Origin of the sequence: Micromonospora sp. URMC 103 (assembly GCF_051386435.1) — a bacterium.
Lineage (GTDB): Bacteria > Actinomycetota > Actinomycetes > Mycobacteriales > Micromonosporaceae > Micromonospora.
Genome location: NZ_JBPQTR010000002.1, coordinates 1 through 42,846 on the forward strand (window position 1 = coordinate 1; position 42,846 = coordinate 42,846).

At 70.2% G+C, this 42,846-nt stretch carries 68 protein-coding genes; 54 read left to right on the forward strand and 14 right to left on the reverse strand.

Annotated features, from left to right (window positions below):
* Window positions 1–134: 134 nt before the first annotated feature.
* From ACSNOA_RS00020 to ACSNOA_RS00035, 4 genes are all read right to left on the reverse strand, one after another.
* Window positions 135–497 (reverse strand): hypothetical protein, encoded by a 363-nt coding sequence (locus ACSNOA_RS00020; RefSeq protein WP_436654909.1) that lies wholly within the window; start codon window positions 495–497, stop codon window positions 135–137.
* Between the two features lie 17 nt (window positions 498–514).
* Window positions 515–736: a hypothetical protein gene (locus ACSNOA_RS00025; protein ID WP_436654911.1), complete on the reverse strand. Its 222-nt coding sequence runs from the start codon at window positions 734–736 to the stop codon at window positions 515–517.
* 84 nt (window positions 737–820) lie between these two features.
* On the reverse strand, window positions 821–2,017 hold the full coding sequence (locus ACSNOA_RS00030) for a tyrosine-type recombinase/integrase (protein WP_436654913.1): 1,197 nt from the start codon (window positions 2,015–2,017) through the stop codon (window positions 821–823).
* Between the two features lie 2 nt (window positions 2,018–2,019).
* Window positions 2,020–2,436, reverse strand: coding sequence for a helix-turn-helix domain-containing protein (locus tag ACSNOA_RS00035; RefSeq protein ID WP_436654915.1), 417 nt, complete (start codon window positions 2,434–2,436; stop codon window positions 2,020–2,022).
* Between the two features lie 217 nt (window positions 2,437–2,653).
* Between ACSNOA_RS00035 and ACSNOA_RS00040 the strand changes: the two genes are divergently transcribed.
* From ACSNOA_RS00040 to ACSNOA_RS00175, 28 genes are all read left to right on the forward strand, one after another.
* A complete protein-coding gene (locus ACSNOA_RS00040) occupies window positions 2,654–2,890 on the forward strand; it encodes a helix-turn-helix domain-containing protein (protein WP_436654917.1) in 237 nt (78 codons plus the stop codon).
* On the forward strand, window positions 2,887–3,099 hold the full coding sequence (locus tag ACSNOA_RS00045; RefSeq protein ID WP_436654919.1) for a hypothetical protein: 213 nt from the start codon (window positions 2,887–2,889) through the stop codon (window positions 3,097–3,099). Before ACSNOA_RS00040 ends, ACSNOA_RS00045 begins: the two co-directional genes overlap by 4 nt.
* Before the next feature lie 95 nt (window positions 3,100–3,194).
* Entirely contained in the window at window positions 3,195–3,575 is a 381-nt protein-coding gene (locus ACSNOA_RS00050; RefSeq protein ID WP_436654921.1) for a hypothetical protein, read from the forward strand.
* Window positions 3,572–3,775 carry a hypothetical protein gene (locus ACSNOA_RS00055; protein ID WP_436654923.1) on the forward strand — a complete coding sequence of 68 codons (204 nt, stop codon included), beginning with the start codon at window positions 3,572–3,574 and terminating at the stop codon, window positions 3,773–3,775. Before ACSNOA_RS00050 ends, ACSNOA_RS00055 begins: the two co-directional genes overlap by 4 nt.
* Entirely contained in the window at window positions 3,772–4,026 is a 255-nt protein-coding gene (locus tag ACSNOA_RS00060; RefSeq protein WP_436654925.1) for a hypothetical protein, read from the forward strand. The genes ACSNOA_RS00055 and ACSNOA_RS00060 overlap by 4 nt, the downstream gene beginning before the upstream one ends.
* The gene (locus ACSNOA_RS00065) at window positions 4,023–4,328 is read left to right on the forward strand and encodes a DUF4326 domain-containing protein (RefSeq protein WP_436654927.1); all 306 of its coding nucleotides are present in this window, start codon (window positions 4,023–4,025) and stop codon (window positions 4,326–4,328) included. Before ACSNOA_RS00060 ends, ACSNOA_RS00065 begins: the two co-directional genes overlap by 4 nt.
* Window positions 4,328–4,552, forward strand: a complete 225-nt coding sequence (locus ACSNOA_RS00070; protein ID WP_436654929.1) for a hypothetical protein — start codon at window positions 4,328–4,330, stop codon at window positions 4,550–4,552. The genes ACSNOA_RS00065 and ACSNOA_RS00070 overlap by 1 nt, the downstream gene beginning before the upstream one ends.
* Window positions 4,549–4,998, forward strand: a complete 450-nt coding sequence (locus ACSNOA_RS00075; protein ID WP_436654931.1) for a hypothetical protein — start codon at window positions 4,549–4,551, stop codon at window positions 4,996–4,998. The genes ACSNOA_RS00070 and ACSNOA_RS00075 overlap by 4 nt, the downstream gene beginning before the upstream one ends.
* 1 nt (window position 4,999) lies before the next feature.
* Window positions 5,000–5,164 (forward strand): hypothetical protein, encoded by a 165-nt coding sequence (locus ACSNOA_RS00080; protein WP_436654933.1) that lies wholly within the window; start codon window positions 5,000–5,002, stop codon window positions 5,162–5,164.
* The gene (locus tag ACSNOA_RS00085) at window positions 5,161–5,475 is read left to right on the forward strand and encodes a hypothetical protein (RefSeq protein ID WP_436654935.1); all 315 of its coding nucleotides are present in this window, start codon (window positions 5,161–5,163) and stop codon (window positions 5,473–5,475) included. The genes ACSNOA_RS00080 and ACSNOA_RS00085 overlap by 4 nt, the downstream gene beginning before the upstream one ends.
* Window positions 5,472–5,891: a hypothetical protein gene (locus tag ACSNOA_RS00090; protein ID WP_436654937.1), complete on the forward strand. Its 420-nt coding sequence runs from the start codon at window positions 5,472–5,474 to the stop codon at window positions 5,889–5,891. The genes ACSNOA_RS00085 and ACSNOA_RS00090 overlap by 4 nt, the downstream gene beginning before the upstream one ends.
* The gene (locus ACSNOA_RS00095; RefSeq protein ID WP_436654939.1) at window positions 5,888–6,064 is read left to right on the forward strand and encodes a hypothetical protein; all 177 of its coding nucleotides are present in this window, start codon (window positions 5,888–5,890) and stop codon (window positions 6,062–6,064) included. The genes ACSNOA_RS00090 and ACSNOA_RS00095 overlap by 4 nt, the downstream gene beginning before the upstream one ends.
* Complete coding sequence (locus ACSNOA_RS00100) at window positions 6,061–6,408, forward strand: hypothetical protein (RefSeq protein WP_436654941.1); 348 nt, start codon at window positions 6,061–6,063, stop codon at window positions 6,406–6,408. The genes ACSNOA_RS00095 and ACSNOA_RS00100 overlap by 4 nt, the downstream gene beginning before the upstream one ends.
* Window positions 6,405–6,977 carry an RNA polymerase sigma factor gene (locus ACSNOA_RS00105; RefSeq protein WP_436654943.1) on the forward strand — a complete coding sequence of 191 codons (573 nt, stop codon included), beginning with the start codon at window positions 6,405–6,407 and terminating at the stop codon, window positions 6,975–6,977. Before ACSNOA_RS00100 ends, ACSNOA_RS00105 begins: the two co-directional genes overlap by 4 nt.
* Complete coding sequence (locus ACSNOA_RS00110; RefSeq protein ID WP_436654945.1) at window positions 6,974–7,177, forward strand: hypothetical protein; 204 nt, start codon at window positions 6,974–6,976, stop codon at window positions 7,175–7,177. The genes ACSNOA_RS00105 and ACSNOA_RS00110 overlap by 4 nt, the downstream gene beginning before the upstream one ends.
* The gene (locus tag ACSNOA_RS00115) at window positions 7,174–8,028 is read left to right on the forward strand and encodes a Rad52/Rad22 family DNA repair protein (RefSeq protein WP_436654947.1); all 855 of its coding nucleotides are present in this window, start codon (window positions 7,174–7,176) and stop codon (window positions 8,026–8,028) included. The genes ACSNOA_RS00110 and ACSNOA_RS00115 overlap by 4 nt, the downstream gene beginning before the upstream one ends.
* A complete protein-coding gene (locus ACSNOA_RS00120) occupies window positions 8,025–8,330 on the forward strand; it encodes a hypothetical protein (RefSeq protein ID WP_436654949.1) in 306 nt (101 codons plus the stop codon). Before ACSNOA_RS00115 ends, ACSNOA_RS00120 begins: the two co-directional genes overlap by 4 nt.
* Window positions 8,327–8,782 (forward strand): single-stranded DNA-binding protein, encoded by a 456-nt coding sequence (locus tag ACSNOA_RS00125; RefSeq protein WP_436654951.1) that lies wholly within the window; start codon window positions 8,327–8,329, stop codon window positions 8,780–8,782. Before ACSNOA_RS00120 ends, ACSNOA_RS00125 begins: the two co-directional genes overlap by 4 nt.
* A 95-nt stretch (window positions 8,783–8,877) precedes the next feature.
* A complete protein-coding gene (locus ACSNOA_RS00130) occupies window positions 8,878–9,162 on the forward strand; it encodes a hypothetical protein (RefSeq protein WP_436654953.1) in 285 nt (94 codons plus the stop codon).
* Window positions 9,159–10,901, forward strand: a complete 1,743-nt coding sequence (locus ACSNOA_RS00135) for a hypothetical protein (protein ID WP_436654955.1) — start codon at window positions 9,159–9,161, stop codon at window positions 10,899–10,901. Before ACSNOA_RS00130 ends, ACSNOA_RS00135 begins: the two co-directional genes overlap by 4 nt.
* Window positions 10,902–11,481: 580 nt before the next feature.
* On the forward strand, window positions 11,482–11,730 hold the full coding sequence (locus ACSNOA_RS00140; protein ID WP_436654957.1) for a hypothetical protein: 249 nt from the start codon (window positions 11,482–11,484) through the stop codon (window positions 11,728–11,730).
* The gene (locus tag ACSNOA_RS00145; RefSeq protein ID WP_436654959.1) at window positions 11,727–12,230 is read left to right on the forward strand and encodes a hypothetical protein; all 504 of its coding nucleotides are present in this window, start codon (window positions 11,727–11,729) and stop codon (window positions 12,228–12,230) included. The genes ACSNOA_RS00140 and ACSNOA_RS00145 overlap by 4 nt, the downstream gene beginning before the upstream one ends.
* Complete coding sequence (locus ACSNOA_RS00150; RefSeq protein ID WP_436654961.1) at window positions 12,227–12,934, forward strand: DNA cytosine methyltransferase; 708 nt, start codon at window positions 12,227–12,229, stop codon at window positions 12,932–12,934. The genes ACSNOA_RS00145 and ACSNOA_RS00150 overlap by 4 nt, the downstream gene beginning before the upstream one ends.
* A gap of 88 nt (window positions 12,935–13,022) precedes the next feature.
* Window positions 13,023–13,334, forward strand: coding sequence for a hypothetical protein (locus ACSNOA_RS00155; RefSeq protein WP_436654963.1), 312 nt, complete (start codon window positions 13,023–13,025; stop codon window positions 13,332–13,334).
* A gap of 39 nt (window positions 13,335–13,373) precedes the next feature.
* Entirely contained in the window at window positions 13,374–13,931 is a 558-nt protein-coding gene (locus ACSNOA_RS00160; protein WP_436654965.1) for a DNA N-6-adenine-methyltransferase, read from the forward strand.
* The gene (locus ACSNOA_RS00165; RefSeq protein ID WP_436654967.1) at window positions 13,928–14,902 is read left to right on the forward strand and encodes a tyrosine-type recombinase/integrase; all 975 of its coding nucleotides are present in this window, start codon (window positions 13,928–13,930) and stop codon (window positions 14,900–14,902) included. The genes ACSNOA_RS00160 and ACSNOA_RS00165 overlap by 4 nt, the downstream gene beginning before the upstream one ends.
* A 28-nt stretch (window positions 14,903–14,930) precedes the next feature.
* Window positions 14,931–15,224, forward strand: coding sequence for a hypothetical protein (locus ACSNOA_RS00170; RefSeq protein WP_436654969.1), 294 nt, complete (start codon window positions 14,931–14,933; stop codon window positions 15,222–15,224).
* A gap of 111 nt (window positions 15,225–15,335) precedes the next feature.
* Window positions 15,336–15,965: a DUF7341 domain-containing protein gene (locus ACSNOA_RS00175; RefSeq protein WP_436654971.1), complete on the forward strand. Its 630-nt coding sequence runs from the start codon at window positions 15,336–15,338 to the stop codon at window positions 15,963–15,965.
* Window positions 15,966–16,174: 209 nt separating this feature from the next.
* Here ACSNOA_RS00175 and ACSNOA_RS00180 read toward each other — a convergent pair whose 3' ends face one another.
* Window positions 16,175–16,363: a hypothetical protein gene (locus ACSNOA_RS00180; RefSeq protein ID WP_436654973.1), complete on the reverse strand. Its 189-nt coding sequence runs from the start codon at window positions 16,361–16,363 to the stop codon at window positions 16,175–16,177.
* A gap of 458 nt (window positions 16,364–16,821) precedes the next feature.
* Here ACSNOA_RS00180 and ACSNOA_RS00185 point away from each other — a divergent pair, with 458 nt between their 5' ends.
* The 22 genes from ACSNOA_RS00185 to ACSNOA_RS00290 all read left to right on the forward strand — a co-directional run bounded on the left by ACSNOA_RS00185 (window position 16,822) and on the right by ACSNOA_RS00290 (window position 34,019).
* Window positions 16,822–17,061, forward strand: coding sequence for a hypothetical protein (locus ACSNOA_RS00185; protein WP_436654975.1), 240 nt, complete (start codon window positions 16,822–16,824; stop codon window positions 17,059–17,061).
* Window positions 17,003–18,523 carry a hypothetical protein gene (locus tag ACSNOA_RS00190; RefSeq protein ID WP_436654977.1) on the forward strand — a complete coding sequence of 507 codons (1,521 nt, stop codon included), beginning with the start codon at window positions 17,003–17,005 and terminating at the stop codon, window positions 18,521–18,523. The genes ACSNOA_RS00185 and ACSNOA_RS00190 overlap by 59 nt, the downstream gene beginning before the upstream one ends.
* A 19-nt stretch (window positions 18,524–18,542) precedes the next feature.
* Complete coding sequence (locus ACSNOA_RS00195; protein WP_436654979.1) at window positions 18,543–18,746, forward strand: hypothetical protein; 204 nt, start codon at window positions 18,543–18,545, stop codon at window positions 18,744–18,746.
* Window positions 18,746–20,038: a phage portal protein gene (locus ACSNOA_RS00200; RefSeq protein WP_436654981.1), complete on the forward strand. Its 1,293-nt coding sequence runs from the start codon at window positions 18,746–18,748 to the stop codon at window positions 20,036–20,038. The genes ACSNOA_RS00195 and ACSNOA_RS00200 overlap by 1 nt, the downstream gene beginning before the upstream one ends.
* The gene (locus tag ACSNOA_RS00205) at window positions 20,028–20,741 is read left to right on the forward strand and encodes an HK97 family phage prohead protease (protein WP_436654983.1); all 714 of its coding nucleotides are present in this window, start codon (window positions 20,028–20,030) and stop codon (window positions 20,739–20,741) included. The genes ACSNOA_RS00200 and ACSNOA_RS00205 overlap by 11 nt, the downstream gene beginning before the upstream one ends.
* A gap of 19 nt (window positions 20,742–20,760) precedes the next feature.
* Window positions 20,761–22,071 carry a phage major capsid protein gene (locus ACSNOA_RS00210; protein WP_436654984.1) on the forward strand — a complete coding sequence of 437 codons (1,311 nt, stop codon included), beginning with the start codon at window positions 20,761–20,763 and terminating at the stop codon, window positions 22,069–22,071.
* A 3-nt stretch (window positions 22,072–22,074) separates the two neighbouring features.
* A complete protein-coding gene (locus ACSNOA_RS00215; RefSeq protein ID WP_436654986.1) occupies window positions 22,075–22,263 on the forward strand; it encodes a hypothetical protein in 189 nt (62 codons plus the stop codon).
* Between the two features lie 113 nt (window positions 22,264–22,376).
* Entirely contained in the window at window positions 22,377–22,592 is a 216-nt protein-coding gene (locus ACSNOA_RS00220) for a hypothetical protein (RefSeq protein ID WP_436654988.1), read from the forward strand.
* Between the two features lie 30 nt (window positions 22,593–22,622).
* The gene (locus ACSNOA_RS00225) at window positions 22,623–23,177 is read left to right on the forward strand and encodes a phage head-tail connector protein (protein ID WP_436654990.1); all 555 of its coding nucleotides are present in this window, start codon (window positions 22,623–22,625) and stop codon (window positions 23,175–23,177) included.
* 15 nt (window positions 23,178–23,192) lie between these two features.
* Window positions 23,193–23,549 (forward strand): hypothetical protein, encoded by a 357-nt coding sequence (locus ACSNOA_RS00230; RefSeq protein ID WP_436654992.1) that lies wholly within the window; start codon window positions 23,193–23,195, stop codon window positions 23,547–23,549.
* Entirely contained in the window at window positions 23,549–23,959 is a 411-nt protein-coding gene (locus tag ACSNOA_RS00235) for a hypothetical protein (protein WP_436654994.1), read from the forward strand. Before ACSNOA_RS00230 ends, ACSNOA_RS00235 begins: the two co-directional genes overlap by 1 nt.
* Before the next feature lie 29 nt (window positions 23,960–23,988).
* The gene (locus ACSNOA_RS00240) at window positions 23,989–24,303 is read left to right on the forward strand and encodes a hypothetical protein (protein ID WP_436654996.1); all 315 of its coding nucleotides are present in this window, start codon (window positions 23,989–23,991) and stop codon (window positions 24,301–24,303) included.
* 107 nt (window positions 24,304–24,410) lie between these two features.
* On the forward strand, window positions 24,411–24,863 hold the full coding sequence (locus ACSNOA_RS00245) for a hypothetical protein (RefSeq protein WP_436654998.1): 453 nt from the start codon (window positions 24,411–24,413) through the stop codon (window positions 24,861–24,863).
* Entirely contained in the window at window positions 24,853–26,736 is a 1,884-nt protein-coding gene (locus tag ACSNOA_RS00250) for a hypothetical protein (protein WP_436655000.1), read from the forward strand. The genes ACSNOA_RS00245 and ACSNOA_RS00250 overlap by 11 nt, the downstream gene beginning before the upstream one ends.
* A complete protein-coding gene (locus tag ACSNOA_RS00255) occupies window positions 26,737–28,554 on the forward strand; it encodes a glycosyl hydrolase family 28-related protein (protein WP_436655002.1) in 1,818 nt (605 codons plus the stop codon).
* Between the two features lie 2 nt (window positions 28,555–28,556).
* Window positions 28,557–29,948 (forward strand): hypothetical protein, encoded by a 1,392-nt coding sequence (locus ACSNOA_RS00260; RefSeq protein ID WP_436655003.1) that lies wholly within the window; start codon window positions 28,557–28,559, stop codon window positions 29,946–29,948.
* Window positions 29,949–29,957: 9 nt separating this feature from the next.
* Window positions 29,958–31,079: a DUF5047 domain-containing protein gene (locus tag ACSNOA_RS00265; protein ID WP_436655005.1), complete on the forward strand. Its 1,122-nt coding sequence runs from the start codon at window positions 29,958–29,960 to the stop codon at window positions 31,077–31,079.
* Window positions 31,079–31,780 carry a hypothetical protein gene (locus tag ACSNOA_RS00270; RefSeq protein ID WP_436655007.1) on the forward strand — a complete coding sequence of 234 codons (702 nt, stop codon included), beginning with the start codon at window positions 31,079–31,081 and terminating at the stop codon, window positions 31,778–31,780. Before ACSNOA_RS00265 ends, ACSNOA_RS00270 begins: the two co-directional genes overlap by 1 nt.
* 53 nt (window positions 31,781–31,833) lie before the next feature.
* Window positions 31,834–32,316, forward strand: a complete 483-nt coding sequence (locus ACSNOA_RS00275; protein WP_436655009.1) for a hypothetical protein — start codon at window positions 31,834–31,836, stop codon at window positions 32,314–32,316.
* 10 nt (window positions 32,317–32,326) lie between these two features.
* Window positions 32,327–33,199, forward strand: coding sequence for a hypothetical protein (locus ACSNOA_RS00280; protein ID WP_436655011.1), 873 nt, complete (start codon window positions 32,327–32,329; stop codon window positions 33,197–33,199).
* Window positions 33,199–33,642 carry a hypothetical protein gene (locus tag ACSNOA_RS00285; protein WP_436655013.1) on the forward strand — a complete coding sequence of 148 codons (444 nt, stop codon included), beginning with the start codon at window positions 33,199–33,201 and terminating at the stop codon, window positions 33,640–33,642. Before ACSNOA_RS00280 ends, ACSNOA_RS00285 begins: the two co-directional genes overlap by 1 nt.
* Window positions 33,615–34,019 carry a hypothetical protein gene (locus tag ACSNOA_RS00290; RefSeq protein WP_436655014.1) on the forward strand — a complete coding sequence of 135 codons (405 nt, stop codon included), beginning with the start codon at window positions 33,615–33,617 and terminating at the stop codon, window positions 34,017–34,019. Before ACSNOA_RS00285 ends, ACSNOA_RS00290 begins: the two co-directional genes overlap by 28 nt.
* On the opposite strand, the gene ACSNOA_RS00295 is transcribed toward ACSNOA_RS00290, so the two are convergent.
* Window positions 34,016–34,273 (reverse strand): hypothetical protein, encoded by a 258-nt coding sequence (locus tag ACSNOA_RS00295; protein WP_436655016.1) that lies wholly within the window; start codon window positions 34,271–34,273, stop codon window positions 34,016–34,018. The two genes, ACSNOA_RS00290 and ACSNOA_RS00295, sit on opposite strands and share 4 nt — an antisense overlap.
* Window positions 34,274–34,296: 23 nt before the next feature.
* Here ACSNOA_RS00295 and ACSNOA_RS00300 point away from each other — a divergent pair, with 23 nt between their 5' ends.
* Window positions 34,297–34,488 (forward strand): hypothetical protein, encoded by a 192-nt coding sequence (locus tag ACSNOA_RS00300; protein ID WP_436655018.1) that lies wholly within the window; start codon window positions 34,297–34,299, stop codon window positions 34,486–34,488.
* Window positions 34,489–34,552: 64 nt separating this feature from the next.
* Here the strand turns inward: ACSNOA_RS00300 and ACSNOA_RS00305 are convergent, their stop codons facing one another.
* From ACSNOA_RS00305 to ACSNOA_RS00340, 8 genes are all read right to left on the reverse strand, one after another.
* On the reverse strand, window positions 34,553–35,677 hold the full coding sequence (locus ACSNOA_RS00305; protein ID WP_436655040.1) for an acyltransferase family protein: 1,125 nt from the start codon (window positions 35,675–35,677) through the stop codon (window positions 34,553–34,555).
* 41 nt (window positions 35,678–35,718) lie between these two features.
* Entirely contained in the window at window positions 35,719–36,171 is a 453-nt protein-coding gene (locus tag ACSNOA_RS00310) for a hypothetical protein (RefSeq protein WP_436655020.1), read from the reverse strand.
* Window positions 36,172–36,255: 84 nt separating this feature from the next.
* Window positions 36,256–36,549, reverse strand: a complete 294-nt coding sequence (locus ACSNOA_RS00315; RefSeq protein WP_436655022.1) for a hypothetical protein — start codon at window positions 36,547–36,549, stop codon at window positions 36,256–36,258.
* A gap of 154 nt (window positions 36,550–36,703) precedes the next feature.
* Complete coding sequence (locus tag ACSNOA_RS00320; RefSeq protein WP_436655024.1) at window positions 36,704–38,698, reverse strand: hypothetical protein; 1,995 nt, start codon at window positions 38,696–38,698, stop codon at window positions 36,704–36,706.
* Between the two features lie 6 nt (window positions 38,699–38,704).
* Window positions 38,705–39,052 carry a hypothetical protein gene (locus ACSNOA_RS00325; RefSeq protein WP_436655026.1) on the reverse strand — a complete coding sequence of 116 codons (348 nt, stop codon included), beginning with the start codon at window positions 39,050–39,052 and terminating at the stop codon, window positions 38,705–38,707.
* 2 nt (window positions 39,053–39,054) lie between these two features.
* Window positions 39,055–39,342, reverse strand: coding sequence for a hypothetical protein (locus ACSNOA_RS00330; protein ID WP_436655028.1), 288 nt, complete (start codon window positions 39,340–39,342; stop codon window positions 39,055–39,057).
* Window positions 39,343–39,424: 82 nt separating this feature from the next.
* Window positions 39,425–40,306 carry a DUF2637 domain-containing protein gene (locus ACSNOA_RS00335; RefSeq protein ID WP_436655030.1) on the reverse strand — a complete coding sequence of 294 codons (882 nt, stop codon included), beginning with the start codon at window positions 40,304–40,306 and terminating at the stop codon, window positions 39,425–39,427.
* Window positions 40,303–40,503 (reverse strand): hypothetical protein, encoded by a 201-nt coding sequence (locus tag ACSNOA_RS00340; RefSeq protein WP_436655032.1) that lies wholly within the window; start codon window positions 40,501–40,503, stop codon window positions 40,303–40,305. The genes ACSNOA_RS00335 and ACSNOA_RS00340 overlap by 4 nt, the downstream gene beginning before the upstream one ends.
* Window positions 40,504–40,645: 142 nt before the next feature.
* On the opposite strand from ACSNOA_RS00340, the gene ACSNOA_RS00345 reads away from it, so the two are divergent.
* The 3 genes from ACSNOA_RS00345 to ACSNOA_RS00355 all read left to right on the forward strand — a co-directional run bounded on the left by ACSNOA_RS00345 (window position 40,646) and on the right by ACSNOA_RS00355 (window position 42,675).
* Window positions 40,646–40,864, forward strand: a complete 219-nt coding sequence (locus ACSNOA_RS00345) for a hypothetical protein (RefSeq protein ID WP_436655034.1) — start codon at window positions 40,646–40,648, stop codon at window positions 40,862–40,864.
* 291 nt (window positions 40,865–41,155) lie between these two features.
* A complete protein-coding gene (locus ACSNOA_RS00350) occupies window positions 41,156–42,205 on the forward strand; it encodes a hypothetical protein (RefSeq protein ID WP_436655036.1) in 1,050 nt (349 codons plus the stop codon).
* A 128-nt stretch (window positions 42,206–42,333) separates the two neighbouring features.
* Window positions 42,334–42,675 carry a hypothetical protein gene (locus ACSNOA_RS00355; protein ID WP_436655038.1) on the forward strand — a complete coding sequence of 114 codons (342 nt, stop codon included), beginning with the start codon at window positions 42,334–42,336 and terminating at the stop codon, window positions 42,673–42,675.
* Window positions 42,676–42,846: the final 171 nt, after the last annotated feature.

Consider the following 42,846-nt stretch of genomic DNA (forward strand, 5'->3'; position numbering starts at 1 on the left):
GTAACGGAAAGGGCCCCTGGCCTCGGGAAACATCCCGGGAGCCAGGGGCCCTTTCTCGTGCCCTCTGAGATCAACAGTGTACGGAGAGGTGTACTAGCCCTCGCGGGGCTCGGCTAGCCGGTAACCCTGTGGAGTCAGCCCTTCCCGGCCCACTTGCGGACCGTCATCCGGTCCACGCCGGCGGTGCGGGCCACCTCGGCCTCGGCGCGACCCTCCTCAAGGGCGCGCAGTACCCCTGCGCGCAGGATCGCGGTCTTCTCGTCGAACACCCGCTTGGCCTCGGCGCGTTCCCGACCCAGCTTGGCGAGGTCAACCGACCCGACCGGTGGGTGAACCCTGACCTGGTAGTAGCCCCAGTTCTCCTCGAAGTCCTTGCGGATCTGTTCCGCGCGCTCGGCGGTGTCGGCGTACTCGGCGCGGATCTCGCCCTGCCGAACGCTTCCGGAGACTGCCCAGCGGGGGCCGCGCTCGCTGATCTGCTGGTGTGCGGTGCTCATGGTGGGTTCCTCTCGGCTCAGGCGGTCTCGGTCAGCTCGAACAGATCGCCCGGCGCGTAGGGGCTCGGCTGCCGGCGGCTGGTGGTCACCATCTTGATCCGGCCGGTGTGGGGCAGGATCTCGACGGCGGTGACGGTGCGGGCACGGCCACGCTGGCCGTCGGGCCACACGGCGGCGACGGTCATTCCGGGCTCGATCTGGTCGGCGCGGATGATGGTGCTGGTGGTGGGCTCGGCCATTTTGGGTTCCTCCTCGGCTCGCCTGTAGACCACTCTACATCACGGCAGTAGAGGTGTCTACAGCGCGGGGGAATTGGGGGCGGTCTACCCCTCGCCGAGCAGCAGCCGGCCCATACGGTCCGTAGCTTCCTTCGTCAGCTCGTTGACGACCTTCGCGTACCCCTGCGTCGTGCGGATGTCCGTGTGCCCCAGCACCGCTTGGACCACTTCCAGCTTCACTTCCTGCGCCACCATCAGCGTCGCCGCCGTGTGCCGCGCGTCATGCAACCGCACCCGCGGCACACCGGCCTCCTTCAGCAGATCCCGCCATGCCTGGTAGTCCTGCCGCGGGTCGAGTGGCCGTCCGTCGTTCTGCGCGAACACGAAGTCGCCGTCGTGCCACCACTCCGCCGCGGCGGACCGCTCCTCGTCCTGCCGCACCTTGTGGACCCGCAGCTTCGCCACCAGCGGCGCCGGGATCGGCAACGTCCGCTCCGACTTGCCCTTCGGGTCGACGAGCTGGAGCCCGCCCTCCGACCGTTGCGGGCAGTCCGCTCCCCGCTTGCGCCCGCAGGTGCCGCCGCAGCCGTGCTCGTAGATCCGCCGACGCAACTGCTTCGGGATCTCCATGTAGCCGGCCTCAAGGTCGACGTGCGACCACCGCAGCCCGAGCGCCTCACCCTGCCGCAGCCCGAGCGCCAAAGCCACAGACCAGCGCGCAGAGTTCCGCTGTCCGGCCGCCGCGGCGAGCACCTTCGCGGCCTGCTCGGCGGTGAGGAACGCCATCTTCGGCGACCTCCCCGACGGCGCGTCGATCAGCTTCGCCACGTTCCGGGCCACCATGCCGCGCCGCAGAGCCACCTCGAGGGCGCGGGTCATGATGCGGTGCACCTTCAACGCGTGCGACGACGCCTTGCCCTGTCGCTCCATCGCCAGGTACATCGCGTCGAGCTGCTCCGGCTTCAGCTTGTCCAACCTGGTCTTCCCTAGGTGCGGGTAGATCCAGTTGCGGCACTTCGACCGGTAGTCGTACAGCGTCGCCGGGTTGCAGCGCCGCGGCGCGACGTCGGCGAGGTACACCTCCATCCACGCCTGGACGGTCGGCGCCCGGCCGGCCTTGGTGACCGCACCGGTGCGCCGCTGCGCGAGCAGCTCGTCGACCCGGGCGACCGCCTCGTCCTTCGTCTTGCGGCGGACGTGACGCTGATCGGCGCGGCCGTTCGGTTTGCTGCCGACGGTGACGTAGGCGTGCCACCAACCGTCGTCGCCGAGCTTGATGGTGGGGTAGGGCAGACGCGGCACAGTCAGTCCTGGCCCGACGCCCGACGGCTCCCGTTCGATCCGGTTAGGTGCCGCAGCGTGGCGAGGATGAACTCCTTCTTCGACTGAGACACGTTCGGGTCCATCAGCTCACGCTGCACGGCCCGCAGCTCCGGGTGGAACGTCTCCACCGGCTCGGCGCTGGGCTTGCCGTCGGCGCCCCATCCGAGGGCCCGGTACGCGGCCCGCTTGGGGATGTCGAGCCCTTCACAGAAGGCGTCGACTTGGCTGGGCCGCGGGTCTTTCGACCAGTCGCCGTCGCGCCAGCGGTAGAAGGTGGTGGAGCCGACGCCTGTCCGGCGTTCGATCTCCTTGATGCTCATGCGCCGGTCTTTGGCGTCCTCGAGCGCTTTGGCCACGAACCGGCCGAACGCAGCACGACGCGCCTCGACGGAAGCCATGAGGGAAAGATAGGCCCCGAGTTCGGGACTGGCCGCCCGAGATCGGGCAGATTCCCGAACTCGGCGACGGTGCGTAGGACGAGACTGCTCGTCGATGACAATGGCTGAACTGGCGGGCATGGGTCACACGATACGACAGTCTCTCGTGTCCGAACGTTGCCCAAAAAGATGACCCATCCCCCTGTTCGGGGATCGCAGTCAGTTGTAGTCTGTCCCCATGTTCGGGAACGATAACCCTCAGATCCCCGAGAGCGGGGACGCCGCGGTGCCGTCCCGCCTGCTCTACCCCATCCCCGAGGTTGCCGTCCTGCTCGGCGGAATCACGGAGCGGCAGGTGGCCCGGTACATCGCCAGCGGCGAGCTGCAAAGCCGCAAGCTCGGCCGCCGCCGGCTCGTCCACCGCGACGACATCGCCAAGTTCATCGACCAGCACGCCGCGGTCGACGCGGCATGAACACCACGACCCGCCGCCTCGTGGCGACCGCCACCGCCGCCGCCGCGCCCACCTTGCTGTTCGCACTGCTGCTCACCGCCGCGGTCGTGCCGGCCGCGCGGACCGAGCCCACGCAGATGCTGCTGCGGCCCGCGACGGAGCAGGAACGGCGCGACCACGACCGGCAGCGCCTCGCCGACGCCCTCGCCGAGCTGCGCCAGCACCGCTGAACCACCCGGCGCCCGACCGGGCCCCGGACAACAACAGCGGCGCCCCCGATCCGCCAAGACCCAGGGACGCCGCCAACCGAAGGGACACAGTACCCGTGAACACCACCGCCAGCACCGCCACCGACCGCCAGCTCCTCGCCGCCGTGTCCGCCTGGGCCCACGAGAACGGCTGGACCGAGGCCGGATGGCGCGGCTACAAGAACGCCCGCTACGAAGACGGCGCCACCATCGCCGTTCGCCCCAACGAGGCCGGCTTCGAGGTGTGGCGCAAGACCAGCGACACCCCCCACTTCCGCGGCATGTCGGCTGACTACCCGGCCACGACCGTCCGCGAGGCGGTCAACCTGCTCGTTGCCCTCGAGATCCTCCCGGCCGAGTTCTCCGCCGCCTACGAGGCGGGGGTGCGCGACCTCACCGACATGGTGAAGGCGTTCGTGCCGGATCTCGACCTGAGCGAGATCGGGGCGGACCGGTGAGCCCCGCCGCCGCCGAGGCCGTCGTCCTCGACCACCTCGCCGCCGACCTGCCGTTCCTGTCCGACGAGCAGCTCACCAAGCTCGCCGCCGAGCACGCCGTCGAGACCGGCCACTACGCCGCAGAGGCCCGCCGGCTCATCGACCGGGAGTTCGAGTACCGGCAGGCCGTCCGCCGCGCGCACCTGGCAGGTGCGCTGTGACCGCCGCGATCGAGCTGGAGACGTTCCTCGACCACCTGAACCGGCCCGGCGCGACCCCCGCACCCACCGCCGGCGGGGTTGAGACCGGCCCCGGCACCAGCGACCAGCGCCCCGGCCCCCGCGTCGTCGAGAAGGCGTGCGGCTGCGGCGTCCTCGCCGGCGAGCAGTGCGACTGCGCAGCGTTCACCGCCGAGTGGGAGGCCGCCCTCAACCAGCCCATCTGGTTCGGCCAGCAGGGGAGGGCCGCGTGATGCCGAAGCGGATCCAGCGCCAGCGCACCAAGGGCTGGCGGATGCCCGAGAACACCGTCTACGTCGGCCGACCCAGCCGGTGGGGAAACGCCTACCGGTTGCGGAACGCGCCGCTCGACCACCCCAACCCGCATCAGTGGCTCGTCGATGCCCACCGCTCGTGGCTGAACTGGTGCGGCCCGATCAAGGCCGCCGAGATCCGCACGTACCTGCGCGGCAAGAACCTCGCCTGCTGGTGCCCGCTCGACCAGCCCTGCCACGCCGACGTGCTGCTGGAAATCGCGAATGGGGCAGGTGCGTGATGGAACTCCTCATCGCCCTCGCCCTCACCGCCTGGTCGGCGCTCTGCTTCTACGGCGGCAAATGGCACCTCCGCTGGCGGGCCTACCGCCACCAGATGCGCGCCACCCAGACGGCCGTCACCTGCCCGCAGCTCAAGGCCAAGGCCATCGCCTGGCACCGCCGGCAGCTCTGGGCCGGCCTGCACCTGCCCCGCTTCCGCTTCCGCTTCCGGAGGACCGCATGATCCCCGCCTGCTGCATCTGCGACCCCGCCATCTGCGCCTCCGACGACACCGGCGAGCACTGCAACGACCGCTCCTGCGGGTCCTGCCTCCACGGCTGCCCCGCCCCCGACGGCGAGTGCTGCCCCCCGGTTCGCAACGACGACCTCGACGAGCTGGCCGCCTGGTACGCCACCCACGCGGCGACCCCGACGAGCCGCACCACCCGGCCCGCCCTGCCCATCCAGGAGCACAAGCCCTGCCCCGACTGCCTCGTGTGGCCCGGCGAGGAACACGAGCCGGACTGCCCCACGGTGTCACCGGAGCTGTTCGCCGCGTACATCGGCTGGACACCGGAGCCCGCCAAGCCGTCCCGCCGCCGCCGGCTCGCCCTGCTGGCCGCCCTCGTCGTCCTGTCCTGGGCGGTCATCGCCCTCACCGCCGCCCTTCTCCTGATCGGGAGCAACTGACATGAAGAACCACTACAGCGACGTCCTCGCCGCGCTCAGCCTCGACTTCAAGCTGACCGCCAACCACCTGGCCAACCTCACCCCCGACGAGATCCGGGAGCTGGGCCAGGCGTTGGAGACCATCGCCCGCCTGAGCCGCATCGCCCGCGGGGAGGTGGCCCGGTGACCACCACCGACATCAACGCCATCCGCCGACCGGTCTACCGCGAGCCCGAGTTCGACGGGCCCGACCCGGACGGCGTGGACAACCCGGCCGTTCGCTGGAACCTCGACTTCGGCTGCAACCTCAGCTTCGGCGTCGACCTCGACGACGCGTCCCTGTACGTGAACCTCAGTATCTCCGACTGGCCGCTGCGCAACGCCGGGCTCCAGAAGGCCGTCACGCGGGACCAGATCCGGCAGTACGCGCTGTTCCTGCTGCGGCTGGCGGACGACCAGGAGCGCGAAGCTGCCGCCCGTGAGGTGGTGGCCCCGTGACCACCATCGACATCGACGCCATCCGCCAGCGCGCCGAGTTCTCGGCTGACCCGTTCCACGTGGAGGACGTCGACGCCCTGCTCGCCAAGGTCGACGAGCTGACCGCCGAGCTGGCCAAGGCCCGCAAGGACCGCGACGAGTACGCCGACGACAACACCCGCGTCGCAGCCGCCCTCATCGACGTCCAGCGGAAGCTCGCCGGGGCCGAAGCCGACAACCAGTCCCTCCGCAAGGGCCACGACGCCTACGCCAACGAGAACGCCCGACTGCGGCCCGTCGTCGAGGCCGCCAAGGCGTGGCGGGCCGAACGCGAGGCAGTCCGCGTCGGGGGCGGCACCGTGCTGGCGCTCTCGGACCTGCTGAACGCGCTCGCCGCCGCCGTGGACGCCCTGCCGAAGGCGGAGGTGGCCCGATGAGCCTCGCCATCCTCGACCGCCTCACCAGCATCCTCCGCGGCGACACCCACCCCGGCGCCGACCAGCAGCCCGACGAAATCGAGCAGTGGCACGCCGAACTCCGCGCCCTCCCCACCGCCGCCGAACTCGACACACCCGCCGTGAACACCGTCAACGAAGGGGGAGAGCAGTGAACACCACGACCCTCGCCCGGCCCGGCCGGCGGCCCGGCGCCCTCGTCGCCCCCCACCACGACCCCCGGCCCTGCGTCGTCAACCCGCCCCAGTGGTGGGACGTCGGCGACGACGGCAACGCCGCCGCCATGTGGCTCTGCCGCAAGCGCTGCCCCCTCGCCGACACCTGCGAACCGGAGGGCGGATCCATCCGCCAGGGCGTCCCCTGGGGTGGCGGCTTCTACCGCAAGGCCCCGACGGCGCTGTACGTGTGCCCCGACTGCGGCCACCCGCGCGTCCGCCAGGGCGCGCGTGGGATCTCCGTCTGCAAGTGCCCGGCCCGTACTCAGGCGGTGGCGGAATGACCCCGCAGGAACTCGTCGCCGCCGCCCAGGCCGGTGACCGCGACGCCTTCGCCCAACTGTGGGCCACCTACCGGCGCGAGATGGAAGGCATCGCCTACGCCCGCACCGGCGACCACTACCTCGCCGAGGACATCGCCAGTGAGGCGTTCCTCCGTGCCTGGAAGAACCTCCCCACCTTCACCTGGAGGGGCCAAGGCTTCCCCGCCTGGGTCGGCTCCATCGTCCGCAACATCGTCATCGACTACTACAAGTCCTGCCACTACCAGCGCAGTTGGGCCACCGACACCACCGACGAAGAGACGTGGCGGGAAGTCGACCTCGACCGGCGCAACGACCCCATCAACGTCGTCGCCCACGCCGAGCTGGCCGCGGCGCTCGACGAGGCCATCGCCGACCTGACGCCCGGCCAGCGGGCGGTCATCGTCCGCCGGTTCGGCGCCGAGCTGTCCCCGACGGACACCGCCGCCGAGGTGGGGCTGAACCTGCACGCGGCCAAGACGATGCAGCACCGGGCCACGCGGGCGCTGCGCCGGCACCCCGCCATCGCCGCGCTCGAGGTGGCGGCGTGAAGACCACCACCTGGGCCGACGTCACCGCAGCCACCCAAGCCGCCATCACCGGCGGCAAACCCTGCGCCGCCGGCTGCCGCTGGCCCGTCCACCCCGCCGCCACCGTCGGCAACGACGGCACCCCCGACGCCTTCGACGTCCACCCCGGCTGCCAACCCGGCGGACAGCAACTGCGAGTCATCGAAGGAGGGAAGGCGTGACCAGCAAGCTGACGGCAGGCCAGTACGGGTTCCTGATCGATGAGATCAAGGACGCCCGGGTGCGGCAGCTCCGGGGCAACAGCCACCTCGAGGCGTGGGACATTCGCCGGCACCTGATCCGTGTCTTCGGATTCGGTGGTTTCGACATCGAGACCAAGGCGTTGGACCTCGTCAAGGAAATCGAGTCCCCGCCCGGCAGCATCAAGTACAGCAACGGCGGCACCAACAACAAGACCGTCTGGACCGTCGTCTACCGGGCCGAGATCCGACTGGTCATCAAGGCTCCGGACGGCACGGTACTCACCGTCCTCGAGGACGGCGCCGCCGGCGACGCCCAGAACCAGCCGAGCCTCGGCGACGCCCATGACCAAGCGATGAAGACCGCGCTATCGCAAGGGCTCAAGCGGTGCGCCGTCAACCTCGGCGACCAGTTCGGCCTGTCGCTCTATAACGGCGGCGGCACGCAGCGCGTGGTCATCGGCTCGCTGGTGCACCCGCCGCAGCCGGACGGGCCCGCGACGACAGCGCTGCCCGCCGACGACGCGCCGGTCCTGCCCGAACCCGAGCCCGGCCCCGCGCCTGAGGACCAGGTAGCGCCGGAACCCGAGGCGCAGCCGGCCGAGAAGGTCGACCGGACCCAGCACCGGACCATGCACGCCCTGTGGCGGGAACTCGGCTACGACGGCGATGCCAACCGAGACAAGCGCCTCAAGGCCACCGCCACCATCCTCGGCGTCCCCGAGGTGAGCAGCTCCGCCGAGCTGACCAAGAAGCAAGCACAGACGGTGATCACCGCGCTGCGCAACCGCAGGGACCAGCTCGCCCGCACGGGGGGAGTGAAGGCCGAATGATCGGCCCGGTCGACGAGCAGCGGTCCGACCAGCGCTGCCCCCGCTGCGCCAAGGCGCTGACCGTCGAGCCCGCCGACGGGGCCACCAACAAGAGCCAGCACCACTGCCTGCACTGCGGCTACCGGGAAACGGTCCGGCCCCCGAGGTCCGACCGACTCACCCGAACCGAGGTCCGCCAGCTCGTCACCGCCTCCCGGCGGCTGCTGCTCGGACCGTCCTGCTACGGCCGGCGGCACTCGAGGTGCACCGCCTCCGGCTGCGAATGCCCATGCCACCCGCGCAACCAGAAAGGCCAGTCATGACGGACACCAACATCACGGTCATCGGGAACCTGACCGATGACCCTGAGCTGAAGTTCCTGCCCTCCGGCGTCGCGCTCGCCAAGTTCCGCGTCGCCTCCACTCCGCGGGTCAAGGACCGCGAGAGCGGTGAGTGGAAGGACGGCGAGCCGCTGTTCCTGTCCTGCACCGCCTTCCGGCAGATGGCCGAGAACGTCGCCGAGTCTCTCGGCCGCGGCGCTCGCGTCGTCGTCCAGGGGCGGCTGAAGCAGCGGTCGTACGAGAAGGACGGCGAGCGCCGGACCGTCTTCGAGCTGGACGTCGAAGAGGTCGGACCGAGCCTGCGGTACGCCACCGCCAAGGTCCAGAAGATGCAGCGCTCAAGCAGCGGGCAGGCCCCCACCCGTGGCGACGACCCCTGGGGCGCAGCGGTGCCCGCCCCATCCGGCTCCTTCGACGAGGAACCGCCGTTCTGATCCGGCCCGCCGGAGTCCCGCACCGGCATCCGTCGGTGCAGGGCCCCGACAGTCCGGCACCACCCCAGACCACCGCAACCACCAGGGGGGACCTGATGAAGACGACATACACAGCGGCTGAGGTCCACGCCCTGCTCTACGCCGCCTACGTCCGCGGCCGGTACGACGCCGACATCAACGACCTCCACGGCACCTGGACGGAGATGGCCGAACCGCGCGCGACCCGCGAGATGCGTGTCGCGCAGCGCCTGGCCGAGATGGAAGCCGCCGGCCGCGCCCGGGCCGCGCGCGACGGCCGCCCCTACCGCATCCACCCTGGCGGGCCTGTCGACTGGGAGACCGGCCGCCCCACCCGCAACCAGCTCCGGAGCGCCGCGTGACCATCGAACGCCACCACCTCACGGTCGTCGGCAAGCCGGAAAGCGACACCGCACGCCGCGCCCGCGAGACCCACGAACGGCACCTCGCCAAGCAGGCCGAGAAAGCCGAGCGCGCCAGGAAGGCGGAACACCGGCGCGCCGAGATCAAGGCCGAGGCCGACCAGCGCGCCGCCCGGGACATACCTCGGGTGCTGCTCGACACCGACCCGGCGTCCATCCGCGCCATCGCCACCGCGATCGACGATGGAGCGATCCCCGACACCTACGTCCGGGCCGGCGCGGTGGTGGTCGTCGAGACCCCATCAGGCGCCATCGCCACCGACGACGACCCCACCCAGATCATCACGATCGTCGACCAGACCCGACTCGCTCGGCTGCTCGCCGACCACACGTTCACCTACGAGATGACGCGGGAGAAGCTCGCCGACGGCGACGTCGAGATGGTCGAGACCGAGACCACGCCAAAGGGACACGTCGCCGCCGCGGCCCTGTCCTCGGCGAGCTGGCCGAAGTTGGCGCCACTCAACGGCATCGTCACCACCCCCGTGTTCCGGCCCGGCGACGGCAGCCTGGTGCAGACGGCTGGCTACGACCCCGCCACCGGACTCATCTACGCGCCGAAGCTGCCCCTGCCCGTCGTGCCCGACCGCCCCACCGACGAGGAACTCGCCGCTGCCCGCACCTTCGTCACCGACGAGCTGCTCGCCGACTTCCCGTGGGTCGGCGCCTCGAGGGCCAACTACATCGGGATGCTCGTCGCCCCCCTGCTGCGGCCGTACCTCGGCGGCGTCCCGGTGCCCCTGGCCGCGGTCGACGCGACCTCGCCGGCCACCGGCAAGAGCCTGCTCACCACCATCATGACCAAGGTCTACTCCGGCTACACCCGGCCCTGGGTCGGCGACGACGTCGAACTGCGGAAGGTCATCACCTCCATCCTCGTCGACAAGGGCGGCGCCGTCGTCTGCCTCGACAACGTCGGCAAGGCCGAGACCGTCGACCAGCCCACCCTGGCCGCGCTGCTCACCGCCACCGTCTGGTCCGACCGGATCCTCGGCGTGTCCACCACCGTGCGCGTGCCCAACGACCGCGTCTGGTTCGTCACCGGCAACAGCCTGTCCATCGGCGGCGACATCGCCTCGAGGACGGTGCTGATCCGGCTCGACGCGCAGATGCCCAACCCTGCGATGCGCCCACCGTCGCGGTTCGTGCTCGGCGACCTCGAGGAGTGGCTCGGCGATCCGGTGAACCGAGCCACCGTCCTCTACCACCTGCTGGTGCTGGTCCGCGGCTGGATCGTCGCCGGCGCCCGACGCCTCGAAACCCCGATGCGCACCTTCACCCCCTGGGCGTCCGCGACCGCCGGGTTCCTCGACTGGTTCGGCGAACCCGGGTTCATGACCAACCGCGACAGCCTCCACGAGGTGGACGAGGAAGAAGCCCAGTACGGAGCGTTCTACGCCCGCTGGCACGAGCTGTACGGCGACCTCCGGCTCACCGCCAAGCACCTGCACGAGTCCGCGATGCAGGGTTTCGAGGCCAAGGACTGGAAGGGCACCTTCCTGGTGCGCCGCAAGGACGGCCAGGTGCCGTCGGCGGTGGGGCTGGGGAAGATGCTCGCCTCCGAGCGTGGCCGCTACCGCGGCGGGTTCCGGCTGAACGGCTTCTACGACAGCGAGACGAAGGTCTGGTCGTACTCGGTCACCCCAATGGGCCAGGACGTCCCGGACGGTGCGCAGTGACGCCGCGGCGGGGTTCACGGGGGATGGGCCGAACCTATCCCCCGGGATCTGCGACCTACCCCCCGTCGCTCACGGGGGATGGAACGGACACGTCTTGCCTACCCCCCGGGAGATCCACTTCCAAAGTACCTGCTCAAGGGCATAAATCCATTGATGTCACGGGTGATCCGGGTGATAGAACGCCGTTTTCAGCTTCACGGGACGCGCGCAACGAAATTCCTCACACCTCTGGCGCTCCGTATGACGCCTTGTGTCCGTATTCGTGCAGGGGAGATTTTCCCGCACACGAGGCCGAGGGGCTAAACCAACCCCCGTATCACCCGGAACCCCCGGATCTTCGATGCATTTCGTGCTCTGACCAGCAACGACAGTCCGGTGCCGTCACGGGGGATAGGCCACCGACCATCCGCACCATCCCCGGCGAGCCCGAGCGCATCGGTCCTCTCGCCGCCAAATACCTCGAGGCGCTCGCAGCGCAACAGGCCGATCCCGACCTCGCCGCCCGCCGCCGCGAAGCCGCCGCCCGCCTCAACCGAGCCCACACCACCAGCCCGCTACTCAACCGCCAGGAGAAGAAGCCGTGACCTACCGCAAGCCCGCCAGGCCCCCCAAGGGCAAGACCTACTGCCGCGACTGCCGCAAGTACGGCTTCTACACCCGCCGCGACGCCAAGCGGATGGAGAAGCAGTACCCCGAAGAGCAGATGCGCCCCTACCGCTGCCCGATCGACGACAACATCTGGCACCTCGGCCACCTGCCGAACGCGGTCCGCAACGGCGAGATGTCCGCCGACGAGTGGTACGACGCCGCTGGCGAGGTGACGGCATGACCGAGTACGACACCGGGCGCCGATTCGAGTGGAAAACCCGCGACGACTGCAAAGACAACGGCTACGAAGTCATCCGCGCCGCCGGCAGCAAGGGCGGCACGAAAATCGACCTCGTCGCCATGAAGCCCGGCCAGCTCCTGTTCATCCAGTGCAAGGCCGACGGGAAGCTCGCCCCCGCCGAGTGGAACCGGGTGTACGAGGTCGCCGGCTGGGTCGGCGCCATCCCGCTGCTCGCCGCCAACGGATCCCGAGGCCGGGGCGTGGTCTACACGCGGCTGCTCGGGCCGAAGGTGCCGCGGGCGCGGACGCAGCCGTGCGAGCCGTTCCTCCTCGACGAGATCGCCGCCGTGTCTTCGTCTGAACTCGCCGCGCGATACGACCGCGCCGTCGCGGCCATTGACCCGTACCTGGCCCGGCCGGTGGTGGCCCGCTACCAGCCGACCGCGGCCACACCCGAGGGCACCGAGGACATCGCCCTACCCGAGGAGGTGGCGTCGTGACCTACCGCATCCTCGACCTCTGCTGCTGCCAAGGCGGCGCCGCCCGCGGCTACGCGCAAGCCGGCTTCGAGGTCGTCGGAGTTGACGTCGACCCGCAGCCCCGCTACCCGTACGAGTTCATCCAGGCCGACGCCCTCGAGGTGCTCCGCGACCGGACGTTCGTCGGCACCTTCGACGCCATCCACGCGTCGTGGCCGTGCCAGGCGTACTCGCCCCTCAACGCGCTGCCCACCACGAAGGCCGCCAGCGAGCACCCCGACCTCGTTGGCCCGGGTCGGGAGCTGATGGCCGGCTACGACATGCCGTGGGTCATCGAGAACGTGATGGCCGCCCCCCTCGACCGGAACCGGTCCATCGTCCTGTGCGGCGGCATGTTCGGACTGCGCACCTACCGGCACCGCCGCTTCGAGCCGTCGCCCGGCCTGACCCTCGTCGCGCCCGCCCACCCGAAGCACGTCATCCGCACCGCCACCAAGCGGCGCCGGGAACTGTGGGCGCAGGGCTGGCACGTGTCCATCACCGGCGACGTCGGCACCTACGTCGGCCCGGAAGCGATGGGCATCGACTGGATGACCGGCAACGGGCTCTCGGAGGCGATCCCGCCGGCGTACACCCGGCTGATCGGTGAGCAGATCATCGCCGCCCTGGACGCCGGGACGTGGCGGCAGCCGACCGACCTGCTCGACATGGTCGGTGCCGCGTGACCGCCGTCGTGCCCCTGCCGGGTAACCACCACACCCCGCACACCACCCAGGAGGACACCGTGCAGCCCTACACCGCCGGGGCTGGGTCGTGACCACCAACCAGCAAGGAGACACCGAGATGCCACGCATCAACCGCGAGCCCATCCCCGAGGACGTCATGCGCGAGGTGGCTGAGGAAATCGTCGCCGCTGAGCAGCCGGCCGACGAACTCACGTGGGAGGAAGTCTGGGCCGCGATCGGCCGCGAGGTGTGGAAGCTCGCCCCGCAGGACTACCAGGACGCCGGCCACCGGGACCTGACCTTCCTCACCTGTTGGCAGAACGTCATGGAGGCGGTCCACAACGGGATCGTCGCGGTTGCCGCACTGCCGGACGACGCCTCCGGCGTGAGTACCCGATAGCTCCCATTTACGGATGAGATCAACAAGGAAGGAGGGGTGATGACCCGCAGCGCCGCCCACCGGTTCGACAACGACCTCCGCCGCCGCGCCGAGGACCACCCCGAGCAGACCGCCCTCACTCCGGCATACATCCTCGACCCGATCCGGGACATGCTCGGCGGCACCATCGAGCTCGACCCGTGCACCACCCCCGACAACCCGGTCGACGCGGTCCGCTTCTATACCCCGCCCACCGACGGCGCCGCCGAGCCGTGGGACGCCGACACCATCTGGTGCAACCCGCCCTACGGCGAAGCCCGCACACGGTGGGTCAACCGGTGCATCGAGGCCGCCGCATTCGGCCGCCAGGTCGTCCTGCTCATCCCCGCCCACACCGACACCCGCACCTTCCAGAAGGCGCTGGAGCACTCCACCACCGCGCTGCTCATCCGCGGCCGGGTCAAGTTCGGCCTGCCACGCGCCAACGGGCGGCAGATCGCCGCGAGCCACCCGAGCGCCCTCATCGCATGGAACGCCGACCTTGGACGCTGCGCTCACCTCGGGCTGGTCATCAAGCCGCTGGTCCCGCAGGGCGACCTGTTCGGAGGTGCGGCGTGACTGACCTCGTCGTGCGGACCGTGCCGGGTGACCATCTCGCCCGGCACGTCACCGCCTACCTCCACACCCTCACCGAACGCACCGCCAAGACCTACCGCTACGGCATCGTCGCCTGGCTCCACTGGTGCGCCGCCAACAACCTCGACCCGCTCAACGCCGTACCCGCCCACGGCCAACTCTGGGCCACCACCATGCGCGACCAAGGCCTCGCCGACGGCACCCGCGCCAACCGGCTCAGCGCGGTGCGCAGCTTCTACGAGTGGCTCGACGAGCAGGACGTGCCGTTCCGCAAGAACCCCGCCAAGTTCAAGACCGGCCGCCCCAAAGCCAACCCCCGACCCACCCCCGCCCTCTCCGCCGAGCAGCTCGCCGCGCTCCTCGACGTCGCCGACGCAGACGGGCCCCGCACCGCCGCCATCGTGCACACCCTCGCCACCACAGGCCTACGCGTCGCCGAACTCCTCGGCGCCGACATCGAAGACCTCGGCGAAGACCAGGGGCACCACATGCTCCACGTCATGGGCAAAGGCCGCCGCCGCCGCTCCGCGCTGCTGCTGCCCACCACGTATCAGCGGATCACCGCCTACCTCGCCACCCGCAAGGACGCGACCAACCTGCCCGCCATGTACGCCGGGGCTCGACCGCGTCGGCCGCTCATCGTCACCGACACCGGCCGCCGGGTCGACGCCCGCAACCTGCGCGGCGTCCTCCAACGCCTCGGCAAGACCGCCGGCTTTCCCGAGTCGACGATCCGTCGGTTCGGGCCGCACGTCCTGCGCGCCACCTTCGTCACGTTGAACCTCGCCGCCGGCAAAGACCTGCGGGTCGTGCAGTACGCCGTCGGCCACGCCAACCCCACCACCACCGAGGGCTACGACCGCTCCCACCTGAGCCCCGACCAGCACCCCGCGTACGCGCTGATGGGTGTGCTGGCCGCGGCGAGGGCCCGGACCACCACCGCGCCGCGCTGAGCGGCCCAACCAGGAAGGACCAACAGCCATGGCCCACACCCGAACCCACGTCAGCATCACGTTCGCCAACCCGTACCTCGTCTGCGACCTGTGCGCCCAGGGCGTGACCGCCTGGCACGACCCGGCCAAATGCGGCTGCGACGGAGACACCTACAACCTGCCCTGCGGGCACCGGGCCAGCACCCTCAGCATCTGCCCGTCGTGGAGTCCCGTGGACGGATGCCAGTGCCTGCAGCCGCACAGCCTCGTGGCCCCGAAGCAGGCGACGCGCGACTGGGGCTCGGCCATCGACCGCTACTTCGCGCGGGAACTGGCCCCGTAGACGACGGTGGGCCTCCGAGGATTCGCCACCCGGAGGCCCACCACAGCCGCACCCCCGCCAAGGCGCCGCGCTGATCACCGGCAAGCCTACAGCCAGGGGGGACCGATAGCCGTGGACCGCAACGCCACACTCACCACCATCACCACACTCGCCGAACAACTCTGCGACCCACGGCACCACGTGGAGCGGATCCCCTACTGGGACACCAACCGCAACCGCAAGTACCGCGAATGGCGCACCACCCAACCCGGACTACTCGCCCAACTCCACGAAGCCGCTGTAGAGCCCGCAGACGCCCGAAACGACCCCGGCCCCAGGTCGGTACCGGGTAGCCGCCCCCCGCTCGCCCTGGAAGCTCTCAGCACCCACATGGCCATCACCGCCTACGCCGCCCACTGGTGCTGGTCCCTCAAAATCGACCAGCGAGACACCGTCGAAGCCAACATCCGGGCGCTCGTCGGCAAGGCCCCCACCCTCGACGACGACGCCCTCACCGCCCTCGCCAGCGAGATGCGACGGTGGACCCACTGGGCAGCCGTAGCAAGCCGCTGGGTCGCCCCACCCTTCGAGCCCCACGTCCCCTGCCCCGCCTGCCAGGCAGTCGGGAAGCTGCGCGTCAACCTCCGCGCCCAGATCGCCCACTGCCGCGGATGCCAGAACACGTGGGCCGCCGACGACGGCTCTATCTTCCACCTCGGCGAGTACATCCAAGCCCACGCCAACAACCGGCAGGCAGCCTGACCAGCGCGCCAGCTTGACTGTAGGCAGCCTACGTACGAAGATGCGGGCTAGGACCAGTGTCTTCGGAGCCCCGCCACTTCCTCCCCAGGACGGCGGGGCTCTGTCATGCGCGGGGGTGGCACGGTGCGCGTCCCGTACCTGCTGCTCGCCCTGTGCGTCACGGTCATCGTGGTCGGCGGCACCGTGCTGTGCGCCATGCACTGGCCGAGCTAGAGGTCACGGGACAGGAACGCCACACCACCCCAGCAGCACAGGTACACCGCGACGCCCACCACCAGCAGCGTGACGACAGCACCGAGCGCCGACTTCTTCTGCTTCGGCTTGCCCTGCTGCCGGCGCCCGAGCTGACGGATGTACCGCAGCGGGCCTACCCCGAAGCTGATGCGCCAGTTACTCACGCGGCCCATCCTCGCGGAAGGACGCAACCGTGGCCCGCAGCAGACACCGCGTAGGTCGCCCCTACCGCAGGGCCAGGGCCCAGATGTTCGCCCTGTTCGGTACGACCTGCCACCTGTGCGGACACGAGGGCGCACGCACCGCTGACCACCTCGTGCCAGTCGCGCTCGACAGTCAGCAACCAGTCGACCCGCACGGCATGCGCCCAGCCCACGGCAGCGGCAACCCCTGCCCCACCTGCCGACGTCACTGCAACCAAGAGCGCGGCATCAAGTCACTGGCCTCGATGTTCAAGCCTGCCATTCGGTGGTGAGCACACACATCGGGGCAGGTCAAGGGGGAGGGGCGGTCAAAATCGCTCCGGCCCGCCTCCTGGGAGACCCCACGTCCCTCGCTCCCGTTTTTTTTCGCTGGGTCTGAGACGAAGATCAACGGCCGTTTGGCGAGGTGAGGGGGCGTCGTGGTCGACCTGAGCGCGGTCGTGGCCTCCGGCGACCGCAGGGCCGCCCTTGAGGCCATCCGTGACCGCCTCGCTGGCGAGTTGACGGTGGCTGAGGGCCGCGAGGTCGCCTCGGTGGCGAAGGAACTGCGCGAGACGATCCGCGAGCTGGACAGCCTGCCGCTGCCGGAGGGGGTGTCGGGTGTCGACCAGCTCGCGAAGAAGCGCGCGGCGCGGCGCCGCAAGGCCGCAGGCGAGTAACGTCCCCGCCTACTCCGACAGCGCCGGCCACGAGGCGATCGAGCTGGCCCGGCAGGCGGGTCTGGTCGGCGACGAGTGGCAGAACAACGTCATCATCGACGCCCTCGGCGAACGCCCCGACGGGAAGTGGGCGGCGTTCGAGGTGGGTCTGCTGGTCGGCCGGCAGAACGGCAAGGGCTCGGTGCTGGAGATCCGCACCTTGGCCGGGCTGACGCTGTTCGACGAGCGGCTGATCCTGTGGAGCGCGCACGAGACGAAGACCGCGTTCGAGGCGTTCCGGCGGATGGTGGCCCTGTTCGACGGCAACGACGACCTGCGGCGCCGGGTGAAGAAGGTGTCCTACGCCGCGGGCAGCGAGGGCATCGAACTGACCAACGGCTGCCGGCTGCGGTTCGTGGCCCGGACGAAGGGCTCGGGCCGCGGCTTCACCGGGGACCTCATCATCCTCGACGAGGCGTACGCGGTGACCGCCGAGCAGATGGACGCGCTGCTGCCGACGCTGGCGTCGCGGCCGAACCCGCAAATCTGGTACACGTCGTCGCCGCCGTTGGATGGCGCTTCGGGTGACCAGTTGTACGCGCTGCGGGAGCGGGCCAACGCGGGTGCTCCTGGCCTGGCGTGGTTCGACTGGGGGTTGCAGGGTTACGACCTGGAGCAGCTCGACTCGGTTGACCTCGACGACCCGGACTTGTGGGCGGCTACCAACCCGGCGTACGGGATCCGCATCTCGGAGGAGTTCATCAGCCGGGAGCGGCAGGCGCTGTCGGCGGAGGGCTTCGCGCGGGAGCGGCTGGGTATCTGGCCGCGGCAGATCAAGGGCAAGTCGGGGGTCATCTCCGACGAGGTGTGGCGTGACCAGACGGACCAGCACGCAGGCGACCCGGGTGCGGTGGTGCGTCCCCGCGACGTGGTGTTCGTGGCGCAGGTGAGTTCGAACCGGATGCACACGACGATCGCCGCTGTGGGCGCCCGCCAGGACGGGTCGCTGCTGGCGTCGATTGTCGACCACCGGCCCGGCACGAAGTGGGCGCCGGCGCGGCTGGCGGAGTTGAAGCGGCGGCACAACCCGCTGTTCATCGTCGCCCAGGACAAGGGGCCAACGGGCACCCTGTTCACCGACCTGGCGGAGTTGGGCATCACGGAAGCTGAGGACCGGGAACGTCCCCGCCGCGGTGACCTTGTGGTGCCGTGGGCGGCGGACGTGGCCATCGCGTACGGGCTGTTCCTCGACGCGGTGGTCGACCAGAAGCGGCTGTTCCACCTCGACGAGGCGCCCCTGAACGTGGCGCTGGCTGCCGCGTCGACTCGCGCGCTGTCGGGTGGCACGGCGTGGGACTACACGGACCCGGCGGTGGCGCCGCTGCTGGCGGTGACCCTCGGCACCTGGGCGGTGCTGACGGTGAAGCTGCCGCCGGCGCGCAGGTCGGCGTACGAGGACGACAACGGGCTCATGTTCGTGTGACCAGGGAGGGGGCGGGGCTGTGCTGACCGTGCGTCGGCGGACCGTCATCGTCAATCTGGTCGACGGCCGTACCACTATCACCGGCGAGCGTCGCCTGTCGTGGCCGTGGCAGGTGCGCCTGAGTGGCGCGCAGTTGCACCGGGGCCCGGGCGAGCCGGCCGCGGTCGACGGGACCGTGGTGATTCCGCGGCATCGGATCGACTTCATGCAGGTGGTGGGCTGATGGCGTTCGTCGTGTCCGCCGGCCGCCTGCGCTCGCTGGAGCCGCCGGCCGGCTCGCTGTCCACCTGGCCGGGCTACACGGCGCAGGTGACGGCGAACTACAACGCCACCTACGCCGCCATCTACCGCACCCAGCCCGCTGTGCGCACCGTGGTGTCGTTCCTGGCCCGCAACGTGGCGCAGCTCGGCCTGCACACGTTCCGGCGGATGGCAGACAACGACCGCCGTCGGCTGACCGACCATCCGGTGGCCAGGCTGCTGGCAGAGCCGAACCCGCGCACCTCCACCTACCGGCTGATCAACGCCCTCGTCTCCGACAAGGCGATCTACGACGACGCCTACTGGGTGAAGCTGCGCGGTGAGCCTGACGAGGACGGCGAGCCTGGCCCTCCGATCGCGCTCCGGCGGGTGCCGCCGTGGCGGATGGAGGTGCTCGGCCCGGACTGGACGGATGCGACCGGCTACCGGCTGCACGGCACCAACGGGCACCTCGACCTAACCCCCGACCAGGTGGTGCACTTCCGCGGCTACAACCCGGATGACGGGCGGCGGGGCTGCTCGCCGATCGAGGCGTTGCGGCAGGTGCTCGCTGAGGAGTTCGCGGCGGCCCGCTGGCGGGAGCAGATGTGGTCGAACGGCGCCCGGGTGTCCGGCTACCTGAAGCGGCCCCTGGAGGCCCCCGAATGGTCGCCCAACGCCCGGGAGAGGTTCCGGGCGGGGTGGCAGTCGCAGTACAGCGGTGACGGCCCTCAGTCCGGCGGAACGCCGATCCTCGAGGACGGCATGGACTTCGTGCGGGCCGGCATCAACCCGCAGGAGGCGCAGTACGTGGAGTCGCGGAAGCTGACCCGCGAAGAGGTGGCCGCCGAGTACCACATCGCGCCGCCGCTGGTGGGGATCCTCGACCACGCGACGTTCTCTAACATCCGCGAGCAGCACAAGCAGCTCTACCAGGACACCCTGGGGCCGTTGTGCGCGGAGATCGAGCAGGACATCGGACTCCAGTTGATCCCGGACCTGCCCAACAGTCGGCGGGTGTACGTCGAGTTCAACATCGCCGAGAAGTTGCAGGGCTCCTTCGACGAGCAGGCCCAGCAGTTGCAGATGGCCGTCGGCGGGCCGTACATGACCCGCAACGAGGCGCGCGGCATGTCGAACCTGCCCCGCATCGACGGCGGCGACGAGCTGATCGTGCCGCTGAACGTGTCCATCGGAGAACCCGAACCGGAGCCGGAGCAGCCGGCGCTGCCCGCAGGACCACCCACCGTTGAGGAGGGGCCAGATGCTGACTAAGGCGTTCCCCGCCCACGTTAAGGCGGCCGGCGAGCAGGACGGGCTCCAGCCGGGCCAGTTCGAGGCGATCGTGTCCGTGTTCGGCAACGTCGACCACGGCGGCGACGTCGTCCTGCCCGGCGCGTTCTCCCGCTCCCTCGCGGAGTGGAAGGCCGCCGGCGACCCCATCCCGGTGATCTGGTCACACCAGATCGGCGACCCCGAGTCGCACATCGGTGTGGTCGTGGAGGCGGAGGAACTCCTCGCCGGGGATGAGCGGCTGCCGGAGAAGCTCCGCGACAACGGCGGCCTGTGGGTGCGCGGTCAGCTTGACCTCGACGAACCGCGGGCCGCGAAGGTTCACCGGCTGCTGAAGGGCCGCCGGGTGAAGCAGTTCAGTTTCAGCTACGACATCCGCGACGGTGCGCTCGGTGAGCGCGACGGTCGCGACGTGTACGAGCTGCGGGACCTTGACCTGTTCGAGGTCGGCCCCACCCTGCTCGGCATGAACGCCGCCACCGATCTGGTGGGAGCGAAGGCCGGGCCCTGCCCGACATGCGGGCACGACAGCGCCAAACAGGCCAAGCCAGTGCCGGCTGACGCCGCCGGTGAGCCCACGCCAGCCCCGCTGGCCCCGGCCGCCGACGACGAGCCCACCCTGAGCCCCGCCGATGTCCTGCTGTCGCTCCAGGTCGACGCGCTCGCGTACGACCTCGACATCTGACACCGGAGGAAACCCAACCATGGCAACGGCCACCCTGAGCCGGCTCCAGAAGGAGCTGGCCGACACCCTGACCCCGGCCCGGGACATCGCCGCGAAGGCGGAGTCCGAGGGCCGCGACCTGACCGCCGACGAGCGGGAGAAGATCCAGACCGCCGTCAAGGACGCCGCCGACATCAAGGCCCGCATCGACCAGGCGAAGGCCGACAACGACCTGTTCTCGCAGATCGGCGACCTCGGCGACGGCCTCGCGCTGCTGCCCGACGGCGGCAAGGACCGCGGCGACGCCGGCGGCGACGGCTCCGCCCTGTGGACCCCCCGCAAGGGCGAGACCATCGGTGAGGCGTTCGCGAAGTCCCGGCAGCTCGGCGACCTGCTCAAGCAGTACCCGTCCGGCCGCATCCCCGAGCGGGCCGTGGTCAACTCGGCGCCGTTCGGCGCGAAGACCCTCATCACCGGCACCAGCGACACCTCGGGTGGCGCGCTGGTGCAGAACGACTACCGCGGCCTGGCGGTGGGCCTGGACCTGTTCCAGCGTCCGCTGACCATCCGTTCGCTGGTCACGAACGGCACCACCACCTCCGACACGGTCGAGTACGTGCGGGTCACTTCGACCACCAACAACGCTTCCCCGGTCGCCGAGTCCACGACCACCGCGGACCCGGGCAGCATGAACGCCGCGAACGGCGTGAAGCCCGAGTCGGCGATGGCGCTGGCGAAGGTGACGGAGACGGTGCGCACCATCGCGCACTGGCTGCCGGCCACCACCCGGGCGCTGGCGGACGCCGGGCAGATCCGCACCCTCATCGACCAGTTCCTGCGGTACGGGCTCGAGGAGGAGCTGGAAGACCAGATGGTCAACGGCTCCGGCTCGGGTGAGAACTTCACCGGCATCGCGAACGTGTCGGGCACGCAGTCGCAGGCGTTCACCACGGACGTGCTCACCACGACCCGTAAGGCGCGGACGCTGGTGCGCACGGTGGGCCGGTCGACGCCGACGGCGTACGTGATGAACCCGGCCGACTGGGAGGCCATCGACCTGCTCCAGGACAACGAGGCCCGCTACTACTTCGGTGGGCCGCAGCGGCTCGGTCAGCCGACCCTGTGGGGTCTGCCGGTCGTCGAGTCGGAGGCCGTGCCGGCGGGCACCGCGTACGTCGGTGACTGGCGTAAGGCGGTCCTGTGGGACCGGCAGCAGGCCAGCATCACGGTCAGCAACTCGCACGCGAACTTCTTCATCCGCAACATGGTGGCGATCCTGGCCGAGATGCGGGCCGCGTTCGGGGTGCTCCAGCCGTCCGCGTTCGTCGAGATCGACATGGCGGCGGGCTGAGCCATGGCCTACCTCGACCCCGCGCAGGGACAGATGCGCTCCGGCACGCAGGGCGACGCGGTCGCGAACGTGGCGGCGGCGAACGCCGGCGCCGCCTACACGACCGCCGAGCAGACGCTCGTCAACGAGCTGAAGACGAAGCTCAACGCGCTGCTCGCCGAGCTGCGGCAGGCCGGCGTCATCGCCCCCTGATGCAGCCCATCACAGGCCCGGCCTGCCCGCTGTGCGGCGCCCCGCATGCCGTTTGCGGGCAGGCCGGCTCCACCTCCACGCCTGTCGACGTACCGATCCGGAAGGGAACCACCGTGGGCGAGGTCCGCAAGTACAAGGTCAACCAGAACGGTTACGACACCGTGCTGAAGCTCACCGCCGAGGACGCGAAGGCGTACCCGGACGCACAGCCGGTCGACGAGCCGGCCGCGAAGCCGGAGCCGGACGAGACGGGCGACAAGGCGCCGTCGAAGACCCGTACGGCGGCTGACAAGACCCGCCGGGCTGCCGGCGACAAGACCAGCAACTGATTCGCATCCGAGCAGTCCAGGGGGTCGGGCATGGCTGACATCGTCACTCTCGACGAGGTCAAGAAGCAGCTCAACATCCCCCTGGATGACACGTCGCAGGACGACGAGCTGCTCGTTTACATCGGGGCTGTGACCGAGGTCGTCGAGGACATCGTCGGCCCGGTCACCCCCCGCGCGGTGGTGGAGACGCACGACGGCGGCCGGAACGCGATCATCCTGCGGAAGCCGCCGATCCTGTCGGTCACCTCGGTGGTGGAGGACGGAACCACGCTCACAACGGCGGACTACACGGCGTCGCTGGACGCGGGGATCCTCTACCGCGGCACAGGCTTCTGGCTCGGTGGCCGCGGGTCGGTGACGGTCACCTACCAGGCCGGCCGGCAGACGACCCCGGTGGCCGTCAGGCTGGCCGCGCAGGAGCTGACGCAGGTGAATTTCCGCCCCCAGTTGGGCGGGGACTACAGCCCGTTCGACACCGACGCCCCAGAGGAAGGCATCCCGGGTGAGGTGCGGCTGGGGTTCTTCGTCCCCAACCGGATCCGGGAGCTGCTCAAGCCGTACCAGCAGGGCGGGTGGCTGCCGTGACCGTGGGGAGGACGCATGGATCTCGCTGGTGACCGCGCCACCCTCGCCGCTGCCCTGTCGAACGCCCCCGACGTCACCGGCTACCAGTACCGGCCGCTGAAGCCCCGCATGGGGGACGCATGGCCGCTGCTCGGGGTGATGGAACGCGGGCCGGGCCGGTCGTTCGAGGCGACGTGGCGGGTGCTGGTGTGGCTGCCGCAGGGCCCGCAGAAAGCCTCTGAGTGGGTGGACGCCCACACCGAAGACATCGTCGATGCGCTGGAGCCGGTCGGCTACGTGGACCGCATCGAGGCCGTCACGATCCCCGACGGGGACGCGGACCAGACCGCGCAGTACCGATACGCCCTCCAGTTCACCGTAAGGAGTGAATGATGCCTGCCCCGACCGGCGCCCACGTCTACAAGAACGCCATCGTCACCATCGACGAGGTGGAGTACGCCAACCAGCTCACCCGCGCCGAGCTGGTGCCGGACCAGCCTGTGCAAACCCTGCGGACGCTGGTGCCGGACGGCACCGTGCAGGACGTCGACACCCCGACGTGGACATTCGCGATTTCCGGCCTTCAGATCAACATCGCGGGTGGTCTGGCGAAGGCGTTGCGCGACGCGAGCGGCACGCAGATTGAGGTGACGTTGCAGCCGCGGGCTGGCAGTGCCCAGGCGACTGCCACGTTCACGGTGGTGGCGATGGCCCCGCCGTTCGGTGGCACGCAGGGTGACTGGCTTCAGCAGGAGTTGGAGATGCCGGTCGTCGGCGAGCCGGTCTGGGGGACGAGCGCCTGATGGCGACGCTGTTTGAGTTGCGCGCGGAGATGGAGGACGGCACCACGTTTGACGTGGTGGCCGACCAGCGCGACGTGGCGAAGTTCGAGATCCAGGACTTCGGATGTTCGGCCACCGAGCTGTCGTCGCGGTTCGCGACGGCCTACCGGTTCATGGCCTGGTCGGCGCTGTCCCGGCGCGGTGAGACGAAGTTGAAGTGGTCGGATTTCGACGCCCAGTGCGTCGAGGTCGTCGACATGCCCGACGAAGAGTCGGCCGTGCCGGCTGATGCCGAGGACCCTGGCCCGCCGGCTCCGTCCGAGGGCAGCTCGTCGCGATCGCGCGGATCACGGGCCAGCCGCTGACGGGGCCGGCGGGCCTGGAGAACTGGCACCCGCGGGACATCGCCACGCTGGTGGACCTGCTCGAGGAAGAGGCGGTGGCCCGGCGGCGGGCGGCCAGGGGGTGACCGGTGGGTTCCATCGACGACCTGGTCCGTGACCTGCGGCGGTTCGAGCAGCGCAAGGAGGTCACGCGGGCGCTGCGGAAGCGGATCCGCGAACCGGTCCCCGGCGTGCGGAAGGCAATCCGTCGGCGGGCGCTGGACACCCTGCCTAAGGGCGGCGGCCTGAACGTGTGGGCGTCGAAGACGCGGGTGTCGGCGAAGGTCAGCCTCGCCGGTCGCGGCGCCGGGGTGAAGCTGCGCGGCACCCGGAAGTCGGGGAAGGGCAAGGCGGATTTGCGGCGGCTGGACGCGGGGAAGGTGCGGCACCCGTCGTGGGGTCGCCGCGGTCCGGGCCAGTGGCATGTGCAGCAGGTGGAGCCGGGGTTTTTCACGAAGCCGGCGGTTGAGGTGGATCAGTGGCGGGACGCCTGCCTGAAGGCGGTTGACGAGGCGCTGGAGGTGATCCGCCGTGGCCGATAGAGACGTCGAGATCGATGTCAACCTCCGGGACAAGACGGGTCCCGGCGCGAAGGGTGTCGAGAAGAACCTCAAGAAGGTCGGCGAGAGTTCCAACAAGCTCGTTGGGCAGCTCAACAAGGGCGTCGCCCAGTGGGGCCGCGGCTTCCAGAAGCTCGGCTCTGCCACGAACCGGTGGGCCAACTCGGGTGACGGTGCGGGCAAGAAGTTCGTCCGTGGCATCTCCAAGGGAGTTGGGAAGCTGGCCGACATCGGCGGGTCGATCGGTGGTGGCCTGGCGAAGGCGGTGAGCGCGGCCGGCCCGCAGGTCGCTCTCGCGGTGACGGCGGTTCTGGGGGCGGCTGCGACCGCTGCGGCGCCGCTGGTGGCCGCCGCGATGGTCGGCGGGGCTGGTCTCGGCGGGATCGTCGGCGGTGTGCTGATCGCCTCGAAGGACGCCCGCGTCGCGAAGGCCTTCGAGAACCTCAAGGAGGACATCGGTACGCAGCTTCAGTCGGCCGCGAGGCGGTTCATCCCGGCGACGCTGGAGGCGACGAAGGAGGCGCAGAAGGCGTTCCGGCAGATGGTCCCCAACCTGAAGCGGATCTTCGACGTCAGCGCGCCGTGGCTGGCCCCGTTGACCCGGTCGCTGGGCCGCGCCGCGAACCTGGCGCTGGATGGGATCACGAAGGCGGTCACGAAGGCCGGCCCGATCATTACCCAGCTCGGTAAGGGTCTGGAGGGGATCGGCGCCGCGATCGGCAAGATGTTCTCTGACCTGTCGGACAACGGCGCGTCGATGGCTCTGGTCGTGAAGGGCACGTTGGAGCTGGTGAAGCTCACGATCCTCGGTGTGGGTCAGGCGCTGAACTTCCTGGCGGAGGCGTTCGAGTTCTTCGTCGACAAGATCCCCGGCGGGAAGAAGCTGCTCAACGAGATGATCGCCTCTCAGGAGGGGGCTAAGTCCAGCTCGATGAACCTGGCGGGCGGTTTCCAGAAGCTCGCCGACGACGCGAACGCCGCGGCGACGGGGCTGACGAACGCGAAGCAGAAGGCCGACGAGCTGGTCAACTCCAACATCTCCTTGGCTCGGGCGGAGATCGCGTCGCGGGACGCCGTCCGTCAGGCGGCGGAGGCGATCAAGGAGAACAGCAAGGAGAAGATGACCAACAAGCAGCGCGCCGACGCGAACATGACGTCGCTGCTGAATATGGCTGACGCGTTCAACCAGGAGACGGCGGCCGGGGAGCGGTCGGGTATCGGGGCGGGGAAGGCCGCGGCTGCGTACGCCACGAACCGGGACGCCCTGGTCAAGATGGCGGAGAAGGCCGGCTACTCGCGGCAGAAGGCGCAGGAGCTGGCGGATCGGCTGCTGACGATGCCGAAGGGCGTCAACATCCCCGTCAACGTGAACACGGCCAGGGCGAACGCGCAGTTGGATACGTTCACGAAGAAGGTCAGGCGGGCCAACGGCACGGTCATCAACTACACGGTGCGGGTGACGGCGCAGGGCGATCACCGGATCATCGGGCAGGGTACGCAGCTACGCCGATGGGGCGGGATCGACTACCACATGGCCCGCGGTGGGCAGATTGGTGCGCACTTCGCGAGCGCCCCGACGGTGCTGTACGGGGAGCGGGAAACCGGCGGGGAGGCGTTCATCCCCCGCAAGGGTGATCTGGGCCGGTCGCGGTCGATCGCGGAGACGGTGGTGCGGGACTGGCTGGGCGGTCAGGTGTCGTGGGGTGGCCACGACGGGCCGGCCGGCGGCACTGTCATCCCGGTCGAGATCCCGATCTACATCGGCGACGAGGTCGTCCGGGTGGTCCATGCCGAGATCGACGCCAGCAATCGGCGGTTGAAGCGGCGCGTGAGCGCCGGGGCGGGGAGGCAGTAGGTGGCTCGGCTTCTCGGCCCGGACGCGGGGTCACGGCTCGCGTATCTCGAGGACGGCTCGCCGGCGGCGAACGCGACCGCCGTCGTGTACGCCAACGAGGGTGCGACGGTGCTGGCGGACATCCGTGACTACGACGGGTCGGAGACGCCGGGTGGGGTGGCTCTCGGGTCACAGGTCACGACGGACGCGCACGGGCAGTTGGAGCGGTTCTGGTTCCCCGAGGGCGTGGATCGGCTGTGGGTGAAGGTCGGCGCGGACGGCCCGGTGTGGCCGATCGACGCGGACAACAACCGCAGGTTGGACCTGACCCGCCAGGTGTTCATGGCCGCCGCGTACGGGGCGAAGGGCGACGGCGCCACCGACGACACCGCGGCGATCCAGGCAGCGGTGAACGCCGCTGCGGCGGTGGGCGGCGGTGAGGTCCGCCTGGGCCGCGGCACCTACCTGGTCGGCGGCACGATCACGCTGCCGATCGACACGCCGATCGCGCTGCGCGGTGAGGGCATCGAGCACATCGGCGGGGCGAAGGGCACCACCCTGAAGCGGGGGTTCGGTAGCACGGCGCCGGTCATCTCCGGTGTGGGTGTGGGGAACGCCGGTAACCAGCGGATCCACGTCGAGATCACCGACATGTCCATCAACGGTGGTGGGCTGGCGGGCACGGTCGTGAAGCTGGAGCAGGTCAACACGTCGCTGATCCGGAACGTGCGGATCTCGGATGCGCCGGCGACGTTGCTGCGGGCGGTGCAGTGGTGGAACTCGTGGCTGGACAAGGTCGTCTTCAACGACGGCGGGTCCGGCACGGCCAGCCCTGCGTGCCAGTTGGTGGCGGACAACAACACCGTCAGGTTGACGGACTGTGAGTGGGAGGCGAACGGCGGCACGGACCTGCACGTCGAGGGCATCGCCGTGCTGGTGTCCTCGCCGAAGCTCGAACGCGACAGCGGCAACTTCCCGCTGGTGAACCTGCTCAACGCGGGCACGGTGCAGATCACCGGCGGGTTCCTGCACCTCGGGCCTGGGGCGACGGGCACGCATGTGGTGCAGTCGGGGACGGTCGTGCCGTCGAGGCCGAACGGGATCGTCAACTGCCAGCTTTCGGGTAGCCGGGAGTCGGCAGGGGTCGAGGCGGACTTCGCGGTGGTGCCGTACTTCGTGGACGTCCAGGCCGGTGACATGCTGCTGTCCAATGTCAGCATGAACGGCGACCCGACCAGCGCGTTTGTGCATGCCGCGTCGGGGTTGGGCGTCAACTCGCTGCGGCTGCGGAACGTGGCGGTGAACCGGCCGGCGAAGCTGCTGCTCGACGACCGGGTCGGGTCGGTGTACGGGCTCGGGTCGATCCCGCTGGTGCCGGCCATCCTGAACGCCGCCGTGTCCGGCGGTGGCACCGCCGTGATTCTGGAGTCTTCCGTTAACCGGCCGATCTGGCGGCACCCCGACGGGTCGACGTCGAACGTGCTGTACGGCACCGTGCCGATCCCCCCAGACGCGGCCAACAACCGGCCCGTCCGCATCCGGTTGCTCTGGTACTGCGATGTCGCCGTCGGTGCGATCCGCTACCTCGTTGGGGTGCGTGCGCTGTCGCCTTCCGGGGACGACATCACGGTGGGTCAGACGGACTTCCCTGCGACGGTGACGGTGCCGGCCACCGCGAACCGCACCACCACGACCACCGTCACCACGACGGTGAACGTCGTGCCAGGCGCCCGCTGGGTGGCGGTGCTGTTGCAACGCCTCGGCGGGGACGCCGCCGACACATGCACTGGGTCGATGCGGGTGCTCGGGGTGGAGCTGCTGTACGAGAGGGCGGTGTAGTCATGCCGGTGCCCGCGGGCAGTGGTCCGGCGCCGTCGTCCCCGTCGGGGCCGATCTACTACGACCCGGTGTTGTCGCGGGTGCGGCTCACCCTGTCGGGCCTGTCGGACCCGTTCACCGACACGTTCAGCACCCCCGCGACGGGCGGGTGGGGGCCGCCGTGGACCGTGGACGGGGCCGCCACCAGCCAGTTCCTTGTCACGGGTGGGATCGCGGTCCACCGGGTGAACGCCCTGAACACGCGGTTCCGGTCCCGCACCAGCGGCCTGTCGATGGCGGACGTGGACGTGACCACGCTGTTGCGGCTGGATACGGCGCCGGCCGGGAACTACATCCGGTCGGAGGTGAGCGCCCGCATCGTCGGCCCGTCGAGCTTCTACGGGCTGCGGGTGCACGTGCTGGTGGGCGGGGCGATCGACCTTCAGTTGATTCGGCTCGTCGCGGGGACGGAGACGCCGCTGGCGGCGGTGGCTGCTGGGGTCACGCACACGGCGGGCATGTCGCTTCACCTGCGGTTCAATGTGGCGGGCACGGTGCTGCGGGGGAAGGTGTGGCGTGACGACGCGCCGGAGCCGGCCGGCTGGCAGATCACGGCGACGGACGCGACGCACACCACCGGCGACGTGGGTGTGAGCACCCTGTTTCCGCCTGGGAACACGAACACGCTGCCGTACGACGTGATGTACGACGGGTTCACTGCGACGCCCAGCATCAACGTGGAGCGGTCCACGGACGAGGTGCGGTGGGAGACGGTGCGCGGCGCGGGCGGGCTGGTGCCGTCGGGTGGTGAGGTGCGGGTCGACGACTATGAGTTTGCACCCGACGTCGCGAACCACTACCGGGTGGTGCCGCATTACAGCGGGTCGATCGTGCCGGTCATCGGCGGGGTGTGGCTCAAGTCCATTGCGCGGCCGTTCCTGAACAGGCAGGTGACGCTCGTCGACTACTCGGACGTGGAGCGGCCCACCCGCTCCGGCGTGTTCGAGGTGTCCGGCCGGTCGTTTCCGGTGGCGGTGACAGACGTCCGCGGGTCGCGTCGGTGGACGTTGGAAGCGCTCGCTCACAACTCCGACGAGGCCGCCGACGTGGACCTGCTGCTGGCCTCCGGGGACATCCTGCTGGTGCACGTTCCCGCCGACTGCGATGTGCCGGGCGGGTATGTGGCGGTGGGCGACAGTCGGCAGCGTCGGACGGGCCGCCTGTCGGTTCGCCGGGTGTTCGAGCTGCCGTGTGTGGAGGTGGCCGCGCCGGGCCCGGACGTGGTTGGCGCCGCCGGGACGTGCCAGACGGTGTTGAACACCTACGCGACCTGCCAGGCGGTGCTCGACGCGCACTCGACCTGCCTCAGCCTGTTGGAGCTGATCGGTGACCCGACTGATGTGATCGTCGGCTAGGGGGTTGCGGTGAGGCCGGTCAGCGACGCCTTCCTGCGCACCGTGCGCGGCTCCCATCGGGCGGTGTTCGAAGCCGTCGTGGTGGCGCCGGGGCAGACGGGTGTGCAGCCCACCGGCACGGTCATTCCGATCCTGGACGGGGATGTCGACCTGAACGGGTCGGCTCCGATCCGCTCCACGCTGGAGCTGACTACCGACGGGCACAGCGCGTGGCCGACGCGAGCGGCGGACATTCTCGCGCCGTACGGCAACGAGGTGTTCGTGCGGCGGGGCATCCGCTACGGCAACGGCACCACCGAGTGGGTGAGCCTCGGCTACCACCGGATCTACACCGTGGAGCAGGACCAGGTGCCCGACGGACCTATCCGCATCTCCGCGCAGGACCGGATGTCGGGGATCGTGGACGGCCGGCTGCCGGGGGCGCAGGCCTTCCCGGCGGCGATGAGCCGGGGGGCGATGCTGGCGGCGCTGGTCACGGAGATTTACCCGTGGGCGACGATCGAGTGGGACGAGCCGGCGGTGCGGGATGCGGCGATCGGCCGGCAGATCATCGCCGAGGACGACCGGTACAAGGTGTGCGACGAGCTGGTCACCGCCGTGGGGAAGACGTGGTGGTGGGACCACCGTGGGGTGCTGGTGGTGCGGACGCCGCCGTCGCCGTCGCAGCCGGTGTGGGCGGTCAACCATGGTGCTGGTGGTGTGCTGGTGACGCTCAGCCGGCGGTTGACCCGTGAGGGCGTCTACAACGCGGTGATCGCGACCGGTGAGGGCGCGGACACGGCGAAACCGGTGCGCGCGGTGGCGGTCGATGTGGGCAACCTGTCGCCGACGTACTGGGGTGGCCCGTTCGGGAAGGTGCCCCGCTTCTTCTCCAGCCCGTTCATCACGACCTACACGCAGGCGTGGGAGGCGGCCAAGAACATGCTGCTCGAGGAGATTGGCCTGCCGTACGCGGTGGATTTCACGGCGGTGCCGAACCCGGCGTTGGAGCCGGGCGACACGGTGCTCGTCAAGTATCCGGGCCGGTCGGAGACGCATGTGATCGACCGGTTGACGGTGCCGTTGACGGTGGAGGGCGCGTTGACAGCGTCGACCCGTGAGCAGGCGACAGTGCTGATCGGGGGCGCGTGATGTCGTACAGCTCGGACGACCTGACGCCGCTGTTCGGCGGTCAGCCGGGGCCGGGGGTCGGCTACCGGCAGGGCACGATCCTCGAATGGAACCCGGCCACGGCGGAGAACACCGTCGAGGTCGACGGGAAGCCGATCCAGAACCTGTCGATCCTGAACACCAGCGAGTCCCTGCTGCTGGCCCCGGGCGATGTGGTGGGCATCCTCACCACCGGCGGCGCCGCCAGTTCGTGGTGCATCCTGGGCCGGCTCACCATTCCCGGCACCGCGGCGGCGGCGATGACCCTCGGCACCGGTCTGGCCGCTGCCACCGTGGTCGCCAGCGCCGCCGTCACGAGCGCCGGGTACACCCTGAACGGCGGCCCTACTGTCACCACGCAGGTGCTGCGGACCGGCCGGGTCTACCTGACCGCCGCGTCGGCGATGGACCTGGATGTTGGTGAGGGCGTTGCGCTGGCCGTGTTCGGAGGCGGCCCCAACGGGGCGACGATCACCGAGCGCTGTTACCTGACGTCCCGGAATCTGCTGACGGTCTCGTCGGGGACGCTCGGCGGCACCTTGAACACCGCTGCCAGCTCGGCGGAGCTTGTCACTGGGCTGACCCCGGGCATTTGGACGTTCGAGTTGCAGTCGGCGAAGACGAACGGGGCCGCGGGGGATCCGCGGGTGCACACCCGCGTCCTGACGGTTATGCCGTTCTGACCTGACGCCACACCACCCTTGACCGGAGGATCGATATGCCGGGTACTACGTCCGTGTACGGGTTCCGCTTTCTGGAGCCCATGGACCCGCCGGACATCGCCGGTGGCCTCGAAAATCTCGCCGACGACGTCGAGGAACTCCTCGCCGACAAGCAGCCCCGCTACGGGCGTGGTGAACTTCCCACCGCCGTCGCCATGACCGCGTCTATCACTGACCTGCCTGGCGCGGAGGTGACGATCAACAGCCCGCGGGCGGGTGCGGTCGCGTTCGTGTCGTTCGCGGCGGATCTCCAGCTCACCTCTGCTGGTGCGGGCAACGCGTTCGTGCTGGTGTCTATCGATGGGGTGGATCAGCCGGCGAACGCGGTGTGGAACCCGGCGACGTTGCCGACCGGTGCCCGCTGCACGGTGGCGAACGCGTTCCCGGCGGTGCTGATCGCGGCGGGAAACCACACGTTCAAACTGCGTGGGCAGGGGCCAGCGAACATCCGCGCGAACAACATCCACACCAACGTGTCCGTGCTGGTCCTGCCGTAGGAGGTGAGCCATGGCCTGGGTGGTCGCACCGAACATCAAGGCGCTGTTCGCGTCCGTGAACCGGCTGGCGCCGAACCGGGACAAGGCCAGCGACGGCACCGTCGGCGACCTGGCGCACCAGCAGGGAACGTCCGGTCACAACCCCGACGACATGGCCGGGGTGCGAGCCGAGCGCTCAGACTCCGACAAGGTCCAAGAGGTCCGCGCCGGCGACGTCGACCGGGACCTGCGGCTCCCGGACGTGTCGATGGAAGACGTCGTGCAGACGGTGGTGAAGACCCCCAACCTGCGCAAACGACTGATCTACGTCATCTACAACCGGCGGATCTGGGCCGCGTCCAACGGGTGGCGGCAGGCCTCGTACACCGGCAGCAACCCGCACGACAAGCACGCCCACTTCTCAGGGCACCCGGACTACGACAACGACAGCTCGCCGTGGCGCGAGATCGAGCAGTTGGGAGAGGACGACATGCAGGCAGACGAGCGCGCAGCGCTGTTCGAGGTGCGGGAGCAGCTACGCCTGTACTTCTCCGGGATGCGCAAGACGGCCACCGGCACGGTGCTGTCGCCCACCGAGTGGCGCATCCGCGACGAGACGAAGTTCCAGCCCACGGTGACCGCCGGCCTCGCCCGCGTTGAGGCATCCGTCACCGAGCTGGCCAAGGCGTCCGGCGTCGACCAGAAGACCCTCGCGGACATTCGCGCGCGCGTCGACCAGGCCGCCGCCGAGGACCGGCAGCGCGCCGAAGCCGAGGCCGCCCGCGACGCCGAGCTGGCCGAGCTGGTCCGGCAGGCGCAGAACGGGGACCTGGCCGCCGACGAGTTCCTCCGCCGCGTCAGCGAGCGGTTCGCCCAGGCCGCCGACCCAGCCGCGTCGAGCTGATGGGCTGGGCAGCGGCCGGCCTGCGGAGGCGAGTCGGCCACCGCGGATCGGCGCTGCTCTTCCTCGCCTTCGTCGACTTCGTGTACTGCTACCGGCTGCTCTTCCCCTCCCACGATGACCAGAACGGCGCCTGGCTGTCGTTCCTCGCTGGCATCCTCCCCCTGTGGGTGTGGGGGGCGCTGTGGGGCGGCGTCGGCCTCGTCTGCCTGTCCCAGGCGAGCCAGCGCCGCGACTCCATCGCCTTCGCCTCCGCGATCGGCATCAAGGTGCTGTGGGCGTCCCTGTCGCTGGCCTCCGGACTCCTCGGCGACGTGGAGGTGTGGTTCATCAACGCCGTCATCTGGACCGCCTTCGCTGGCTTCGTTGGCATCATCGCGTCCTGGCCAGAACCCCACCCCGGGTGGAAGGAGAGGGCGTGGACCCCGCCATCTGGGCAGCCATAGCCTCGGGGCTCGCGGCGATCATCGCCACCGTCATCACCAACCGGGTGGCCGGGCGGGCGTCGCGGCGTGACTCGATGCTGAAGTGGAACGAGCAGCTACGGGAGAGCGAGCAGGCCGCCCGCCGGGAGGCCCAGGAGTCCCGGGACCGCGCGGAGCGGATCAAGGAAGAGGCCGACGCCGACGTGGGCCGGCTCCGCACGCAGCTCGACGAGCTGCACATCCAACTGCGGATGGCCACGGAGGCGACAGCGAAACTCACGGACACGCTCATCTCCGTCGCGGCGGAGGTGTGGCGGCCGGAGCCGGACATCCCGGCGCTGCGCCGCCTCGTCGGCCGGCCTCAGTCGCCCGGCGTCAACGGCCGCCAGGTCGGCTAGTAGGCGTCCGGCTGTCGGATCCGCCAGTTCCCCTGCGCGTACAGCCGCGCCAGCTCTGCACGCGCCGACTCTTCGTTCGGATGCTCCGCGACCTGCAACGGCTCCTCGCCCTCCTGCGGGTTGTTCACGCTCAACCGGACCTCCCAGCGCCCCGACCCGTCCTTGTACTCGAACAGGCGCACTAAGGCCAGCGGCAGGTACGGGTCGTCGCCGTACAGCCAGCCCGCCTCGCGGAGCTGCGGAAACCCAGACACAACCTCACCCTAGGAGTAGTCCCATGCGCGTCGCCAAGTACGCCAAGACCATCGTCGCCAGCGTCGTCGCCGGCGGCACCGCCCTCACCGTCGCCATGGGCGACGACGTCCTCACCGCCACCGAGGGCATCACCGTCGCCCTCGCCGTCCTCGGCGCGCTCGGCGTGTACGTCGTGCCCAACGCCACGGACACCGAGGTCCGCATCGACCGCTGACCGTCCGCTACACGGAACGGCCCCCTGCCTTCGGGCGGGGGGCCGTTTTCCTCGTGTCCAGGGTTCAGCGGGTCCGCATCTGGTCGAAGCTGCGTTGCAGGCCGCGCCGCAGCAGCCGCGACCCGGGCCGCTCCACCAGCCGATGCACCGCGTACGCCAGCGCCACCACCCCGGCCAGCACCACGGTCAGGAGCAGCCAGTCAGGCAGCCACCCGTGGCCGTGCCGCAGGGCGAGGAACGCGACGTGGAAGTGCAGCAGGTACAGCGGGTACGTCAGGGCGCCGACGGTGGTCAGGCCACGCCACCGCACGCCGCGAGTCCAACCCAGGGCGACCGCCAGCATGAGGAGCAGGCAGACGGCGAACACGGCCAGCGCGACCCGCGGATCGACGGGCCCCTCCGCCGCCGCCACCCGCTCCGTCCACCGCTGCACCGACCGCGCGCAGAACGCCACGCTGCCCGCCAGCATCAGCCACAGCAGCAGCGTGGGCCCGAACCGGTGCATCAGGTACAGCACGATCCCGGCGACGAAGAACGGCGCCCACTGCGGCACCAGCAGCTCCACCAGCAGCCGCGTGCCGCTCACCTCGGCGAGCAGCCCACCCACCAGCCACAGGCCGCTGAACGCGACCACCCGCCGGTAGGTGACACCTGCCCACACCAGCGCGGCGAACAGCAGGTAGAACTTCACCTCCACCAGCAGCGTCCAGTAGACGGTGTCGAGGTCTGGCACGCCGGCGAGGCCTTGCAGCATGGTGAGGTTGACGCCGACCTGCACCAGTGACGGCGGCCCGAATGACGGGTTGGGGGAAGCGGTGGAGATCAGCGCCGCGACCAGCACAGCGAGGATGTACGCCGGGTAGAGCCGCGCCGCACGGGACGTCACGAAGGCGCTGAGCGGGCGCCCCCACGAACTCATGCAGATCACGAACCCGGAGATCATGAAGAAGAGGGGTACGCCCATCCACCCGTACCGGCTGCCCTGCGCCACGAGGTGGCCGAAGTAGGCGTCGGGGTCGACGCCGAAGACGAGGCTGGCCTGCGGTACCACGTGGAAGGCGACCACCATCGACGCGGCGCCGAACCGCAGCACGTCCAGGGCGTACAGCCGTCCGTGCTGGTCCGGCCGGTCGACGGGCGTAGCGGTCCCGTTGAGGTGGACCGGGATCGCAAGGTTCGGCGGGCTCATCGTCACCACGGCAGTGTGACCATCCGCCGGCTTTCCCCACATCAGCCGAGCGTCAGCGACAGCGCCCCGAACAGTTCCTTCTCCGGGTACTGCACACGGCCGCGGTGCGACACCTCCACGCCGTAGTAGCCCTTCCCCGTCGGCACACCCGAGATCGAGAACGTGAACTTGCACAGGTCAGCAGTCCTGCCCGGCAGCGTCCCGTCGATCACGCCGTTGTCGAGCTTGCCCAGAGCGATCGTGGCGCTGGCGTTGTCGGTGATGACGACCTGTGCGCCGGGACGGATGTCGTCGTAGCCGCCCGCTCCGGCGCAGGTGGAGCCGTCGAAGGCGAAGCTGTCGGCGCCCTCAAGCTGGAGGGTGCCGCTGACGATACGCGTCGCGGGCGCGCTGTTCGCGGCGGCGGCGGGCGTCGGCTTCGGGTCGCCGCTCGAGCAGCCGGCGAGGGCGGCGAGCAGGACGGCGGGCAGGATCAGGTGGCGGGTGCGGGTCATGCCCGGCAGGCTATCGACCAGCAGCAACGAGTGATCCCCGCCAACCGGACGGTCAACGGGGATCAACGGACGAAACGGCCTGGCCTACCAGCGCTGCCAGCGCCACCGGTTCCGCCACACCCACACCGTGAACGCCAGCAGCAGCGACACCCCAGCCACCACCGACGCCACCACCACGATCTGCGGCATGTACGGCAGCCACGACTCCCGCGACGCCGACAAGCCACCCGCCGCGGCCACGACCACCAGAATCGTCACCAGCGACGACAGGAACGGGGCCAGCCGGCGAGCCCACGCCAGGAACGCGAACGTCCGATAGTTCCGGCGCCCGAACTCCGCGGCGGCGGCATCCCGCGCGGTCGAGAAGAACCCGCTCACCACACCCTCCAAGATCTACCGAACGTAACCGCCAACCAGTCTCCCAGGAGCCTCCAAACACCTCCAACTTGGAGACTTGCAGCAGCCGGGCCCTTAAAGGGGGAAGGCGCCAACCCGCGGGTTGGCGCCAAACCTCCAAGCACACGCAGCGTCATCACACCCCGGCGTGCACGGCGGCGACGATGCGGAACACGCCAGGCATGTCCGCGACGTCCCGCTCCAACGCGATCTCACCCGGGCCGGCCTGCTCACACAGCCGGTTCAGCTCCTGCCGCACCCACTCCCGGGAGCGGGTCGTGGCCGGCTTCATGGCGCACACGTCCGCCGGCTTGGTGTGCGTTTCGCCCTGCTCAACGAGGGTGCGCAGGTGCTGCTGCACCACCGAGCGGGCCTCGTCGGTGGACAGCTTCGGCCCGCCGCTCTGGCCACCGAACGTCAGGTTCTCCTGCTCGGACGGCGGCGCGATCGGCCGGTCGGGGTCGATGTTCATGTCGGGCTCCAGGGTCGGCGGGATCGGCTCCATGCCATCGTCGCTGCCATCGTCGTCCTCGTCGACCAACTCGCCCTCCAAACGGGTCGTGGCCAGGTCGTTTGCAGGCAGCACCACCTCCCGGCGGGCGTACGAGGCGCCGGCCGCGTCGCGTGACAGCGGGTCCAGCTCGGCGCGGACGTGCGCCCACTCGGCCACCGCGGCGGCGACCTGCTCCCGGCTCGCCCGGAACGTGCGCATCGGCACCGCCCACCGGTCCTCCGGAACACCCGGCGCCACGAGGTAGCAGTAGCCGGGCATGCGGTTCTGCCACAGGTCAGGGGCCGCGCCCGCGTCGAGCACCCCGTCGTCGAGGGCGAACGACGCGTCCTGCCCGTCCCGCACCCCGAAGCACAGCGTGCCGGCGAGCTGGGCGCGGGCCGACGTGTCGATGTTGTCGTGGGATGCCCGCTGCAGAGAGACGACGACGACCACGCCGGTGGAGCCGGCCTGCTGCACCAGCCGCACGAACGACGTGGAGTCCGACACCAGCTCGACGGCCTCTTCCAGCCAGACGACCAGCAGCGGCAGCCCGCAGTCGGGGGTCCACTGGTCGAAGTCGTTCTGCCCGAGGTAGTCGGCGCGGGCCCGCACCACATCGCGGGTGGCGGCGATCATCTCCTTGCCGCCCTTCTGCGTCTTCACCACCCAGTCCAGGGCCGGCTCGATGGGCCGCAGCGTCTGGGAGCCCTTCACGTGGTCGGACGCCCACACCACCACATCGCGCCTGGTCAGGGCGTCGGCCATCAGCATCGTCCAGCCCTGCGACTTCCCGGCCCGGGTCATGCCCATCACCAGCCAGTGCGCCAACGCGCGGCCGGCGGCGTCGTCACCGGTGAGCCACAGATGGCCGACCTCGCCGTCCTCGTACACGCCGGCGGGCAGCGGGTCGTGGATGGATCCGCCCGGGTTCGACGGGCCCGGCCACACCGCGCCGCGCTCCAACGGGTCGTTGGGGACGATGACCAGCTCGGCGCGGCCGGCGTCGTGCGGGTCGGCGGCGATGCGCACCGCACCCGGCCGGACGCCCAGCGCGCCAGCCATCTTGTCGGCAACGCCCTGCAAGTCCTTCACGGTCTGCTCACCGCGGTTGACCTCGACCTGGGCGACGACCCGGCCTTCGATTTCCTTCGGCTTGTACACCTTGGCGCCGGCGAGCACCTTGTCGAGCTTCGACTCCTGCGGCTCGCCCTGCTGCTCCGCGGCACCGTTGACGACCATGCGGCGGATCGTCCAGAACACGCAGATCCCGAATCCGCCGAACGCCCACGCGTCGATGACACCCCTGGTCAGGGGGCCGACGAGCATCCCGACGATGAACCAGAACCCACCCAGCCCCGCGGAGACGGTGCCCATCCAGCGGAGCACCTCGTCGCGGGGACGCAGCACCCGCCACGTGAACGGGACCAGGCCGGCGACCAGCGCGAACGCTGCCATGCTCATCCACGGCGCGGCCACCGGGTTCCGGCCCCACACCACGTAGGCGATTGAGGACAGCATCGGCAGGAGCATCCACGCCACCCACGGCGGGGCGTAGGTGAGCAGCCGCGACGCGCCGTGCTTCTGCACCCGGCTCCCCGTGGCCTTGCCAGCGTTCGCGCTGGTCGCACGCTTAGCCATCGCTGATCAGAGTCCCTTCATGTCGAACACCTTGCGCTGCCGCTTGGCGCCGATGACGTCCTGGTACTCGGACAGGAACGCCCGCGGGATGCGGGCGATGCTGGCCTGCGCCCCGTGGAGCAGCTCCCCGGCGCGGCGGGCGTGCCGGGCGACACGGCGGGCGCGGGCGTTCGGTGGCCGGCGATCCATCGAGGGGATGGTCGCCAGCGCCTGGTGGATGTCGTAGGCGCCCTGCAAGACGATCAGGCCGGAGTTGGAGGCGACGCGTCGTCCCAGCTCACACCACGTGAATAGGGCTTCGGCGTTCTCGAACTCGATGTCGCCGAGGACGGAGAAGTCGGCGTCAGATCCCACGGTCAGGCCTCCTGGTCGTCGATGGTGTTGGGCTTCGGGTTGTCGTGGCGGTACTCCATGGCGAGCGCGAACACGGTCACGGCCATGAGCAGCACGCTGGTGATGAGCGCGCCGTAGTAGAGCTGCTGGCGGTTGATGTACTCGCCGTAGACCGCGAGCAGCGCGAACGCGCCGGCGATCATGGAGGCGGCGTTGACGAGCCGTCCCCAGCCGCTGCGCTCGTAGACGGTGTCGGGCTCGTCGAGGGTCAGGTCGACCTCGGTGTCGGTGTGCGTCCGGGTGTCGGACATGATGGGTGTTCCTTCCTCTGTTGGGGTTGGATGCGGGTCCCGGCCCGGCTGTAGGAGGTGGGACCGGGACCCGCAGCTTGGGTCAGACCGGGACCTGGTCCAGGTCTGCGGGTGAATCGGGAACGTGCACCGGACCGCCCTGCGCGTCGCGCTGGGCCCGGTAGATACGGACCGCCTCCGTCGCGTCCTGCTTGCGCCAGCGGTACCGGTTGACGACGGCGCTCACAGACACCGGACCGGGCTGGTCAGCGGGGTGGTCCACCCACAACTGCTCCACCATCGCCAGCACCCGCGGCGCCGGCTGCTTCTGCGCAGCGGACCGGGTGGACCGGGCCGCGGTGGACCGCTTCGCCTGCTTGCGGACCGGCGGCGTGTGGACCGGGGGAGGGTCGGTGTGGACCGGCTCGGGCTGCGTGGGAGTGGACCACTGCCACGGGTCCACCCGCTCCTGGTCCACCTCGACCGGCTCCGGATCGGTGTGCACCGGCTCCGCCTGGTCCACGTCCGCGTTCGGCTTCGCGCCCATCGCGCTGGCCGCCTCAACGAGCGTCACCAAAAGGTGAACCGACAGCGCCAGCATCACCGCAGGGATCGCCGACACCGCGAACCGCACCTGACTCTCCTCGATCACCAACGCGGCGCCAGCCGGCGGGATCGCGTGGAGACCGTTGCAGGCGATCGAGATCCCGGCACCGACGAGCACAACCGCCCACGGGTACCAGGCGGTGCTGCCGGTCATCCGGCGCAGCACCACCGCCGCGATCGTCGCCACGGCCATCGCCCCGTCCACGGAGACCGGCAGCAGCCACGCCCACTCGGTGCGGATGCGGGAGGCGATACCGACCGCGCGGATCGCGTCGTAGGACAGCGCGAACCCGGCTACGGCGACGGCGAGGGTGCCAGCGGAGGCGACCGTGCCGGCGAGGATCCCGAAGGCGATCGTGCGGATGCGGGGCCAGTTCATCGCTCGGCCCCCACCATCGCGATGTGCTCAACGTGCCCGGCCCCGTCCGCGACGTACACGACGGCGTAGTCGACGCCGTGCGCCACGACCAGGCCCCGGGCGGTCTCGACCGCCTCGACCTCGTGGCGGGCGATGAAGCGCTCGGTGCGCCGGAAGCGGGCGCCGGCGGCGTAGAGGTCGCATCGGTAACTCGGCATGTCCGCCAGCATGACACATCTTGGAAAGGTTGGAAAGGTTGGTAGAGTACTTCGCATGTTGAGCCCACCGCTTGCTCCCGCCCAGGGCCTTGCCATGCGACCATTGGTCAACTTGCAAGACCTGGCAGACCTGGGAGACGACGTGGCCGAGAGCGGATACCTGACCATCAAGCAGGTCCGGGACCGCCTCGTCGCCGCCGGCTACAGCGACAGCGACCAGACCATCCGCCGCCTCCTAGCCGACGGGAAGCTCGGCAAGGAAGGCATCGACTGGTACCGCACCGAACGCGGCAGGTACCGGATGGTTTCCGCCGATGCGGTGGACCGGCTCATCGCCCAGCGTCGCCAGCAGGGCGAGTAGCAGGCTCCCGTCCACTCGGGACGCTCACGGCCCGTAACCCAAGATCCTCAGATACTGCAAAGAGGTTCGCGTCCGATAGGGGCGGACCGGACGCCCGGTCATCGATCGGACGCGACGAACGGTCACCAACCGCAATCTGCTAGATGCAAGCTGCACGCGAATGGACCATGATGGGTCCCTTCACATCGACGCACCACACACGAACAACCGTTCCCGTCGGCCATCATGGCTGGTAGGAACTACACCAACGTAAGTCCCGGGCAGACACCACCGTGGGGGGAGGTGACCGCCATGCACCACCGCACACTCCAACGGGCGCTGCTGCTCGGCGCGTTCACCGCCGCCGGTGTCGCTGGCGCCGTCGCCTGGCAGTCCGCCGCCCACGCCGCCGACAAGCCGCCCGCCGCAGTCCACCAGCCGGGGGGTCTGGTGGAACGCGCGGTGGACCTGCCCGAGCAGGCGGCCGACCGGGCCCACGAGGTCGTCGAGGACGCCACCGAGCACGAGCCGGAGAACGAGGCGCCGGCCGACGAACCCGAGCACGCCGACGAGCCCCGCGGCGAGACGCCCCGCCAGGACGACGAGCCCGCCCAGGAGCCGGCCGACGACGACAGCGGCGAGGTCGCCCCGGAACGCCCGGTCGACGAGCAGCCCGCCGAGGAACCGCCGGCCGAGACCGAGCCGGAGACGCCCACCGACCCGGTGCCCGACGTCCCGCCGGTCGTCACCCCGCCGACCACACCGCCCGTGGTGGTCAACCCGCCCCCGGTCGTGGTCAACCCGCCGCCCGTCATCGTGACCCCCGTCCCCGAGACCCCGGCGCCGCAGCCCGACCTCTACGAGACCACCGAGCCCCCCGAGCCCCAGCCGGCGGCGGCGCCCGCCCTCGACGAGCCGGACCTCCCGGCCACGCCCACGATGCCCCTCGACCTGCCCGTACTCATCGGCCCCGTCCCCGCCACCGGCACCCCGCGCGAGGACGGCATCCGCCCGGTCGAGCCGCAGCAGGCGGCCCAGGTGCCGCTGTGCGCCGACGAGCTCGACGCGGCCCACCTCGACCCGAAGCGCATCACCATCCCGCTCGAAGTGCAGCACCACCGCAAGAAGGCCACCGCCGCGAGTACCCGCGGCAAGCCCTGCCCCGGTACACCCGGCGCACCCGACCCGCAGACAGCCGGCGCAGGCAACGTCAAACCGCCACCGCCCACCGGCGAGCAGCTCGTCGCCGAATCCGTGGCCGCCGCCTACTCCCGGCCGATCCTCCACCGGCTCTACCAGCTCCGGCCCCGCAGCCACATGCCCGCCGGACGCATGGAACACCCCGAGCCCGGACCCGCATAGCCGCCCCCCAGCCCGCCGCACCACAGCGGGCACGCGCCGGCAAGCCCACCATCCCGGGCTCCCGGCACGGAGGTGGGGGGAGCCGCCTCCGATCACCCGTCCCAGCAACGATCGGAGCTGAAACCAGAGTGAGTACCACCGCACCGAAACCACCGACGAAGCGCCTGCTGCTCACCGCCGGCCTCACCGCTGGCGCCACCATCGGGACCTGGGTCATCACCGGCATCGGGCACTTCGTCTTCTCCGGCATCCCCGCCCACCGCATCCCGGTGTATATCGGGCTGGGCGTCATCGGCATCATCGCGAGCGCCTGCCTGTTCACCCGGTACGCCATCCAGAAGCACCGCCGCGACGCGTGGTGGGAGGGCTTCTCCGCCAGCGACGAGCCGGCCGCCGAGGTGATCGAGCTGCGCGACTTCCGCCGCGACGGCAACGACACGCGCGGCTTCGGCACCGGCTCGACCAGCTAAGGCACGGAGAGTAGTCTCGGAAATGTGTACTGGACGGTGTACTGACCTTCTCTGACTGCCCCTGAATACGTCTCAGGTCAAGCCCCTGAGCAGGGACATTCAGACAAGGTCAGTCCGATCCAACACGCTCGTAATGCGTAGGTCGACGGTTCGATTCCGTCAGGCGGCTCG

Bases quoted from the DNA above. Each gene is read 5' to 3' on its own strand.
- ACSNOA_RS00330 (WP_436655028.1), bottom strand. From the start codon at position 39,342: ATGTCCGACACCCGGACGCACACCGACACCGAGGTCGACCTGACCCTC.
- ACSNOA_RS00120 (WP_436654949.1), top strand. From the start codon at position 8,025: ATGATCGGCCCGGTCGACGAGCAGCGGTCCGACCAGCGCTGCCCCCGC.
- ACSNOA_RS00080 (WP_436654933.1), top strand. From the start codon at position 5,000: ATGAAGAACCACTACAGCGACGTCCTCGCCGCGCTCAGCCTCGACTTC.
- ACSNOA_RS00260 (WP_436655003.1), top strand. From the start codon at position 28,557: ATGCCGGTGCCCGCGGGCAGTGGTCCGGCGCCGTCGTCCCCGTCGGGG.
- ACSNOA_RS00240 (WP_436654996.1), top strand. From the start codon at position 23,989: ATGGAGGACGGCACCACGTTTGACGTGGTGGCCGACCAGCGCGACGTG.
- ACSNOA_RS00105 (WP_436654943.1), top strand. From the start codon at position 6,405: ATGACCCCGCAGGAACTCGTCGCCGCCGCCCAGGCCGGTGACCGCGAC.
- ACSNOA_RS00305 (WP_436655040.1), bottom strand. From the start codon at position 35,677: ATGAGCCCGCCGAACCTTGCGATCCCGGTCCACCTCAACGGGACCGCT.
- ACSNOA_RS00340 (WP_436655032.1), bottom strand. From the start codon at position 40,503: ATGCCGAGTTACCGATGCGACCTCTACGCCGCCGGCGCCCGCTTCCGG.
- ACSNOA_RS00225 (WP_436654990.1), top strand. From the start codon at position 22,623: ATGGCTGACATCGTCACTCTCGACGAGGTCAAGAAGCAGCTCAACATC.
- ACSNOA_RS00160 (WP_436654965.1), top strand. From the start codon at position 13,374: ATGACCCGCAGCGCCGCCCACCGGTTCGACAACGACCTCCGCCGCCGC.
- ACSNOA_RS00075 (WP_436654931.1), top strand. From the start codon at position 4,549: ATGATCCCCGCCTGCTGCATCTGCGACCCCGCCATCTGCGCCTCCGAC.
- ACSNOA_RS00300 (WP_436655018.1), top strand. From the start codon at position 34,297: ATGCGCGTCGCCAAGTACGCCAAGACCATCGTCGCCAGCGTCGTCGCC.
- ACSNOA_RS00045 (WP_436654919.1), top strand. From the start codon at position 2,887: ATGAACACCACGACCCGCCGCCTCGTGGCGACCGCCACCGCCGCCGCC.
- ACSNOA_RS00170 (WP_436654969.1), top strand. From the start codon at position 14,931: ATGGCCCACACCCGAACCCACGTCAGCATCACGTTCGCCAACCCGTAC.
- ACSNOA_RS00285 (WP_436655013.1), top strand. From the start codon at position 33,199: ATGGGCTGGGCAGCGGCCGGCCTGCGGAGGCGAGTCGGCCACCGCGGA.
- ACSNOA_RS00310 (WP_436655020.1), bottom strand. From the start codon at position 36,171: ATGACCCGCACCCGCCACCTGATCCTGCCCGCCGTCCTGCTCGCCGCC.
- ACSNOA_RS00205 (WP_436654983.1), top strand. From the start codon at position 20,028: ATGCTGACTAAGGCGTTCCCCGCCCACGTTAAGGCGGCCGGCGAGCAG.
- ACSNOA_RS00020 (WP_436654909.1), bottom strand. From the start codon at position 497: ATGAGCACCGCACACCAGCAGATCAGCGAGCGCGGCCCCCGCTGGGCA.
- ACSNOA_RS00035 (WP_436654915.1), bottom strand. From the start codon at position 2,436: ATGGCTTCCGTCGAGGCGCGTCGTGCTGCGTTCGGCCGGTTCGTGGCC.
- ACSNOA_RS00125 (WP_436654951.1), top strand. From the start codon at position 8,327: ATGACGGACACCAACATCACGGTCATCGGGAACCTGACCGATGACCCT.
- ACSNOA_RS00320 (WP_436655024.1), bottom strand. From the start codon at position 38,698: ATGGCTAAGCGTGCGACCAGCGCGAACGCTGGCAAGGCCACGGGGAGC.
- ACSNOA_RS00210 (WP_436654984.1), top strand. From the start codon at position 20,761: ATGGCAACGGCCACCCTGAGCCGGCTCCAGAAGGAGCTGGCCGACACC.
- ACSNOA_RS00350 (WP_436655036.1), top strand. From the start codon at position 41,156: ATGCACCACCGCACACTCCAACGGGCGCTGCTGCTCGGCGCGTTCACC.
- ACSNOA_RS00025 (WP_436654911.1), bottom strand. From the start codon at position 736: ATGGCCGAGCCCACCACCAGCACCATCATCCGCGCCGACCAGATCGAG.
- ACSNOA_RS00040 (WP_436654917.1), top strand. From the start codon at position 2,654: ATGTTCGGGAACGATAACCCTCAGATCCCCGAGAGCGGGGACGCCGCG.
- ACSNOA_RS00215 (WP_436654986.1), top strand. From the start codon at position 22,075: ATGGCCTACCTCGACCCCGCGCAGGGACAGATGCGCTCCGGCACGCAG.
- ACSNOA_RS00095 (WP_436654939.1), top strand. From the start codon at position 5,888: ATGAGCCTCGCCATCCTCGACCGCCTCACCAGCATCCTCCGCGGCGAC.
- ACSNOA_RS00280 (WP_436655011.1), top strand. From the start codon at position 32,327: ATGGCCTGGGTGGTCGCACCGAACATCAAGGCGCTGTTCGCGTCCGTG.
- ACSNOA_RS00230 (WP_436654992.1), top strand. From the start codon at position 23,193: ATGGATCTCGCTGGTGACCGCGCCACCCTCGCCGCTGCCCTGTCGAAC.
- ACSNOA_RS00235 (WP_436654994.1), top strand. From the start codon at position 23,549: ATGCCTGCCCCGACCGGCGCCCACGTCTACAAGAACGCCATCGTCACC.
- ACSNOA_RS00200 (WP_436654981.1), top strand. From the start codon at position 18,746: ATGGCGTTCGTCGTGTCCGCCGGCCGCCTGCGCTCGCTGGAGCCGCCG.
- ACSNOA_RS00145 (WP_436654959.1), top strand. From the start codon at position 11,727: ATGACCGAGTACGACACCGGGCGCCGATTCGAGTGGAAAACCCGCGAC.
- ACSNOA_RS00130 (WP_436654953.1), top strand. From the start codon at position 8,878: ATGAAGACGACATACACAGCGGCTGAGGTCCACGCCCTGCTCTACGCC.
- ACSNOA_RS00070 (WP_436654929.1), top strand. From the start codon at position 4,328: ATGGAACTCCTCATCGCCCTCGCCCTCACCGCCTGGTCGGCGCTCTGC.
- ACSNOA_RS00270 (WP_436655007.1), top strand. From the start codon at position 31,079: ATGTCGTACAGCTCGGACGACCTGACGCCGCTGTTCGGCGGTCAGCCG.
- ACSNOA_RS00335 (WP_436655030.1), bottom strand. From the start codon at position 40,306: ATGAACTGGCCCCGCATCCGCACGATCGCCTTCGGGATCCTCGCCGGC.